Genomic DNA, 57,671 nt, shown 5'->3' with positions numbered 1-57,671 from the left:
GTGCGGGATCGGCGTCGGCATCGCGGTCCCAGGCCGCGATGAGCTCGGGCAGCCGGTGGCCCGCCACGTCGTCGGCTTCCGCCGCCAGCCGCGCCAGCGGCCGCACGATGGAGCGCACGGTCGCCACCACCAGCGCCACCAGTGCCAGCACGGCGAGCAGCGCCGCGAGCACGTACGCGCCGAGCAGCAGCGCGGCCCGCTCCCGCAGGGCGTCGGCGCGAGCGCGGATATCGGCTCCGACCGCCTGCTGCACCCGGTGCTCGAGATCGACGACGGTCGTCATCTGCCGCCACCAGTCGGCGGTGTTCACCGGCTCCAGCAGCGGTCCCGCCGTGGACGCGATGGCGATGGCCTCCGCCGCGCCGGCCCGCACCGCGTCCTCGGAACGCATGGCGGCGATGAGCAGGGCGCGCTGCTCCGGGGTGGCGTCGCGGTCGAAGGCGGTGATCGCGGCCTGTTTTGCGGCGCGGATATCCAGGAACCGCACGTACTCGCTCGGCTCGAAGCCGCCCGCGGCGAATACACCGTGTAGGAAGCCGCGCTCCTGTCCGGTGTACTCCTTGGCGTCGCCGAGCGCGTAGAGCGCCCGGAGTCCGTGCCACAGCTCGGTGTCCCGGGCCGTGTCGAGTCCGGGCCGGGCCCGGTTCAGCGCGGCGATGGCGCCGGAGTAGAACTGGAAGGCGGCCGAGCGGTCGATGCGTCGGGCGTCGACATCCGCGCGGTTGGCGCTCAATCCGGCCGATTGCGTGAGCGCGGAACGTACTTGGTCGGCTCCGGCGGGCCGCGCGGCCACGGCGCGTTCGAGCGCCAGCAGCGCGGCATCGGTGGTCGCGCGTTGCCGCTCGACCACCGGCCGCAGCGAATCATCGCCGCCCTGAAGTCCATTGGTGAGGCCGCGCTCGCGTTGCACCTCGTGCACCAGATCCTGGACCGCCAAGGCGAGGGTGACCGCCCGCACGGTCGAGCCGGTATCGCGGTAGGCCGCGACCTCCCCGGAGATGATGATCGCGAGCAGTCCGAGCACCATCGCCATCGATACCAGCAGGATGCGCCGCAGTCGCGCGCGGATCGTGCGCGGACGCACCGATGCCGTCGTCGGCGCGCGTTTCCCACTGCCGCTCGGCAGCAATGCCGCAGGCCGGAATTCCACCATTCGACTCCTGCTCGATCGGTTACCGTGTCGAGGACGGCATGTCACGTGCGCACCCGATCCTGCTCGGGCGGGATGTGGAGTTCGGGTCCGGCGGGAAACAACGAGATGTCCATCGGCTCACCGCCGTGTCCGCGCCGCGCGAGAGCCCGGCGCGGTGTCGGCCGTGGCAGCGGTCCGCGGGATTGTTACGAACCGGGCGGTCTCGCGCTGGATTCGTAGATGCGTCGCACCACATCCTCGATATCGGGTTCCTCCAGCGACAGGTCACGCACCGGGGCGCGGGCCGAGATGGCGGCCAGCAGTTCCGCGGCCGTGGTGCGCTCGGAGTCGAAGGCGAGTCGCTGACGTAGGCCATCGCCCTCGCTGTCGAGCAGTTTCGCCCCCGGGAGGTCGGTGAGCTCGGCGCAGGGCTCGACCAAGTCCACCGTCAGCACCCGCTGTGCTCCGACGGTGGTCGCCAGTCCGGTCAGCGAGCCGTCGTAGACGAGGCGGCCGCGGTCGACCACCAGGACGCGTTCGCAGAGCCGCTCGATATCGCCCATATCGTGGGTGGTGAGCAGCAGCGTGGTGCCGCGGTGGGTGCGCTCGTGGCGCAGGAATTCGCGCAGGCGCTGTTTGGACAGCACGTCCAGCCCGATCGTCGGTTCGTCGAGAATGACCAGCTCGGGTGAGTGCAGCAGGGCCGCAGCGACTTCCGCGCGCATGCGCTGTCCGAGGGAGAGCTGCCGCACCGGGGTGTCCAGGGTCTCGGCCATCTCCAACTGGTCGACGAGTTCGTCCAGGCGTCGTCGCGCCGCCGACGCGTCGAGCCGGTGGATGGCCGACAGTATCGAGAAGGATTCGCGCAGCGGCAGATCCCACCACAGCTGGGAGCGCTGCCCGAACACCACGCCGATCCGGCCGGCCAGTTCCCGCCGTTGCCGGACCGGATCGAGCCCGCAGGTGCGCACCGTCCCGGAGGTGGGCACCAGAATGCCGGTGATCATCTTGATGGTGGTCGACTTCCCGGCCCCGTTGGCGCCGATGTAGCCGACCGCCGCGCCCGGTTCGACGCGAAAGCTCATGGCGGCCACCGCCGTCAGCTCCTCGCGCCGTCGCCGCCAGCGCCCCTCGCGGCGGCGCAGGACGAAAGTCCTGGTGAGTTCCTCGATATCGATGATCTGTCCGGTCATCCGCCGCCTCCCTGGTAGTGCCTGGTGCCCAGCCGCCACAGCCCCAGCGCCGCCGCCCACACCCAGACCGCCGCCAGCGGTGCGGCCCAGGCCAGCCAGGACGGCAGCATGGCCGGGCCGGGGAGGTCCAGCAGTGCGATGGTCGGCAGATAGGAGGTGAATGCCACGGGCACCAGGAACGCGAAGATCAGTTTCATCGGTGTGGGGAACACCGAGGTCGGTTGCATCGAGGCGTAGGAGCCGCCGTAGGTGAAGGAGTTGGTGAGCTCCGCGCCGTCGATCAGATAGAACTGGAGTCCCGCCGCGCAGACGAACAGACCGGCGAAGATCGCGATCCCGGACAGCAGCGTCACCGCGAACAGCACGAGATGCACTGGCGTCCAGGCGATGTCGTTGCGGGCGATGCCGAGGCCGAGGATCGTCACCGCCACCGCGAGGCGGGCGATGCGGCGCAGCGCGATATCGCTGGTCGCCAATTGCAGCAGCAGCGGCTGCGGGCGCAGGTAGAAGGCGTCCAGCTGCCCCTTGCGGATGTAGTCGGGCAGCGTGTCCAGGTGTCCCACCAGCATGTCCGCCACCGTGAAGGCGGTATTGCTCAGGCCGAACAGCAGCAGCATGGCGGTGAGGTCGAGCCCGCCGAGCCGCGGCACATTGGCGAAGATCACGTACATCTCCGCGAATTCCACCAGGCCGATGAGGAAGGCGCTGCACAGGTCCAGCCCGAAGGACAGCGGGTAGGCGCGTTGCGCGCGCAGCCGGGAGGCGAGCACGGCCCGGTAGGGCGCCAGCCGCGAGGGTGCTTCACCCACCCTGCACCTCCAGCTTGCGCTGTCCGGCGCGCAGTACCAGCTGCCCGGCGGCCAGCAGTGCGAACAGCCAGCAGAGCTGCGCCCCGACCAGTCCCACCGCGTGCCAGCCGACGGTGCGCCCGGAGAGCACGTCGATGGGCCATTGCAGCATGGACGGGAACGGCGTGCAGTAGGCCAGGATGCGCAGCCACTCCGGGAACAGGTGCACCGGCGCGAACAGTCCGGCCAGGAAGGTGCCGAGGATCATGTGCAGCGTCCGCAGTCCGCGCGTCTCCACCACCCAGAATCCGGCCAGGCACACCGTGAACAGTGACAGGAACGATATGGCGATGGCCAGGACCAGGCTGATCGCGCCGAGCAGGTAGGGCCCCGGCGTGGCGGGCACCGCGAGCCCGAAGGTGATCGCGCCGATGAGCACGCTGGGCAGCCCGCGCGGCAGCAGGGTGTAGACGGCGCGTCCGAAGTACTCCGCCAGATGCGCCAGTTGGATGTCGATGGGCCGCAGGAAGTCGATGGCCACATCGCCGGATTTGATGCGCTCCACGATATTCGGCACTCCCCAGAACGCGATGGCCCCCAGCAGTCCCTGCGACAGCCAGGTGTACGCGCCGATGGTGCCCTGGTCGTAGCCGCCGAAGTCGCTGCCGCTGTCCACGGCCGTCATCAGCACCGCGGCGCGGACGAACCCGAAGACCACATTGGTGATCAGGCCCGCGATCATGGCCAATCGGTAATAGGACTGTCGGCGGAACCCCGCTCGGACCAGCTGCCAGTAGATCCCTACGTCAGCACGCACAAGATGTCGACAGTATGGCGGCCGCGCCGATGGCGCAAAGGATTTATTCTGGCCACCCCACCGGATTCGGCGAAAACGGTCCGGCCCGCCGCCCCGCAGTGATAGAAACAGTCACGTTTCACTTTGCTGCACTGCGAGGACCGCCCATGACCACCGCCGAGACGACCGTGTTCGAGACGCTCGAATCGAATGTGCGCGGCTACTGCCGGTGCTGGCCGACGGTCTTCGCGACCGGTCGGGGCGCTTGGCTGACCGACGAGAGCGGTAAGGACTACCTCGACTTCTTCGCCGGGGCGGGCGCGCTCAACTACGGGCACAACAATCCGGTCCTGAAGCGGGCCCTCATCGACTACCTGCTCGCGGACGGCGTCACGCACAGCCTCGACATGTCCACCGCGGCCAAGCGCGGGCTGCTGGAATCGCTGCGCGAGGTGGTCCTCGAACCGCGCGGGCTGGACTACAAGGTGCAGTTCCCGGGCCCCACCGGAGCCAACGCGGTGGAGGCGGCGCTCAAGCTGGCTCGCAAGATCGCCGGCCGCACCACCGTCCTGAACTTCACCAACGCCTTCCACGGCATGACCCTGGGCGCGCTCTCGGTGACCGGCAATGCCGCCAAGCGTGCGGGCGCGGGCGTGCCCCTGGTGCACGCCACCCCCATGCCCTACGACGGATACCTCGGCGCGGCAGACGATTTCGCCTGGATGCGCCGGGCGCTCGACGACGCGTCCTCGGGCCTGGACCGCCCCGCCGCGGTCATCGTGGAAACGGTGCAGGGTGAGGGCGGGGTGAACGTGGCCCGCGCCGAATGGCTGCGGCAGTTGGCCGAACTGTGCTCCGACCGCGGCATCCTGCTCATCGTCGACGACGTGCAGATGGGCTGCGGGCGCACCGGCCCGTTCTTCTCCTTCGAGGTCGCCGGCATTACGCCCGATATCGTGACGCTCTCGAAATCCATTGGCGGATACGGACTTCCCATGGCGTTGGTGCTCATGAAGCGGGAACTCGACCAGTGGACGCCCGGGGAGCACAACGGCACCTTCCGCGGCAACAACGCCGCCTTCGTCACGGGTGCGGCGGCGCTGCGGCACTACTGGTCCGACGGCGCGCTGGAAGCCGCGACCCTGGACAAGGGGGAGCGGGTGCGCGCCGGTCTCACCGCGCTGGCCGGGCATTTCGACGGCGTGTCCACCCGCGGCCGCGGCCTCGTGCACGGGCTGGTGTTCGCGGAAGCCTCCGAGGCCGCCAAGGTCAGCCAGGTGGCCTTCGAGCTGGGATTGCTGGTGGAGACTTCCGGCTCCGAGGACGAAGTGGTGAAATTGCTCCCACCGCTGACGATTACGGATGAGGAACTCGCCCACGGCCTGGACCTGCTGGGCCGGGCGCTGGACACCGTGCGCCACGCCCGCTGATCCCGCGCCACCCGGCGCGTAGACGTCGGCCCACCGCCCACACCGGTGCGCCGACAGGGGGCCGGGCTCCCAGCTGCGGAGGGAGCCCGGCTTCGCCCTGTGCCGAGCCGATCCCGGGCCATCGCGTCCACCCCCCGGTGACACCATGATGGCGGCCACGGAAAACCGCGCAGGTGGCGATCCTCGTGCACGTGCGTCCGGGCCGACGGCCCGTGCGCGGCGCAGGAATTCGCTCGGCGTCGGAATTCGCTCAGCGCCGGAATTCCTCGACCGGCTCGAATTCCGCCGCACGGTCCCCGACCTCGTTGCGGTACCACTGTTCCCGCCGGTGGCGCTGGACGCGGTCGGCGACGGTGTCCAGACCCGGGACGGTGCGGCGCAGGGTTTCCGCCCCGAAGATGAGCGGGGCCTGGACCAGCGGGTGCAGCACCCAGGGGAAGCGGCGCGGCATGGTGTGGCGCGCGTAGGTGGACGGCGGCAGCCAGACGCCGGTGTAGCCGATCTGCATCCGGTAGTTGATCTCGTCGCGCAGCCGTTTGCGCCACGGCGTCCCGGACTTCGGTTCGAAGGCGGGCAGATACGACTCCACCAGCTCCGCGCCGTCCGCGCCCGCGGTGTGGGCGCGTTTGACGAAGGCCGCGAACATGAGTCGCACCGATTCCCGGAAGTCGCGCGGGTACCACGGCGGCTGCACGCCCAGCAGATGTCCCACGTACCGCCAGAAGTGCAGTGTCGCCTCGATTTCGCGCACGGTGGTCTGGTGCCCGATGCTCCACAGCGCCAGACCGGGCACCACGCTGCCGCCCATCAGGGTCAGCGTCGCGTCGCCCACGCTGATCGGCACGCCCCAGGCGTCGTAGTCCCATTCCGGCCGGGCCATGAGCTTGCGGCGGATGAATACGTGCATGATCCGCACCCGCATGGCGGTCTGCCGCCCGCGCGCCCCGGGGTCGAGCCCGCCGGGTTCGGAGACATCGATCCAGAACCGCACGGTCTCCAGCTGTCGTTTGTGCGCCCGGTCGCCCGCGTAGCCGCCGGTGTAGGACAGCGGTTTGGCGATGGAGCTCTCCGAGTACATCTCCAGGGTGCTGGTCGTGGCGAAGCTGAATACCGAAGTGCCCCAACGCCGGAACACCCGCGCCCCCTGGACCACCAGCTCCGGGTCCAGCCAGTCCGGCGGCGTCTCGAACTCCTCGAACAGCCGGATGAGCGAGGGCGGCGCGTCCGGCACCGAGTCCACGCCCTGCTCCAGCGCCCGGTCGAGCATGGCACGGCCCGCCTTCGGTCCCGGCTCGCCCAGATACACCTCGTCCACGAACGCCTCGGCCACCGGATCGGCCTGGTAGTACGCCTCCCCGAAGGCGCGCACCAGCTCCTCCGAGGGCTGCGGGTCGAATCGGAAGACGGTCCGGAACATGCGGCGTGCCTGCTGCACGCGGGGATCGGCGAGCCGGTCCCGGTAGCGGAATTCGGTGGGGATCTTGCCTGCCGCGGCGGTATCGAGCGTCGCGGGCACCTTCTCGCGGGCCATGTCAGCAGCGTAAAATGAGCTGATGCTCGGGTTCTACTCACTTTTCACGGCGCACCGGTTCCATGGCTGAAACCGGCAGTCACCGCCGTAAGCGCCCGACGCAGGAGCGTGCTCGGGAGTCCCGCGAGCGCATTGTCGAGACCGCAGCTCGACTTTTCGCCGAGCGCGGCATCGCCGACACCTCCACCAACCGCATCGCCGCCCGCGCCAATATGAGCATCGGCACGCTCTACCGCTATTTCACCGACAAGCACGAGATCGTGGAGGTGCTGCGCGCCCGCCTGCTCGCGGAGCTGGAGGAGCGGTTCACCGTTGCCGTGCTCGACGGCATGGGCTTGTCGCCTCGGGATTCGGTGGCCACCAGCCTGCGCGCCATCGTCTCGGTGCTGGCCGAGCGGGAGCCGCTGGTGCGCGCGCTCACCGCCGACGCCACGGTGGACGGCGCGGGCTTCGGCGGCCTGGAACGCCGCCTGCTGCTGCTCACCCGCGCCTACCTGCTCCAGCAGCTCGGGCCGCTGCCCGATCACGATCTCGACGTCCGCGCCTTCGTCATGGCCAACGCGGGCCTGGCCGCGGCCCTGCGCATCGGCCTGAAACCGCCGCCGGATCTCGACCGCGACCGGCTCATCGACGAGACCGCGGAGATGATCGGCGGCTGGGTCAGCCGTTGAACAGGCGCTTCACCCGGATCGGGTGAAGGGTCGGGAACGCGGGTGGGCGAGAATGGGAGGCCATGGACGGCGAACTCGATCGGTTGTCGACGCGCGTGTCGCGCCGCACCGCCTTCGGGCTGGCCGCGGCGGCCGGTATCACCCTGGCCGCCTGCGGACGTTCCGACGACGGCACGGGCGCGACGCCGTCCAGCGCCGCCGCCGATGCGCGGGGCATCGCCGCCGACGCCTATATCTACGGCTATCCGCTGGTGCTCATGGACGCCACCCGCACCGCGTTCGAGGCCATCGTCCCGACCAACCGCTTCCTGCACGCCGACAGCCTGCCCACCCCGGCCCGTCGCGATCTGGTTCGCGTCAATATCGACACGCTGTACTCCATCGCCTGGCTGGATCTGGCGACGGAGCCGATCGTGCTGCGGATGCCCGCGGTGGAATCGGGCCGGTTCTGGGTCATGCAGTTCCTGGACGCCTGGACCAATACCGTGCACAGCCCGGGGAGCATCCGGCCGCGGGTGGAACCCGGTGCGCCCGGACCGCCCTATACGTACGTGGTCACCGGACCGGGGTGGGCGGGTGAACTTCCCGACGACGCCGTACGGCTGGAGATGCCGACGCCCATGGTCTGGCTGATCGGCCGCATCCAGGTCGACGGCTCCGAGGACGTGCCCGCCGTCCTGGCCCTCCAGCGCGAGCTGGCGCTGGTGCCGCTCGGCGACTGGCTGGCCGGGCGGCCCGCTCCCGAGGGGACGGTCGAACCCGTCGAGACCACCACCCCGCCCGCCTTCCGGGTCGGCAGCATGGACGCGGACAGTTTCTTCACCCGCCTGTGCGCGCTCATGGCCGTGAATCCGCCCGCACCGGAGGACGCGCCCGCCCTGGCGCGTTTCGCGCGGATCGGCATCCGGCCCGGGGGAGCGGTCACCGGGATCTCCGCCGCCGACCTCGACGACGGGGTGGCCGCCGCCCGGCGGCAGCTCCCGACCTACATCGACCCCGACACCACCGTCGCCAACGGCTGGGAGTACTCCACCGAACTCGGCGAGTACGGCACCGACTACCGGCTGCGCGCCCGGGTCGCCCAGCAGGGGCTTGGCGCGAATCTGCCCGAGCACGCGATCTATCCGAATCTGAACGGGCTGGCCGATACCGGCGGCACGCCCAACCGCTATCGGCTGCGCTTCCTGCCGGGGCAGTTCCCGCCCGTGGACGCTTTCTGGTCGATTACCGCCTACGACGGCGACGGCTTTCTGATTCCGCATCCATCGGGCATCCACTCGGTCGGCCACCATATTCCGCCGGTGCCCGATCCGGACGGGTCGCTCACGCTCGCGGTCCAGTACGAGCAGCCCGGATCGGCTGTCCCGGCGGGCAATTGGCTGCCCATCCCGGACGCGGGACCGTTCTCGCTGACCATGCGCCTGTACGCGCCGCGGCCGAGTGTGCTCCGCGGCGAGTGGCATCCGCCCGCCCTGGAGCCCGCGCCGTGACAGCTCAGTTGGTCTGGATGCCCGTGGCGATCTTCACCACGACCTGATCCGGCGTGACCTCCTGTACGGAGACATTCATGCCGTCCGCGGGCTGTGTCTCCCCGGCCGGTACCGACACCTCCTGTCCGGCCACCTTCAGCGTCACCAGATTGCCGTTCACGGCAACGAGTTCCGCCTCCACCCCGAGCATGCTGGCCTTGGCGTTCACGCCTCGGTCGAAGGTGATGGTGCAGCCGCTGGCCTGGCACTCGGTCTTGGATCCGGGGCCCTCCGAGGTGCAGGCGGCCACGCCGAGCGGGGTCAGCAGGGCACCGGCCGACAGGGCGATCAGACGTCGAATGCGCACGCGGTCAGTGTAGAGCGAAACCCCGCCTCCCGGTGCGGGAGCCGTCACCCGCGTGGCCCGGAATCGACCGTCGGGGCGATAGGGTTGCCCCGAGTTGACCGTCCGCCGAGCCGTCGTGGAGGAGTGCGCCGATGCCCAAGGGGTCCCGCAGGGCGTACCGCACCGGGCTGTCGCGCGTTGTGATCGTGGATGCCGCAGTGGCGTTGACGGCCGAGCGCGGGCTGGAGGGCTGGAGCATGCGGGAGCTCACCGGCCGGTTGGACACCTCGCTGTCGGTCATCTACCACCATGTCGGCGACCGGGGCCGGGTGCGCGCCGCGGTGGTGGATCGGGTGTACGCGGACATGGGGCTGACCTTCGACGAGACCGACTGGCGCGCAGGGCTGTACGCGGAGCTGTCGGCGATGGTCGAGCAGCTGTCCCGGTATCCGGGCGTTGCCGCCTGGCTGCTGCGCAACGGCCCGCAGACCGAGGGACTGGCCGTCTGAATCGGGCTTGCACTCTCCTATGTAGAGTGCTAAATAATATCTATGTCATCAGACATAAGTTATCTAACCCACTGCGAGTGAGATTGGAGTGAGCTGGAGGTGGCGACCATGCTGATGCGCACGGATCCGTTCCGCGATCTGGACCGGTGGACGCAGCAGGTGTTCGGCACTGCGGCACGTCCGGCGGCGATGCCGATGGACGCCTGGCGCGACGGGGACGAATTCCTGGTGGAGCTGGATCTGCCCGGCATCGACCCGAACTCCCTGGATCTGGACGTCGAACGCAATGTGGTGACGGTCCGGGCCAGCCGCCCGGAACTGGACCAGGGCAGGTCGATGATCGCCGCGGAACGCCCCCGCGGCGTGTTCAGCCGCCAACTGTTCCTCGGCGAGAGTCTCGATACCGACCGGATTCGCGCCGACTACCGAGACGGCGTGCTGCGCTTGGTGATTCCGATCGCGGAACAGGCCAAGCCCCGCAAGATCGAGATCGTCCGCGCCGACCACGAGCGCCAGGCCATCAACGCCTGACCCACGAACTCGCGTCGTACCGACGTGGAGATGTCCGTTGCGGATGGAAGTGAGGTGATGCCCGTTTCCGAATCGACAAGAGATATCTTCCCTCGCGAACGCTTCATTCGACTCCTCCGTTACAGGTGGGCTCGGCCGGTCGATACCGGGCCCACCCCCGCACCCGTTATCACCGAGCTATTCGCATGCCCGAGGAGGTATTCGGCGCTATGACAGACTTGCCCGGCGTTACCGGCCGTACGGTCGACCAGGCCGCGGTGCCGCTGCTGACCGAGCGCATCCGGGCCGCGTTCGACGACGCGCAGTACGACAATCGCAACGACCGCTCCTGGGTGCCCCTGACCGCCGATGGCTACGACGACTGCCTCGCCTACTGATGTGAACGCCGCCGGTCTCGCGAACAGCGGGGCGTCACCCGGCAATCGTTGTCGCCGCACGGCGAAACGGCCCGCATCCGTGGTGGATGCGGGCCGGGTCGGGTGCTCAACGCTCGATCAACGTGCGCCGCATGCCCTCGGTCGCGATGATCAGGGCGGGCACCAGGGTCAGGTGGGTGATCGACAGGGCGATGGTGGAGGCGGTGTCGAAATCGGCGTCGACGGTCAGGGCGATGGTCGCGACCGCCAGCACCGAGCCGATCACGCCCGCGGTCCGCAGCACGCCCACCCACTTGTAGGACAGCAGGGCGGCGGCGGTGAGGCCGACCAGCATCGGGACGACGGTCAGGATGACGATGCCGCCCGGCGCCACGGACTGCGCCACACCCTCGTTCGTCATCTCGAAGGAACCGCCCGCCGCCGCGCCGATCAGCCAGACGACCAGGTTGACCAGGACGGCTGCGGCGATCGTGCCGAGGACGGCGACCGGGCGGCTCAGCGCGGGCACGCTGATGGCATTGCGGGTGGGGCGGGTGGTGGCTGCGGTCGTCATGATGACCTCCTGAGTAGAAGCTGTGAAGTTCGTGTGAGACCATCTTGAAACCTCAATGATTGTTGAGGTCAATCCGATTCGAGGTGCGGTGTCGCGGATCACAGCTCCGGGTGTCCGGCGGATCACGGATCCGTGTGGCTGACGAGGTTGGACCGGCTCGCGACTATGCTTCTGCGCCTATGGCCCTGAGTGCGACGCTGTACAGCTTCTCCGTCAACCTGGCCGACGTCGATCGCGGCGTCTACCAGGAGGTGGAGTTGCGCGTCGCCCGCCATCCATCCGAGACACCCGCCTTCATGCTCACCCGGCTGCTGGCCTACTGCCTCGAGTACACCGACGGCATCACCTTCAGCGAGGGCGGCGTCTCCTCCACCGATGAGCCCGCCGTCCTGGCCCGCGACCTCACCGGCCGCATCACGGCCTGGATCGAAGTCGGCGCGCCCGACGCCGACCGACTACACCGCGCCAGCAAACTCGCCGACCGCACCGCCCTCTACACCCACCACCGCGACCCGGCCAAGGTGCTGGCCCAACTGGTCGGCAAGAAGATCCACCGCGCCGAGGACATCCCGGTCTACAGCCTCGACCGCACCTTCATCGACGCGGCCGCCGCGACCCTGGACCGCCGCAACACCGCGACCCTCTCGGTCACCGAGCGGCTGCTGTACCTGGAGTTGAACGGCACCACCCTGACGACGCCGGTCGAGGAACACCGGCTGGTGTAGTCGCGGCGATTCCCGCCCGGCACAGCCGGAGCGGTCGATGGGCGCGGGCCGATCGCCGATGCCGGATCTCGGTCAGTGCCCGTGAATCGCGGGCGGTGCGGAGGTGGCGGACTGGCCCTCGAGCAGCCAGCCGACCGTCCACGCCGTGCTGAACAGCCAGAGCAGCAGCAGGGCGAAGCGCGCTACCCGGCGGCGGGGTCCGCGGTCGTTCGGGCGCACGTTCGCCTCTCTCTCGTCGTCGGCCGAGCGGCGTCGAATCGGAGTCAACCCTGGCCGAGGAGCGGCCCGGAGGCAAGTCCCGCGCGCGGAAAGCCGCCACCATCGATCTTGATACGGTGCTCGCCATGACATCGACGACGCGCCCGGCGCGGCTGCTTTCGCTCCTGGGCCTGGTCGGCTGCCTCGTCGCCGGGCTGACCGCGTGCGGTGGGTCCGCCGAGACGGCCGAGACCGCCGCCAGCGGCGCGCCGGAAGCCCCCGGCCGCACCAGCTATCCGCTGACCATCGAGAACTGCGGTGTGGAGGTGACGTTCGACCAAGCGCCCGCGCGGGCGGTGTCGCTGTATCAGGCGTCCACGGAGATCCTGCTGTCGCTGGGGCTCGCCGATCGCATGGTGGGCACCTCGACCTGGTTCGATCCGGTGCTTCCGGACCTGGAGGCCGACAATGCGACGGTGCCGCGGCTCGCCGACAACGATCCCTCGCTGGAGGCGGTGCTGGACACCGAGCCCGATATCGTGACCTCGGCGAGCGCGCACACCTTCACCCCCGCCGTGGTCGCGGAGCGGTCGCGTTTCGCGCAGCTCGGCATTCCCACCTATCAGTCACCGTCGGTGTGCGCGGGGGCGACGGTCGAGGGTGAGACCGTCACCCGCACCGAGCCGCTCGGCATCGAGACGCTGTTCCAGGAGATCACCGAACTGGCCCGGATCTTCGATGTGCAGGAGCGGGGCGCGCAGCTGGTCGACGAGCTGCGCGGACGGCTGGCGGCGGCGACGGCGAAGCTGAACGCCACCTCCGAGCCGACGGTCGCCTTCTGGTTCTCCGGCATCAAGGCCCCCTACATGGCCGGATGCTGTTCCGCCCCCGGCATGTACGCCCGCGAGGTCGGCGCCCGCAATGTCTTCGCCGACGAGCGCGAGGACTGGCCCGAGATCAGCTGGGAGGCGGTCGTCGCCAGCGATCCCGATGTGCTGGTGCTCGCCGATCTCAGCCGCCAGCGCATCGAGGGTGACGCGCTCACCACGAAGATCGAGTTCCTCGAATCGAATCCGGCGACCAACCGGATGCGGGCGGTGCAGGGCAAGCGCTATGTCGTCATGACCGGCTCGGAGCTGGATCCGGGAATCCGCGAGATCGGCGCCATCGAGAAGCTGGCGGACGGTCTCGCCTCGGTGCGTTGACCCGCACCCGGCGCGCGGCGTCGATCTGCCTGGGTTGCGGTGTCCTGCTGTGTCTTTCGATCGCCCTGACGGTGTCCATCGGCCCCGCCGACGTCTCCGTGCATGATGTCTACTCCATTGTCGGACAGCATCTCGGACTGGGGACGTCGTCGGCCGGTCGACTGGCCGACGGCATCGTCTGGCAGTTGCGGTTGCCGCGTGCGGTGCTGGCGGCGATCTGCGGGGCGGGGCTGGCGCTGTGCGGAGCCATTCTGCAATCGCTGCTGCGCAATACTCTCGCCGATCCCTTCGTCCTCGGCGTCTCCTCGGGCGCGTCCACCGGGGCGGTGCTGGTGGCGGTGGTCGGCGTCGGGTCGGGGGCGCTGACGCTGTCGGGCGGGGCGTTCCTCGGCGCGGTGCTGTCGTTCACGCTCATGCTGGCCCTGGCCTACAGTGCGGGCGGCACCCCGGACCGGATGATTCTCGCGGGTGTGGCGTGTACGCAGCTGTTCTCGGCGCTCACCTCGCTCACCGTGCTGTGGTCGGCCAATGCCGAACAGACCCGCGGCGTGCTGTTCTGGCTGCTCGGCTCGCTGGCCGGGGCGACCTGGTCGGATGTGGCCGTCTGCGCCACTGTCGTCGCGGGCGGCTGCGTGATCTGCCTGTGGTACGCGCCGACGCTGGACGCCTTCGCTTTCGGCTCCGACGCGGCCGCGGCCCTCGGCGTCGCGGTGGGCCGGACCCGGCTGGTGCTGCTGCTGATCACGGCCGTGGTGACGGCGGCGCTGGTGAGCGCGGCGGGTGCGATCGGATTCGTCGGCCTGGTGCTGCCGCATGCCGCCCGTTTCCTCGTCGGTCCCGGCCACGCCCGGCTGCTGCCGGTCACGGTGCTGCTCGGCGCGGTGTTCATGGTGTGGGCGGACACCCTCGCCCGCAGTGCTTTCGGCGCCCGCGAGGTGCCGGTCGGGGTGGTCACCGCACTGCTCGGCGTGCCCGCTTTCGCGATTCTGCTGGCGCGGCGGCGTAGGCAGCTCATATGACGCTGCTCAGTGCGCACCGCCTCGATAGGCGGCGGGTGAGCGGCCGACCACCGTCTTGAAGTCGCGGGCGAAGTGCGCCTGATCGGCGTAACCCAGTTCGGCGGCGAGGGCGGCGAGATCCGTGTGCCCCTCGTCCAGGCGCTGGGCGGCCTCGTGCAGGCGGTGGCGCTGGATGGCCCACTTCGGGGAGATCCCGATGTGTTCGCGAAACAGCTTCTGCAAGTGACGTTTTCCGAATCCGAAGCGATCTGTGAGGTCATCGACGCGCACGATGGTGCGATCGGTGAGGATCGCGTCCACCATCTCGTTGAGCAGTGCGGTACGCCCGGATTCGACGACACTGCACCGGCGAACGAATTCTTCCGCGAGACAGCGGCGTACCTCGGTATCGGATTCCGCGCCGATGCGCGCGGCGAGTCGTTCGGCGTCGGAGCCGAACAGTTCGGCACCCGGCACCACCCGATCGGTGAGCTCGGCGACCGGTCGTCCGACGAGGGTGCGAAATCCGGCCGGGCGGAAAGTGATTCCGAAGATGTCGCCCTGTTCGGCCAGCCGCTGCACGTACTTTCCGCGCAGCACGCCGTGTACCCGGCACCGTGCGTCGTCGACAGCCAGCACCACGGCCGGACTCGGGAGCACCTCCACTTCGAACGGCTCGCGCCCACGCAGATCCCAGCGGACCGTCCAGCAGTGCGCCACGATATCGGCCAGGTCCTCCGATACCGGGATGAAGCCCTCGCGATACACACCGGCCCCCGCCCGCGGGTCGAGGAGGCCGCGCGGTGGGCTGTCGGTGGTCGAATCCATGGCGCTCCGCGTTCGCGTTTGTTCAAGACCGGGATACCCCCTCGACCTTAGCGTCGGGTCATGAACGACACGATTGCCACCGGCACCATCGAATCGAAGTCCTGGGAACAAACCGAGTTCGCGCCCGCCGACGGAGCCCCCGCACTGGGCGTGGCCACCGGCCACGACCGCTACGGCGGCGACATCGTCGGCGACGCGGAATGGCGCGGCATCACCTGCGCCAACGCCGACGGCAGCGGCAGTTTCGACAGTCTGCAACGCATGCACTGCACCCTGGCGGGCCGCACCGGCTCCTTCGTGCTCCGCATGACCGGCACCTTCGACGCCTCCGGCGATTCCCGCGCCGACTGGTCCGTCGTATCCGGCTCCGGCACCGGGGACCTCACCGGCCTGACCGGCACCGGCGGCTACGAATCCACCGGCGGCGACAACACCTATCGACTCGTCTACCGCTTCGCCTAGCCGACACCGCTCGAGGTATCCCGCTCCGCACCGGCGCGCCACCGTTCATCCGTGCTTTCGTGGCTCACCGCCGGGGAAGAGGTGAAACATTGCTAGGTCAAATTATGAGAATTTCTGGACGGGGGACCAGTTAACTGTGTTAACTTGGCCGCCGGGTGGCCACCGCCGCCCCGGGGCCGTCCGCAGGGCTCTGTTGCTATTGCCTTGTCCTGGAATGTCTTTCGGGACACATCGAGGAGAAATATGTTCCGAACCACGAGGACGGCCGCACTCACGGCGTCCACCGCGCTCGTCTTTGCGGGACTGAGCGCCGTCACCGGCACCGGCTTCGCCGCGGCGGATGATGGCTGCGAGGTGCGCAGCTATCAGACCAAGAAGGACGTCAGCACCGTGGGGATCACGCATACCTACGAGAAGATCGCCAGCGCCGAGAGCATCGGCGTCGGCACCACGGTGACCTACGACGTGAAGATCGGCACCACCGGCATCGGCAATCCGTACGTCAACACCATCACCGACTTCCCGCCCACCGGCTTCGGCGCGCCGGTGAAGGTGGCCGTCACCGCGTACCACGCGGGTGCGGGCCAGCGCACCGAGGACGTGACCGCCACCCCGAACGCGGGTGGCTGGAAGGTCACCAGCACCGGCTGGTTCGTCAACTCCGGCAATCCGGTGACCCTGCACATCACCTACCCGGTGCCGGACAGCCTGCGTGCGGGCCAGCAGATCACCAGCGGCGGTGTGGGTGTCGCGGGCACGGTCGGCGTGAGCAACGAGATGCCGAATCTGACCGCGTGCTTCACCGCGCGCGGGGCCAATCCGGGTGAGACCGTGCTCGGCAGCCTCGACGACAGCGGCCTCGGATCCAATGACGGCCAGCTCAGCTCCACCGGCTCGTTCAGTGACGTGCTGGCGGAGACGCTGCGCAAGTTCCTCGGCAGCTGACGGCCCACTCGCCGGAGCAGCGCCGCTCGCCCCGACCATGGGGCGAGCGGCGGTGTGATTCACGAGCTGCGATTCACGCGCTGCGATGTACGAGCTGCGATGACCGAGCAAGGAGTGAGCGGATGCTCGCGAGAAGATTGTCGATGCTGGCGGCGATCGGCTGCCTCGTGATCGCTGCGGGCTCGACCGGCGCGTCCGGTACGGCCACGGCCGATCCCGCCACGGCCGATCCCGCCTCAACTGATCGCGGCACGGCCGAACTGGTGCTCATCGACCGGGCGGGGCAGCGGCAGCAGATCATGCACGTGTACTCGCCGTCCATGGGCCGGGTCATCACACTGCACGTGATCACTCCGTTCGACACCGGCGCGCCACGGCCGACGCTGTACCTGCTCAATGGGGCAGGTGGCGGTGAGGACCGCGCGAACTGGCATCGGCAGACCGATATCGTGCAGTTCCTCGCCGACAAGAACGTCAATGTGGTGACCCCGATCGGCGGCGCGTTCTCCTACTACACCGACTGGTACGCGGACGATCCCGAGATCGGCCGTCACAAGTGGACGACCTTCCTCACCCGGGAGCTGCCGCCCGTCATCGACGCGGCCCTGGGCACCTCCGGCGTCAATGCCATCGCGGGCGTGTCGATGTCGGCCACGTCGGCGCTCAATCTCGCGATCGCCGCCCCCGACCTGTACCGGGCGGTGGCGTCCTACAGCGGGTGCGCTTCCACCAGCGACGACATCAGCCGCACCTATATCGAACTCGTCCTCGCCCGCGCCGACGCCGACGTCCGCAATATGTGGGGTGAGCCCGGCGATCCCGCCTGGCTGCGCCATGACGCGGTGCTCAATGCCGACAAGCTGCGCGGCAAGACCATCTACATCTCCAGTGCGACCGGCCTGCCGGGCCGCGCGGACACGCTCGGCAATCCGCTGGTGGGCGGCGAACCCGTCACCCTGGCCAATCAGATCGTGCTCGGCGGCATGATCGAGGCCGCCACCAACCTGTGCACCCACCGGCTGGCGGGCCGCCTGGCCGAGCTGGGCATACCCGCGACGGTCGAATTCCAGCCCGCCGGAACGCATTCCTGGATGTACTGGCAGGACGCCTTCCACCGCTCCTGGCCGATTCTGGAAGCCGCGCTGCGGTGACGGCGGGCGGCGTTCAGCTCCGGCGGGACGGGCCAGCCGAGGCGGTCAGCGCCGCGGTGTAGACCGCCAGGACGCGGTCGATGTGTCGGGACTGCCGGGGATCGTCGGCGTGCGCGGCGAGGGCGGCGCGCGCCGCATGCAGGCGCTCGCGCTCGTCGGCAATGGATCGCAGTGTGTCGGTGAAGGATTCGACGGACGGATCGGATGCGCGGATACCGCCCGTGACGGGCACCGTTTCGGCCAGTTCCGGATCGCAGTAGAGGATGGGCAGCCCCATGGCCACCGCCTCCAGCAGCACCATGCCCTGGGTGTCGCAGTCGGAGGTGAGCAGGAGCAGGTCGTGGGTTCGCATGGCGTGCAGGCAGGCGGCCTGGTCGACCTCTCCGTGCAGCTGGACGCGGCGGCTCAGCTCCGCGTCGGCGACGGCGGCGCGGGCGTCGGCGGTGAGCGGCCCGCTGCCGTAGACGTCCAGCGTGGCATTGTCGACCCGCCGGATCACCTCGATCGCCTCGAGCGGCCGCTTCTCGGTGGACAGACGTCCGCACCACAGCACCCGCAGCGGCGCGTCCGGTGCCGACCCGGTCGCCGGGACGTCGCGGACGCGGTCGAGCAGCGCGTCGTCGATTCCATTGGACACCACGTGAATCGGCCGGTCCACGCCGCGATCGGTGAGGCGGCGGGCGAAGTGTGCGGTGGGCACGACCACCCGATCCGCCGCCTGGGCCTGCGCGATCAGCGGACGCCAGGCCAGCCGTGCGACGCGGCCGTCGCCGACGGCGGTGGGACGCCGGTCCAGCGGCACGAACCAGCCGTGCAGCAGCCGCATGGTCAACGCGGCCGGAAGCGGTGCGGTGGAGTACTTCTCGATGACCAGATCGTCGCGGCTCTGCATGGTCTGCACGACGGGCACCCCGTGGCGGCGGGCGGCCCGCGCACCGGCGATCCCGCAGCCGTAGGTGGTCAGCGCGTGCACGATGTCCACCGGCCCGCGCGCTGCGAACGCGGTGTCGACCAGGCGGCGGTTGGCCCGGGTCGGCAGGGCCACCGGCAGTCCGTTCGACATGGTGAACCGCGTCGTGCGCAGCAGCACCGTATCGCCGTCCGGCGTCGTGGAGCCCGGCGCGGGCGGGCAGAACACGGTCACCCGGTGCCCGAGGCGACGCAGGCCGTCGCACAGCGCCCGCTGGGCGGTCTGGACTCCGCCCAGGGTGTCCGGGTGGAAGTCGGTGAACATGGCGACGTGCAGGGAATCGGCCATGGGTCAGGCCGACGCCGTGACGGCGAGACGTTCCACCTCGTCCGCGGTGGCGCCGATTCCGTTCTCGGCCGACACCCGGCGGCCGAGTTCGGCGGCGCGGTCCCGCGCTTCGGGGGTGAGGGTGCGCACCAGGGCGTCGTGCAGCCGGTTCTCGGTCAGCTTCGGATACGGGAAGTCGGCTCCGATGCCGAGCGCCGAAATCCGCCAGCCGTAGAAGAACTGGTCGCTGTGCACCCCGATCACCACCGCGGGCAGACCGGCCCGCAGCACGTCGTGGGTATTGCCGCTGCCGCCGTGGTGCACCACCGCCCGGCAGCGCGGCAGCACGCGGTCGTAGTCGAAGGAGTCCAGGACGAGCAGTCGCCGGTCGTATCCGATGCCCCGGGGGTAGCCCTCGCCCTTCACCGTCACCAGCGCTCGCACCCCCAGGCGGCGGCACACCGCGGCGATCAGATCGCAGCTGCCGGTCGGGTCGAGGATCGGCATGCCGGTGAGGCAGAAGTAGACCGGGGGTTCGCCCTCGTCGAGCCACGCGTCCAACTCCGGGTCGACCTGGGCCTCACCCCACGCTCCGCGCAGCCGCGCCGGGAGTACGGGTGCGCCGACGACGGTCGAACGCTCAGGCCAGTCCGCGGGTTTCGGCAGCAGTACCGGACTCACCATGTGCACCAGTGGAATCGCGTCCTCGCGAATGCGGCGGAACGGATTGCGCGGCCTGCCGGGCAGTCCCATCATCTCCCGCACCCGCCGGTCCATCTTGTGATACGCCGCCCCGTAGGCGATTTCGAAGGCCGAATAGCTGGCCAGCCGCAGTCGCCGCGACGACACCATCTGTTTGACCATGAACGACGACGGGAATTCGGCGGTCCGCTCCAGCGGATAGGGCAGGCCGCCGATCACGGTCTGGCCGGTCTTCTCCCGCCGTTCCATTGCCCACGGCAGGGTGGAGGCGCAGGAGACGATCACCTCGGCCGATTCGCAGGCGTCGCTGAGCACCCGGTGCATCCGCTCACCGCGCTCGCCCGCCATGATCTTGACCGTATCCCGCATGATCTGGACGAACGGCAGCGGATTGCCGGAGGACAGCCCGCGTTTGGCGGCGGGGGATTCCAGCAGCTCCGCCGAATTGAACGGGATGACATGCGGTTCGAATCCGGAGCGGCGCACCACGTCCGCGTAGTTCTCGGTGGCGGTCATCTCGACCCGGTGCCCGCGCGTGCGCAGTTCATCGGCCAGGGCGAGGTACGGCTGATGGTCGCCCCGGGTGCCCGCCGTCAGCAGTGCGATCCGCATGCTCTCGTCTCCATTCGTAATCCGCTGGGGTACTTGGCTATTGGTCGACATGGTCGCGGTATCGGTCCGGTCGCGGTGCGCGCGCCGGTGTTAGTGTCGCCGGGTGACCGAAGAATCGCGCCCCGCACTCCGGATCGGAGTTCTCGGTGCGGCCCGCATCGCACCGGCCGCCCTGATCGCACCCGCCCGCCGGAACCACGAGGTCGTCGTCACCGCCGTCGCGGCGCGGGAGCGGGCGCGAGCCGAGCGGTTCGCCGCCGAGCACGGCATCGCGGGCGTCTACGACAGCTATCAGGCGCTGATCGATTCGCCCGATGTCGATGCCGTGTACATCCCCCTGCCCAATGGCCTGCACGGCCGCTGGACCGCCGCGGCGCTGCGGGGCGGCAAGCATGTGCTGTGCGAGAAGCCGTTCACCGCGAACGCCGCGGAGGCGCGCGAGATCGCCACGCTGGCGGCCGATTCCGATCGCGTGGTGATGGAGGCGTTCCACTACCGCTATCACCCCTTGACGACGGCGGCCGAGCAGATCATCGCCTCCGGTGAGCTGGGGCCGCTGCTGCGGGTGGAGACGGCGTTCAGCTTCCCGCTGCCGAAGTTCTCCGATATCCGCTACGACTACCGGCTCGCGGGCGGTGCCCTGATGGACGCGGGCTGCTACGCCGTGCACCTGGCCCGCGTGCTGGGCGGCGAGGACCCGGCGGTCCTCGCGGCACGGGCGAAGTCGCGCGGACCGGAGATCGACCGCGCCATGACCGCCGACCTGCGCTTCCCCTCCGGGCACACCGGCCGCGTCCGATGTTCGATGTGGTCGTCGGATGTGCTGCGCATCGCGGCCACGGTCACCGGCGAGCGCGGTCGCATGCGGCTGTGGAATCCGGTGCTGCCGCATGTCGGGCACGCCCTGATCGTCCGCACCGACCGGGGCAGGCGGGTGCGGCGATTCTCCCGGCGCACGTCCTACGACTATCAACTCGACGCCTTCGCCGCCGCGGTGCTGCGCGGTGCGCCGGTCGCCACCGGACCCGACGACGCCGTCGCCACCATGACCGTCATCGATGCCATCTATCGCTCCGCCGGTCTGCCGCTACGCCTGCCGAGCTGACAGCTCGTCGAGGAAATCGACCAGATACCCGAAGACATCGAGGGCCGCGCCCCGGCCGATGAAGGTGTCGAGGTGGCCGTAACCGGGAATCTCGCGGTAGCGGACATCGAGTTCCGGATTGCGCGCCGACAGCACCTCGAAGCACAGTCGGTTGGAATCCAGCCACGCCCCGTTGCGGCTGCCGGACAGCAGCAGCACCGGGCAGTCGATGCGATCGGCGCGATCGAGCGCGTTCTCCGGCAGGGCGCGGTAGCGGTCGTCGTCGACATGCCAGCGCAGCACCGCGTGCGCCAACTCCATCTGCCGAAGTTGCGGTAGCAGGGACAGCGGTATCGCGCCGAACAGCTGGGCCAGCCGGTCGTGGGTGCGCGCGTCCACGTGGTCGTGTTCGAACAGTTCGCCGCCCATACCCCAGCCGTGGTGAACCATCCGGCAGGTGGGGTCGGGACATTCGCCCTTGCGGGACAGGGCGGCATAGAGCAGCGTGCGCCGCGACCACAGGCCGACCTTGCGGAAGTCGGATTCGATATGGGTGACGCGGGAGCCGAGCAGACCGCTGCCCACCAGCACGCGCATCCGCGCCGAGGTGCTGACCTTCGGCGTGAGGAAGACGCCCTGTGCGACCACGCCCGCCAGTCCGGGCAGCAGTCCACCGGTCAGACTCAGCGCCAGCGCCAGCGCGCCGACGCAGTGCGCCACGGCGAACAGCGGCCGGTCGCCGATGCGCTCCCGAATCCGCGCCACCGCCGCCGGGAGGTCGTAGAGGGCGACATCGTCGAGGGTGTAGTCGGGGCCGGATTCGTTGTAGGGCAGCCGAGAGCTGCCGCGCCAGTCGAGCAGCCACGACTGGTAGCCCGCATCGGCGAGCACCGCGGCCGCACTGCGAATCTCGGGCAGCGCGAACATATCCGAGGAGATGCCGTGTCCGTGCACCAGCAGTACCGCGGGGGCATCGGCGGAGCCGACGCGCCGCAGCCGCAAGGTGACGCCGTCATCGGTGCGGAAGGAGAATTCCTCCGCCACCGCGTATTCCGGCGATACGGCGGGCAGATCGGTCAACGGTGCTCCTTCCGCAGTGCGCGGCGCAGATCCAGCAGATCGGTGCCGACCCGGAGCATCGGCTCCAGCAGGCTCTTGCCGAGCTGACCGCCGAACCAGCTGAGCCACAGCAGTTTCGCCAGGCGCTGCTGGCGCTCGGACAGCCGGGGGTCGATTCGGATGCCGTCGATCTGATCGGGCAGATAGGTGTGCATGGGCACGGCGACCTCTCCGGTGAAGGCGGCGGGCTCGCCGGTGCGGCCGATCTCCACCACCTGGGTGCCGAGTTGGCGCACCAGTCGCCGCCGGGCCGCCGCGAACTTGTATCCGTGCAGCCACCATGTCTCGCCGGAGGCGGCGCGCAGGGTCAACCGGTAGTGCATGATCGGATGCCGCGTCTCGTCGCGCAGCGGGATGCCGTCGTGCGGTCGCACGGTCGCCGTGCCGTCGACCGTGATCGGTTCGTCGTGCAGCCGCGCACAGGTCAGCTCGCCGGTGACGTCCAGTGTGCGGGAACCGAACATCTGGGCGGTGTTGGCGATGGACAGCGACAGCCGCAGCTCGCAGGGGATCTCGGCGGTCTCGCCGACCGGCCCGATGGCCCCGGACAGGGTTTCGGCGAAGCGCAGATAGGGTTCCTCGCCGGGCAGCGGACCCACACCGGCCATGGTCTCGAGCATCTTCCCGCGGGCCGCAAGCCCGGAGGCGGGTGCGGGCAGGCCGTGGGCGGCGACGAAGGCGTCGGTGCGGGTGGCCGTCGCGGGCGGTGCGGTGACCATGGCGGCCAGCTGCCGCCGGGCGACGGGGCTGCGCAAAACCTGTGCCAGCGAAGACAGTTCCGGCACCGGACCGTCCTCGATCGCCCGGATCACGTCCTCACACCACCGCTCCCAGTGCTGTACGCGAACGCCCAAGCCGCCCAGCGTGGTTTCCGCGAGCACCCGTTCGAGCGTGGTGGGCGCGCCGGTGAGGTGGTAGGTGTGCCCCCAGGCGCTCGGCGTGGTGACGATTCCGGCGGCCACCCGGCTGACCCAGTCCACCGGGGTGGCATTGAGGTACCGGAATCCCGGCACGGTGCGAAAACGCATGAGCGCGGCCGTGATTCCGGTATTGAGGTCGCGGGGGTTGTGCGCACCGGTATCCGGGTGCGCGCCGATCCCGCCGGGGCGCAGCACGGTCGTCACCAGGCCGTGTTCGCTCGCCCGCCGCAGCACCGCCTCGGCGGCCCACTTGGAGCGGTCGTATCCGATGGGCAGCGCGGCGACGTGCGCGGTCGGGTCGTCCTCGCCCAGCGTGACGGCCTCGGTGCCGTTGAACACGGCCAGGGACGAGATGTGGTGCAGCGGTGTGGGACGGCCGGTGCAGGCCAGCTCCGCCAGGGTGAGCGGGCCGAGCACATTGGTGCGGCGCAGCGAGGGATAGCCGCGCAGGAAGTCCACGGCCGCACCCGCGTTCACGATCGAGTCCACGTCCTCGCCCAGCGCGCGCCACCGCGGCTCGGTCAGTCCGAGCCGGGGTTCGCGCAGGTCTCCCGCCAGCGGCGTCACCCGGCGCAGCACCTCCCGCGACCAGGGCAGTGCGAAGCGCCGGACGGCCTGCTCCAACCGGGCGGCGGCCGCGTCGTCGGTGTCGGCGCGCACCAGGCAGATCACGTGGGCGTCGCTGTGCCGCAGCAGATCCAGCAGGAGATGACTGCCCAGGAATCCGGTGGCCCCGGTCAGCAGGATGCGGCGCGGGGCGACGCGCTCCGGCGGTGCGACGATCGGCAGGCGGTCGGCGTCGGCGAGATCGGCGAAGAGCTGCGCGAGATCGTCGCTGTCCGGTGCGGGCGGCGGGTCCGGCTGCGGTGCGGTGGATTCCGGATGGTCGGCCAGCCAGCGGCGGGCCAGCCTGCGGGGGCGCGCGTCGAAGAACACGGTGTCCAGGTCCGGGTGGATATCCAGCTCCCGGGTCAGCGCCGCGAGCAGTTCGACCGCGGCGACGGAGGTGCCGCCCGCGTCGAAGAAGTCGGTGTCGGCGTCGATGGGCGCGTCGGTGAACCGGTTCGCGACCGCCGTGATGGCCGCCGCCAGCGCATCGGCATCCCAGCGCCGCGCGCTGCCGCTCGGCGTCGGCGTGGCCCGTGGGAGCGCGGCCGTGACAGCGTGTTTCGCCGCGTGGGCACTGCTGCCCTCGTTGCCACTGCCACCGCCACTGCCACCGCCGTTGCCACTGCCACTGCCACTGCTGCTGCTGTCGTCGTCGCCGTCGCCGCTGCTGCTGTTGCTACTGCTACTGCTACTGCTGTCGCCGCTGCCGCTGCCGCTGCCGCTGCCGCTGTTGCTGCCGTCGTCGCCGCTGCTGCTGCTGTTCGACGGTCCGGAGTCCGGGGCGGCTGGATCCGCGTTCGCGCCGTCGGTGCGCGCCGACGACGCCGCCCGGTCGAGCAGGGCGGCGATATCCATTGCGCCGGTGCCTCGTTCGAGACTCTCGGCGCGGGCGCGACGGTCAACGGCCGGATTGCGCATTGGCACTCCATCGTCAGTCCCGCTCATCGGTCACCTCCGTCCCGTCGGACCGGACGTCCCAGGACCGGAACCGCCGCAGCCGTTCCGGTGTCGTCCGTACCTCCAGCCGCCGCTCATCCGCGGTGCCGCCGAGCAGGCGGGCGGCCAGGCGGCGGGCCGGTTCATTGCGGGGTGTGCGTTCCACCGCCAGGCGCACCGTGGTGTGCCCCAGCGCATCGGCCCGGTCCGCCACCCAGCTCAGCAGTCGTTCCTCGATGCCGCGGCCGAGGGCGCGGCAGCTGAGCTGCCAGCCGCGAATCCACAGGGCGTCGGCGTCCGGTCGCAGCGCGAGCACCGAGATCAGGCCGTAGTCGCCGAAGCGGTCGCGGGCCGTCGCGGTCCAGACCTCGCCTTCGGTGCGCCACGAGTCCAGATCGTCGACCGTGACGGCGGCCAGCGTGAACTGGTTGGTCCGTCGCACCAGCTGGGCCGCGCGTTCGAAGGTCGCGTCGGTGAGGGGTTCGATCGTCAGATCGAGCTCGAGCGAGTCCAGGAACTCCGCGAATTCCATTGCGGCGCGGGCGGTGTCGCGTTCGCGCTGGTGGCGGTAGAAGTCGGCGCGCGCCCGGTCCTCCGCCGTCGCCGCCACCGGAACCAGGGGCCACAGCCGGGTGAGGAACGCGGCCAGCTCATCGGCCGGGGGACAGGTCACCGACAGCACCTCGGGCAGTCGCGCCCGCATGCGCGCTACCTCGACCGGGTTGTCGTCGAGGTAGCAGAAGCCGTCCAAGCCCAGCCGGAGCGTTCGGGCGGCTGCCGCCAGCCGTTCGGGCTTGGGCTCCCAGCCCGTCGAGACGACCGCGAAATCGTCGATGTGCAAAGGGCTGTCGGCGCGGTCCAGCACCGCCCGGACGACATCCTCGTCATTGTGGCTCAGCAGCACCAACAGGGTGCCCGCCGCACGCCACCGGGCGAGACGCTCCGCCAGGGCCAGCCGTGCGCCGTCGAAAACTACGGCGGCGGCACCGATCTCGCCCGCGACGCCGCTCCAGAGGGTGTCGTCGCCGTCCACCGCGATCACCTTGGGCGCGGGTTCGGTGACGGCGTCGAGGGTCGCCGCGAGGGTGAGCGCCACGGCCGCTTGGAATTCGGGGGAGAAGGGCAGATGTGCCAGTACTTCCGCCCGTTCGTCGAAGGGCTCCTCCACCCGATGGCCGCGTGTCCATGTGTCGGCTTCCAGCACCGCGACGCCCGGCAGCTCGCGCAGGCGTTCGGCCACCAGCCGCTCCCAATCGAGGAATCGCTGCTCGGCCCGCGCCGACGGCAGGATGCCGACCAGTATCGGCCGGTGCGTGCGCTCGGTCACCTCCCGCACCGCCGCCGGAAGGTCGTCGGCCAGTTCGGCCAGCACCGCATCGGAGATCGCGCCGAACCGCTCCAGATCCGATCCGCGCAGCAGCACCACACCCGCCTCCGTCGACCCCGGCGCGAAGACGCCCGACGGATCGCGCAGGCTGGAAAGCACCTGGTGATAGGGCGCTTCCACGACCGTAACCGGTGTGGTGTCGGCGGCGGCCGTCAACAGCTCGGGCAGTCTGCCGAGGGCGAATGTCGCGCTCACGGCGACGCTCAGGCTCCGCGGCGCACGCCGGGAGTCGGATTCGGGGGTCTCCGCACCGGCATCCCGCGCGGCGGTACCGGGAACCGCCGACGCGTCCGGATCGCCGATCACCGCCGCGACGGTATCGAGGTACTCCGCGCCGAATGCGGCGCAGCTGCGCTCGTCGATGATGTCGGTGTTGTAGGTGAACCACACCTGTCCGGTGTCCGGCAGTACTGCCACCATGAGATCGAGGTCGGAGAATCCGGTGCTCACCGGAACCACCTCGGCGGTGGCGACCGCGGAATTGGCGCGCAGATAGTTGAAGTAGACCTCGATCAGCGGTGCGTTGTCGCGGTGCAGCCCGGCCTGGGCCAGGGCGGTCAGCGCGTCGGCCAGGCCCGCGCCCGGTGCGAGCAGGTCGCGCAGGCACGCGCCGGTGCGGCGCAGCACCTCGCCGACCGGTTCGCCCGCCGCGACGGCGGCCGGGAACGGCACGGGCACACCGAAATAGCCCACGGCGTCGGTGGCGTCGGCGTGCATGCGGGTGTCCACCGGGACCGCGATGGCGAACCGCTCCACGTGCTGTCGCCGGGCCAGCAGCACGGTCAACGCGGCGAGGAATACCGCCGCCGGGGTCAGGCCGAGGTCGCGGGCGCGGTCGGCGACCCGCTCGTGCAGGCCGTCCGGCAGGTCGATGGCAATCGCTCCGGCACCGTAACTCCGTTGGGCCGGGCGGGGATTCGCCAGAGTCAGCTCCAACCGTCCGGCCCCGGTGAACGCCTCGCGCCAGCGGTCGGCCGCGGCGTCGTCGCGGTCGCGCCGGTGCGGTTGCGCGGCGAGCAGCTGATGCATGTCTCGGTTGGTCACGGCGTCGTCGAATGGCGCACCGGACAGATCGGCGGCGAGCTCACCGGCCACCAGCAGCATCGACTGCACATCGCTCATGGCGTGGTGCGCGCCGAAAAGCAGTACCGGGCGCGTGGATTCGGCGGTGAGCAGTTCGAAGCGCCACAGCGGGCCGTGCTCCAGATCGAAGGGCCGCGCCATCAACTCGCGGAAGGCGGCGGCGACGACCGCGTCGTCGAGCCGGTCCAGCTCGCGCCATCCGGTGAGCTGTCCGGGTTCGCGGTGAATCTCGAGTTGGCGTCCGTATTCCTCACCGGGCCGAATGGTGGTGCGCAGTGCGGCATGTCGGTGGGCCAGGCGCGCGACAGCCTGCTCCAGGCGCTCGTGGGTGACGGGTGCGGGCAGCCGGACCGCCACCCCGCCGGTCTGCGCGGCACTCGGGATGCCGCGCTGTTCGGTGCGCAGCAGACGCATCATGTCCCGGGTGACCGGCAGCACCTCGACGTCCGGCACCGGCTGCTGCTCGGCGTCCGAGCGCCCGGCGCGGTCGGTCCCGGTGGCATCGGAGCCCGTGGTGCGCGTTATTTCGTCGACGAGATGCTCGGCGAGGTCGGTGAGGGTGCGTTCGGCGAGGATGGCGCCGAGCGGCACGGATACCCCGGTGTGCTCCCGCACCTTGTTGCGCAGTTCGATGGCCATCAGCGAGTCCAGGCCCAAGCCCTGGAAGGGCTCGTCGGTCGCGACCGATTCGGTGCCGGTGTGGCCGAGCACCTGCCCGGTCCACTCCGCCAGCGCGGTGACGGCGCGGGCGACCGCCGCCGGGCGTGGCCGGGTGCGCAGCTCGTCGGCCAGGTGCGATCCGGCCGCCGCGTCGGCCGTCGCGCGGTCGGCGGCGGCGCGGCGCGGGGCACGGTGCACGAGTCCGCGCAGCAGCGGCGGCACGGTGGGGGAGCGGCGCATTACCCGGGTGTCGAGCAGCAGCGGCACCAGCAGCGGATCGCCCACGGCGAGTGCGGCATCGAAGCAGGCCATGCCCTGCGCCACCGAGAAGGTGCGGATACCGGCGCGTTCGATGCGCTGCACATCGGCCCGCGCGTAATGGTCGTACTTCTCGACCTCCCACGCGCCCCAGGCCAAGGATTGCGCGGGCAGCCCGCGCGAGCGGCGGTACAGCGCCAATGCGTCGAGATAGGCGTTGGCCGCCGCGTAATTGGCCTGACCGGGTGTGCCGAACAAGCCGCCCGCCGCCGAGAACAGCACGAAGAATCGCAGCTCCCGGTCCCGGGTGAGTTCGTGCAGATGATGTGCCGCATCGACTTTCGGGCGCAGCACCCGATCGAGCTGTTCGGGCGTCAGCGATCCGACGGTGCTGTCGTCGAGCACGGTCGCCGCGTGCACGACTCCGGCCAGGGGAAGTCCGTCGAGCAGATCCGCCAGAGCCGATCGATCGGTGATGTCACAGGCCGCGAAACGCACTCGTGCACCCTGGCTTTCCAGGTCGGCGCACAGTGCCCGGCCGCCCGGACCGTCGATCCCGCGCCGGCTGACCAGCACCAGATCCCGCACGCCGTACGACTCGACCAGATGCCGGGCCAGCGCCGACCCCAACCGACCGGGCGCACCGGTGATGAGGACCGCGCCGTCCGCGAGCCGCATCCGCTCCAGCGCCCCGCCCTCCGGCAGCCGCGCCAACCGCGGCCGGAGGGCCACTCCGCCGCGCACCGCCACCTGCGGTTCATCCGCCGCCAGCGCGGCGCCGATATCCACCTCCGGCCCGTCCGCGTCGAGCAGCACGATCCGCCCCGGATTCTCCGACTGAGCCGAACGCACCAGACCCCACACGACGGCCCCGGCCGGATCCGGAACCTCGATGGACGGCACCGGTCGACTCACGGCATGCGCATGCGCAACGCCGTTCTCGGCCGCACCGCTAGCGCCGGGCGGCGTCGTATCCGGTAAGGGCGTCGCGCGTGATCGCGATGGTGTGGACGGGTCGGTGGTGCCGGGTGCCGCCGCATGGGGTGGCGGCGTCGCGCCCGCGCTGGGTGACGCGGACTGGTTGGCGGTACCGGGTACCACCGCATCGGGCAGCGATGGCACGCCCGCGTATGGCGGTGTGGACGCATCGGTGGTGACGGGGATCGCGGGCGGCGCCGACGTCGTGAGTGACGATGTCGGTGTGGGTGCGGTGGCTGGTGTGCGCGTCGCCGCATCCGAGGGCGTGTCGTGCGGGGTGACCCGCGAGTCCGCCCCCGGCCCGCCGACTTCTCGCCTCGCCGCCGAGACGAGCCGACCGCGTGCGGTCGAGTTCGGGGCGGTGGTCACCGGCACCGCGCCGTGGGTGCGTACCACCAGGGTGGTGTGCTCGAATCGGCTGTCGCCGAGGAAGGTTCGCAGCGCGGCCAGCACTCGCTGGGCCGCCGCGTGCACCTGCTCCGGTGCGGTGCCGCGCGGCACCGGGAGCACCAGTGCGTCGGCGGCCGGTGTCGCGGTGCCCTCCCAGTCGGCCAGGGTGGGCGTCCGTCGGGGTGCGGGTGGCGCGAGGGGGGTCCACTCCATTCGGAACAGGCGGCGGTAGGCGGTCGACAGGGTCGCGGCTTCCCACTGGGCGGCGGCGACGGGGCGTGACAGCACTCCGCCGACCGAGACCACCGGTCGCCCGGTGCGATCGGTCGCGGTGAGGGCGACGGTGTCGCCGCCCGAGCGGGTGAGCCGAACGCGCAGGGCGGTGGCGCCGGAGACCGACAGGCGCACATCGGTCCACACGAAGGGCAGCAGCGCGTGGTCACCGCCGTCGCTGAACAGGGTGGTGGCGTGCAGTGCGGCGTCCAGCAGGGCCGGATGGATGCCGTAGCTCGCGGCGTCCGCGTGCGCGGATTCGGGCAGCTCCACGTCGGCGACGATCTCGTCCCCGTGCCACCACGCCGCCCGCAGCGCGCGGAAGGCCGGACCGTAGCGGTGGCCGCGGGCGGCCAGCGCGTCGTACAGGGCTTCGATGTCGATGCGCACCGCGTTCGCGGGCGGCCAGGCGTCCCCGTGCGCCAGGGGCGCGGCGGTATCCGCCTGCGGCAGCGTCCTGTGCGTTGGAGTCGCGCTGGTATTCGCCTGCGGTGCCGCCCGGTGCGCCGGTGACGAGCTCGTATTCGCTTGCGGCAGTGCCGTGCGTGGCGGGGTCGCGTTGGCGTCCGCCTGCGGCAGCGTCACGTCCGCCGGGGTCGCGCTGGTGTCCGCCAGGGTCGCGCTGGTGTCCGCCTGCGGCAGTGTCCTGTGCGTTGGAGTCGTGCTGGTGTCCGCCTGCGGTGTCGCCTGGTGCGCCGGTGACGCGCTCGTATTCGCTTGCGGCAGTGCCGCGCGTGGCGGGGTCGTGCTCGTATTCGCTTGCGGCAGGGGCGCTTCCGATTCCTCACAGAGGGTGCCGTCGGCATTGAGCGTCCACTGCGCATCCGGGTCGCTCTCGTCGCGCGAGTAGACGCGCACCGTGCGCAGGCCGTCGGCATCTGCGCCGCCGACCACCGTCTGCACCCCTACCGCACCCTGGGCGGGAATGAGCAGCGGTGTGCGCAGCACCAATTCGCGCACTACCGGGCTGCCCACCTCGTCACCCGCCCGCACCGCCATGTCCACGAGGGCTGCCCCGGGCAGCAGCACCGCGGTCGGCCCGGCGTGGTCGGCCACCCACGGCTGGAGTCGCCGCGACACCCGGCCGGTCAACAGCACTCCGTCCGAATCCGGCTGTGGCACCACGGCGACCAGGATCGGGTGCGCGCTGTCCTCGAGTCCCAGCGCGGCGGTGTCCCGGTGCACTCGCTCGGTCCAGAAGCGCCGTTCGTCGAAGGCGTAGGTGGGCAGGTCCACCCGCCCGGACTCGGGCACCAGTGCGGTCCAGTCGAGTTCGTGCCCGGCGACCCACAGCTCGGCGCGGGCGCGGGCCAGGCAGGTCGGCCCGACCTGGTCGCGCACCAGGGAACCGACCGCCACCACCTCGCGGGCGAGGCCCTCCGACACCGTCTGCACCGCCGCCGTCAGTGACGGATGCACCCCCAGTTCCACGAAGTACCGGAAGCCGTCGGCGATCATGCGCTCCACGGTGGCGGCGAAGCGCACGGTCTCGCGCGCATTGCGGTACCAGTAGCCCGGTTCGATCTCGCCCGTCACCGGCTCTCCGGTCACCGTCGAATACCACGGTGTCGCGGGCACTTCCGCGAACAGATCGGCCAGCTCGGCCGACAGCGGCTCGCGGATGGCCTCGATCAAACGGCAGTGCCCGCCGAACCCGCGCCCGGCCGCCCGCAGCTGCGCGGACACGCCGTCGCTGTCCAGTTCCGACACCAGCCGCTCCACCTCGGCCTGCGCACCGGCGACGACGGTCGCACCGGGCACGTTGACGGCCGCGACCGACACCCGGCCGTCGAATCGGTCCAGCCGCGGCGCGAGTTCCGCCTCGGGCAGCCGCACGATCGCCATGGCTCCGGGCTCGGGGACGGTTTGCATGAGGCGGCTGCGCGTCACGACGATTCGCGCGGCGGCGTCGACGGTGAGGACACCGGCACAGTAGGCGGCGGCGATCTCGCCCTGACTGTGGCCGACCACCGCGTCCGGGGTGACGCCCGCCGCCCGCCAGGTGGCGGCGAGCCCGGCCATGGTGGCGAACAGCAGCGGCTGCACCACCGCGAAGTCCGTCAGGTCCGCGGCTGTCATCCCGGCCAGCCGGTCCAACAGCGACCAGCCGGTCAACGCGCCGAAAGCCTTGTCACAGCGCCCGAATTCGGCCCGGAACTCCGGCGCGGAGTCGAGCAGGTCGCGCGCCATGCCGACCCACTGGGTGCCCTGCCCGGGAAAGACGAAGGCGGTCTTGCCATTGGTGAGCACGGTGCCCGCACCGCGCACTACCCGGGGAGAAGAGCCGCCGTCGACCAGATCGCGCAGCGCGGCAACCATCTCGTCGCGATCGCCCGCGACCACGACCGCGCGACGCTCGAACCGACTCCGGTGCAGCGCCAGCGACCGCGCGACCGGACCCGGCCGCAGTGCGGGATCGGCCGTCACCAGCTCCAGCAGCCGCGCGGCCTGACCGTGCAGCGACACCGGGCTGCGCGCCGAAATAGGCAGCAGCACAATCTGTTCAGCGGCACCAGCACCAGCACCAGCACCGGCTCCAGCAGCGGCTCCGGCACCAGCAGCGGCACCGGCTCCGGCAGTGGCATCAGCAGCGGCACCGGCACCGGCATCGGCACCAGCACCGGCAGCGGCACTAGCAGCGGCACTAGCAGCGGCACGGGCAGAGCCGGTGGAACCGGCTTCAGCGCTCGCGGAACCCGCGTCGGCGGTAGCATCGCCGCCGTTGGCAGCAGAGTCGGCCCCTGCCCGGGCAGCGGTTGTGACCGCCGCATCCGCGCCCGCATCCGTGTCGGTGCTCGCGTCTCCGGCTGCGCCCGCGCTCGTGCGAGCGGCAATGCCATCCCCCGCTGCCCTCGCGGGTTCGGCCGGTGGTTCCGCCAGCGCGAGCGGCGCTTCCTCGAGTACCAGGTGTGCGTTCGTGCCGCTGAGCCCGAATGCGCTCACCCCGGCCCGCCGCGGTCGATCCCCGCGCCGCCACCGCAGCGGCTCGGCCGCCACCGTGATGCCGCTGCGTTCCCAATCGACCTGCGGTGACGGCACACTCGCGTGCAGGGTGGCCGGAATGCGCTCATGGTGCAGGGCGAGTACGAGTTTCATGACGCTGCCCACGCCCGCCGCGGCCTGGGTGTGGCCCACATTGGATTTCAGCGATCCGATGCCGAGCGGCCGCGCCGGATCGCGACCCGGTCCGAACACCCGTGCCAGCGCCCGCGCCTCGATGGGATCGCCGAGTGCGGTACCGGTGCCGTGCGCCTCGACGTAGTCGACATCCTCGGGGTCCAGTCCGGATACCCGCAGCGCCGAACGCAGCACCTGTTCCTGCGCCGCACCGTTGGGGGCGCTCAAACCCTGACTGCGACCGTCCTGATTGACGGCGGAGCCGCGGATGACCGCCAGCACCCGATCGCCGTCGCGGCGCGCGTCGCCGAGCCGCTTCAACAGCAGCAGTCCCGCGCCCTCGGCCCACACCGTGCCGTCGCCGTCGGCGGAGAACGGCGCGCAGCGGCCCGTCGGCGACAGCACGCCCAGCTTGCACAGTTCGATATGGGCGGTCGGCGACATCAGCAGGGTGGCGCCGCCCGCGAGCGCGAGTTCGCATTCCCCCGCCCGCAGCGCCTGTATGGCCGAATGCATGGCGACGATGGAGGACGAACAGGCGGTGTCCAGGGTGACCGCCGGACCGTGCAGACCCAGCGTGTAGGAGATCCTGCCGGATGCCACGCTCGGCGAAAGCCCGGTTCCCACTTGGCCGTTCAGCTGTTCCGGGGCCGGATCGGCCAGATAGCCGGTGCTGTACACGCCGAGGTAGACGCCGGTGGCGCTGCCGTGCAGGGTGCGTGGGTCGCGCCCGGACCGCTCGATGGCCTCCCAGGCCAGTTGCAGCATGATGCGCTGCTGCGGGTCCATGACCGCGGCCTCACGCGGGCCGATGCCGAAGAAAGCGGCGTCGAAGCGGTCGACACCGTCCACGTAGCCGCCGCGGAAGGTGTACGCCTTGCCGGTCGCGGTGGTGTCCGGGTCGTAGAGGCCGTCGATGTCCCAGCGGCCCGGGGGCACGTCGGTGAGCGCGTCACCCATCCCGTCCAGCAGTCGCCACAACGCCTCGGGGGAGTCGACTCCACCCGGGAAACGGCAGGCCATGGACAGGATGGCGATGGCGGCGTCGTCGATGCCGTCCGGCTCGTCGGCCGCCGCACGCGCCGCGGCCGCGGGCACGACGGGTTCGGGCACGACGGGTTCGGACACGGCGGGCTCGGACACGATGGGCTCGGCCGGGGCCAGTGCGGCGGCCACGCCCTCGATCGTCGGATGGTCGAAGAACATGTTGGTATCGAGGAAGCGGCCGACGAAATCCGACAGCTCCACCACCAGCTCCACCAGATCGTGTGAGCCCAAACCGAATTCGACCAACGGCAGCCGCACGTCGATGCGCTCGGGATCCAAGGCCGCCTGTCGTGCGATCTCGTGCACCAACCAGGAGCGAATAGCCTCGGCGGACGGCCCCGCCGCCTCCGCCGCGCTGGATTCCGCTGTCTCCGTAGCCGGTTCGTAGTCGTAGAGCTCGTCCTCCGGTGACCGCAGCGGACCCGCCGCCAGCTCGAGCAGCTCCCCGGAGTCGTAGGCGGCCCGGCAGGCGGCGCGCTGGATCTTGCCGCTGCTGGTCTTGAAGATGGTGCCCGGCCGGATCAGCATGACGTTCGCGAGGGTGAGCCCGTGCTCGGTCGCCACCGCGGCACGCACCGCCGCCTCGATCGCGGCCAGCTCGGCCGTGTCCTCCCCGCGCACCTCGGCGACCACCACCGGCTGTTCCCCGGCCGCCGCGAACTCGACCGGGAAGGCCGCGATACAGCCGGGGCGGATACCCGCGTGGGCGGCCTCCACGGTCGCTTCGATGTCCTGCGGGTAGTGGTTGCGGCCGTCGACGATCAGCAGATCCTTGCGTCTGCCGGAGATGAAGAGCTCGCCGCCGGAGACGATGCCGAGATCACCCGTGCGCAGGAAGCGGCGGGCGTCGCCGGGCAGTGTCGCCCCGAACACCTCCGCGGTGGCCTGCTCGTCACGGAAATAGCCGGCGGCCACACTGTCTCCGGCGACCCAGATCTCACCCTCGTCGCCGTCCGCGCGCTCGGTGCCCCGCTCGGGATCGACGATGGCGACCGACATGCCCGCCGCGGCCCGCCCGACGCCCACCAGTTCCCGACGGCCGCCGGGCGACACCACCTCGCGCAGCGTCGGTGCCGCGTCGGTGGCCGGGGCGGTGACGATCAGGGTGGCCTCGGCCAGTCCGTACACCGGATGGTGGGACTTCGCCCGAAATCCGGCGGGGCCGAAGGTGTCCGCGAAGCGCCGCACCGTCGAGGCGCGCACCGGTTCGGAGCCGTTGAACGCCACCCGCCACCGGCTCAGGTCCAGCTGTTCGAGCTGTTGCGGCGCGATCTTGCGCACGCACAGTTCGTACGCGAAGTTGGGGCCGCCGCTGGTGTGCGCGCGATAGGTCGAGATGGCCCGCAGCCAGCGCTCCGGCCGTTGCAGGAAGTCCAGCGGCGACATCAGCACCGAATGCGCGCCCAGGTACACGGTGTGCAGCAGCGGGGCGATGAGTCCCATGTCGTGGTACATGGGCAGCCAGCTGGCGAACAGCGCACCGTCCCAGGAATCGGCGAAGGCACTGTCGTGTCCCAGCCCCGCCGCGAGGGCCGCCTGATTGTGCAGCAGGTTCTCGTGGGTGAGCAGCACGCCGCGCGGCGCGCTGGTCGAACCGGAGGTGTACTGGATGAACGCGACCGAATCCGCGCCGAGATCCGGTTCGCGCCACCGCGCGGCCTCGTCGCTCGCGATCAGATCGGTGGCCAGCCACGGCAGACCGGTCAATTCGGGGATCTCGGCGCACAGCGCGCCGGTGTCCGCGGCGATCCGGTGCGGGGCCAGCACCACGTCCACCTCGGCATGCGCCACCATCCGCCGCAGTCGGCGCAGCGAGCGGTTGTCCCATTCGGGCAGCGGCGCGGGCACGGCGACCACCCCGGCGGCCAGACAGCCCAGGAACGCCTCGGCGAACTCCGGCCCCGCCGGATACAGCAGCAGCGCCCGCCGCGGCCGCGAATCCTGTAGCGCCGCGCCGATCGCGCGCACGCGCAGCCCCAGCTCCGCGTAGCGCGTCTCGCGGACCACGCCGTCGACGTCGCCGCTGTCCAGGAACCGGTACACCAGATCGGTGGAGCGGGCCTCGACCTGGGCGAACAGCGTATCGACGAACGTTGTGACCACGAATACTTCCTCTGCCGGTGAAATTCGAGATGTGGGACCTCGTTCCCCCAGGCGTATGCGGAAGAGCGGGTGCTGCGTCCTATGCGTGCTGCGTCGTACGGGTGCCGCGTCGTACGGGTGCTGCGTCGTACGGGTGCCGCGTCGTAACGGACCGCGTCCATCTTTACCACTTCCCGCCCGGGGCGGCGAGGGCGAAGCGACCTTCGGGGTGCCCCGGAAAATCGGGGCAAGACTCGCCGGAAAACCGTGTGGTTAAGGTAGTTTGATGTTGTCGCTGAACGAGCTGCCCCGACTGCGCTCCCGCCACCTCGGTCGGCTCGGAACGCTCATGCGTCCCGGTACCCAGGGTTCGCCGCTGCTGGAATTCGGGGAACGCTTCGTGGTAAGCCCACCCGGATTCCCGACCATGCTGGTCACCCACGATATGGATGACGTGCGGGAACTGTTCACCAATCGCGAAGACTTCTCCGTCGGGCAGGTGCTGAGCAGGCTCTCCAGCCACGACCGGATGTTCGGCACCGAGACGCTCATCTTCCTCGACGGCGATGAGCACGCCCGCGAACGCCGCCGCTTCTCGCCCCCGTTCCAGCACAAGGCACTGAAATCCTACGAAGACCTCATGGTGGACGTCGTCCGGCGGGAACTGCCCACCTGGCCGATCGGTGAGCCCTTCGAATTCCTGCGAGCCGGTTACGATCTGGCGATCGGGGTGCTGCTCGGCGTGGTGTTCGGCGATGTGGCCCCGGCCCGCGGGGACCGGCTGCGACAGGCGGTGCGCCGCTGGTTCGGTGAGATCGAGAGCCGCGGCTTCCTCACCGTCACCCTGCTCACCCCGCTGTTCGGCGGCTACACCCCGCCGTATCCGCCGCTGACCCGCCGTCAGGCCGAGGTCGACGCCGTCATCATCGAGGAGATCGCCGCCCGCCGCGCCACCCCGGCGGCCGGGGCGGACCGCCGGGATGTGCTCTCCCGCTACGTCGGCACCGAGCTGGACGATCACGACGACGCCGCCCTGGCCCGCGATATGCGCGGCATCCTGTTGGGCGCCTACGAGACCACCGCCATCACCCTGGGCTGGATCGCCGCCATGCTGGCCGCGCATCCGGCGGCCATGGCCGAACTCGACGCGGCCGCCGACGCCGGTGACCGCGGCCGCCTCGACTCCTACCTGGACGCCGTGGTCGCCGAAACCATGCGCCTACGCCCGGTCTCACCGTTCACCGGCCGCCGCGCCCTCCGCGACACCGAGATCAACGGCGTCCGCATCCCCCGGGGCGCCATCGTCATCGTGCCCATCCTGCTGATCCACGAATCCCCCGAGCACTATCCGGATCCGCTGGTCTTCCGCCCCGAGCGCTTCCTCGACGCCCGCCCGAACGGCCACACCTGGCTCACCTTCGGCGCCGGACCGCACCGCTGCCTCGGTGCTTCGTTCGCCCTCGCCGAGGCCCGCATCCTGTTCCGCACGGTCCTCGAACACCGCCGCATCGCCACCACCCCGGACGCCATCGAGCCCCCGCGCCGCTACCACACCGGTCTGAGCCCCGCGGCGAACGCGCTCGTCACCCTCCACCCACGCTGACCCGCCCGGCCACCACCGGATGCGCGTAATCGGGTGCGAGGGCCAGTGATCTGGCGGGCTGCCAGAGTCGGCGCAGGGTGCGTTCGTCGGGTACGTCGGCCCAGTACGCGGTCGGCTCGCCCGGCGGTTCGCCACCGTGGTCCGCGAGGTACCGGGCCGCCAGGACCAGTTCGGCGACCAGCCGCATATCCTCCTGGTCGGCTTCGGCGACGGTGGTGTCGATCAGTTCGTCGACGGCATCCGGAAGCGGCCGGACGTAGCGGGCGACGATCTCCGCCGCGTCGTGGATCTCCATGCGCCGGCGGTGCAGTCGCTCGCGGGGAGAGATATGCCAGCTGTCGGCCCATTTCAGCCGGAAGACCACCTGTGGTGCGGCTGCCGTCAGATCCCGCCAGATCGGGGACAGGCGGCGCACGGTGCGCGATTCCTGGTCCAGCCGCAGCAGCCGCAGCACGGCCTGGGCCGAGGTGGGGATGAAGACGACGACCACGGCGGCGTACACGAACAGCCCGGCCTCGCCCGAGACGAGTTCGCCGGCCACCCGGGTGTAGGTGAGGTGGAAGGCGTGGTCGACGCCCGCGACGTCCAGGACCCCGGCGGCCGCGATCGTGCCCAGCGGGAGCAGGGTGGCCAGGCCCAGACCGACCATGGCGGCCACCGTGATTCGCTCCCACCGGCTGGTGGTCCGCCACAGCACACCCTTGTACAGCAGGACGAAATAGTAGGACGTGATCACGGCGGGCAGGCCCGTGTACAGCCCGAAGTAGACCGCGAACTGCCAGCCGCCGTGGTTCGCGATGGACGACATGCCCTGTGTGCGCGCCGGATGGCTGAGGGCGAGGAAGGCCAGGCCCACGAGCACCGACAGCCCGATCACGACGCGGAATCGACATCGGTAGCGGGTCGGCCCGTATTCGTGCACCAGCGCCATCCCCAGTCCGCACGCCCAGGACAGCAGGGTCAGCCAGTGCCAGGCGTCGAATACGGTGGGCAGGCCGCCGGGCACGAAACCGGCCAGATTGCGGGCCACCACCGGTTCGCGCAGCACCGCCGCCGAGGCATTGAGTGCGATCACGGTGTTGGTGAGGTGGCCGAAAATGCTTGTGTGCCTGGTCAGGGCGACTCGAATGATCGTGATGAGGACGATGAACGCCGTCGCCGACGCGGTGGCCCACAGTGGCATGTGGTCGTGCGGCCACATGCGGCTACATCTCTTTCAGCATCGGATCCCGGCGCGGCCCGTCGGTGCGGGCGTGGGAGCCGATCAGCGTCGCGAACAACTCCGCTTCGTACTCCTCGCTGGAGGCGTAGCTGGAGATGCCGCGGGCGGCCCGGACCGTGGCGGGGTCGATATCGCCCACGGTCTCCTTCAGGGTCCGCCATTCCGCCGTGGAGATCGGCCGGTCCTGCCCGTGGCCGAGCAGCATATGGCCGATCTCGTGCAGCACCACGTGCGTCTCCACGGTGGGATCGGGGGAGGGCCGCAGGAAGATGGCGTCGTACTCCTTGCACGCCAGCCACAGTCCGCACAGTCCCACCGGCGCGGTGGGCGGCAGCGGCAGGCGCGCGATCCGGCGTCCGCGCGTGCGCTCGACCGCGGCGATGAACTCCTCGATCGTCCAATCCGGGGGCAGATCGAGGTCGTCGACCATGGTTCGGAGCCGGGCCCGGGTGGAGACCTTGCCCCGGTCGAGCCGCCACGGCCACGGGAATGGCTTGCGCCAGAACAGGTTCAGTATGCCGCTCAATTGGATTTCCTGTCCCGAGCCCTCGGACATCTGATCTTGCTCACCGCGCACGGCGGCGCGGACAATCACAGTCGACCACAACCCGGCGTTCCGCGCAATCGATCGGAAGTCGTTACGGTGGCTAGGTTTTCGACGTGTCGTCCGGGGTGGAATCGTCCGGCGTCCGGGTGGGTTTGGCGACATCCTGTAGTGCCTGCAGTAGCTGGTCGATCGCTGTCTTGGGGAAGATCAGCTGGTAGCCCTCGGTGTGGCTGCGTGCCCGCTTCAATTCGATGCCGAGCCGGTCGAGTTCGGTCACCAGGTCGACCACCGAGCGGTGCTTGCGCGCGAGATTCTGCAGGGCGTTCACGCCGCTCTCGACATCGTCCTCGTCGTCGGTCATGGCCGTGGCGGGAGGCTCGTCGGCGGGCATTCCGAGCGTGCCGCCGTGATGTAAGGCCGCTGTCGCGCTGCCGGGCGGCAGTCCGAGGGACTCGAGGGCGCGGTTGTACTTCGCCTCCGAGGTGGCGCTGATGGTGTCGACCTGCCCGCTCTCGATCCGAGACTGCACATTCCGGGTGGGACCTCCCAGTTCATGGATGTGCTGATGCGTGATCAGCTCATCGGGAAGATTGCGTTGCCGGAACGCCTTCAGCTGCCGCCCGAACCGCTGTCCAGCGGACTCGACGACTTTCTCGCGCTGCGCGCTCTCGCCGACGCCCAATTCGTCGCCCATGAGCAGGCATTGTAGCACTCACATGGGCAGAGCTGGACATTACGTCCCATCGCTGAGAAGCGTACCTAGTCGACGGGGGGTCGGCAACGCGTATTCGACCTCGAGCCTGCGCACTTTTACGGGAGTATGACGGCGACAGGCGATGTTAACGAATGTATTGTGTGCACGATGCACACCGATGTATTGACATGAGTATGCATGGTCGCTAAGTTGCACTCGGAGGGGCGGGTTCGGGCGCCAATGCGAGGTGGGCAGCGATCATGTGGAAGTTCGGCACGATCGGAGAGACTCCCGACGGAATGACCTTCGGCGGAGTCGGGGTGTGCGAGCCCGGCGCGGCGCGACCTCGGACACTCCTGGTTGCCTCCGATTCGCCCTTCGCCCGAACGGATTTCGAGGACGCGGTAGCGGCCAGTGCGGGCTTCGTGCTGGCGGGCACCTGCTCCTGGCGTGAGGTCGCCGACCGGGCCGGGCACTGGCGGCCCGACGTGGTCGCCGTGGACGCCTCGGTCGCCTATGTGGCGGGTCTGGCCGAGACGGTGGCCCAGCTGCGCAGTCTGGCGCATGCGCCCATGATCACGCTGCTGGTCGAGCACGGCGCGGCCAAGTCCGATATCGACCGGGTCGACGCGGTGGTGGCGACCGACCGCGGGGCGGCCGCGGTCCTGGAGGTCCTCGAGGTCCTGGTATCGGGAGCGGTGCTGGCGCTGATGCCGCAGCCGGAACGCGTGCATGCCGACGCGGCCGTGGACTACGAGGTGCAGCGCCGTCTGGCCACCATGACCAAGCGGGAACGGGAGATTCTGGAACTGGTCGTCGACGGCTTGTCCAATCGGGAGATCGGGTCCCGGCTCTACATCAGCCCGGAGACGGTGAAGGAGTACGTCAGCCGCATCCTCACCAAGCTCGAGGTGACCAGCCGGATCGAGGCGGCGGTGGCCGCCGTCCGGGCCGAACAGCTCGCCAGCGGCGAACGGTAGCGGTCCCGAACGGAATTCGGTCTCCGAGCCCGGGACTATCGGTCGCTCCCGGGCAGCCAGACGTCCTCGGCCGCCAGATCCGCGATCCGATACTTGCCGAGGGCGCTGATCAGCAGCCGCAGTTCCAGTTCCAGCGCGGCGAGCAGATTGCGCAACCCGTGATCGAGGTCCTCGTCGGCGGCGATCAACGCCGCCCGGCCGAGGCCGGTGGCCGCCGCGCCGAGCGCCAGGCACTTCACCACCCGGGTGCCCTCCCAGCAGCGACCGGACACCAGCAAAGCGCCGCGGCGGTCGCGGTCGGCGATCCGGCGCAGGCATTCGTCCAGTGGCAGGCCCACCTGGTCCAGGAATCCGCTCGGCGCCCAGCCGGTTCCGGCCTCGGCGCCATCGACGGTCACCGCGTCCGCGCCCGCCGCCCACGCCACCTCGGCCGCGGCGGCCACATCCCGCGACGGCGGCAGCTTCACCCACACCCGGCACCGCGGATAGTTGTTGCGCATCAAGCGAATCTGATGGCGCAGGATCTCCGGGGTGAAGGTGCCCGGGGTGGCGCAGCGCAGGACGGGTCCGGTGCCGTCGTCGATGTCCACCATGTCGTACCACGCCGCCAGTTCCGCGGCGCGGTGCCGGGGTACGAGGGTCATGCCGCCGAGACCGGGCTTGGCCCCCTGGCCCACCTTCAGCTCGAAGGCCAATCGGCCGGTGGCCAGCAGCGGTTCGGCCGCCGGATCGCTGTACACCAGATTCCACACCTCGGCGTCGGCGTCCTCGGTGCTCTGCTGGACGATCACGCCGCCGGTGTCGTCGGCGGCGGTCTTGGCGTACTCGTTGAGCCGGCGCAGCAGCGACCCCCGCGACTCCCGCTGCCCCGGCGACTCCGGGGACATCCGGCCGTAACCGGATACCGGCACGATGTTCTCGCCGATCACCATCGGTACGCCGGATACGGCGGCCTGTCGCGCCAGCGCGACGCCCAGATCGCCCTCCGCCACGGCGGTCGAACCGAATGCCGAGACGTACACCGGAAGTTCGGCGCGCAGGCCGCCGATCGTCGTGGTCAGGTCGACATCACCGGCGAGTGGCTCCCGCCCGAGTTCGAACAACCGCTCCTCGCGCATGGGAACGAATACCGGTGGCACCACACGGATCCGGTCGATCGCATCCGACGGTTCCGGCAGCGGGTGCTCGCCCTGCCCGAACAGCGTCGAGCCGTACCGGGCGCGGTCGGGGAAGACCGCGGCCGCCGCGGTTCGGGCGCGGGCACGTACCTCCCGTTCCGGAAAACCCGGGGCTGTCAGGGCGCTCATGGTCGCGGGTCTCCCGGCAGCTTCGGGTAGGCGGTGGCCTGCCAGACGGCGTCGGAGCCGCAGAGGAAGCGGGTGAACCGTTCCACCCCGAGGCCGAATCCCGCACTGGGCGGCAGTCCTTCGCGCGCCAGGGCGAGATACCACTCGTATTTGGCCGGGTTCTCCCCGGTTTCGCGAATCCGGGTGAGCAGGGTGCGGTAGTCCGACTCGCGCTCACTGCCGCTCATCATCTCCCCGAAGCCGCCGGGGAAGATCAGGTCGAAATTGCGGAGCACGCCGGGCGAGTCCGGATCCTCCCGGTCGTAGAAACCCCGGGACCCCTTCGGGTAGTCGGTGATGAAGAACGGGCGGGTCGCCGCCGCCGAGACGAGTTCCTCACCGGCCCACTCGATCTCGGTGTGCTCCGGCTGGTCGTAGCCCAGCTCGCGCAGTTCGCGCACCGCCTCGGTATGACGCTTGCGGCCGTAGGGGCCCGCGAGCACCCGGTGCAGCTGTTCGACGTCGCGGCCGAGCACCGCCAGTTCGTGCTTGGTATTGCTGAGCACGTACTCCACCGCGTAGGTCGTCATGCGTTCGGCGACATCCATCGCGTCGTCCCGGGAGCCGCCGGCGATCTCCACGTCGAGTTGGTGGAACTCGACCAGATGGCGATGCGTCACCGCTGTGTCGAGCGGCTCCAGCCGCACATTGGCGGCCACGTGGAAGATCTTGTCGAAGGCGAGCAGTGACGCCTGTTTGTAGAGGATTCCGCTGGTCATCAGCTTGTATCGATGGCCGTAGTAGTCGATGTCGACCTGCTTCGCGCCGCGGGACCCGGGATCGGTCACCGGGCCGATGATCGGCGGCAGCAGTTCGGTGAAACCCTCGGCGGTCAGGAATTCCCGTGCGGCCGCCTGGAAGGCCGACTGCACTGTCAAAGTCGCGATGGTCCGGGGTGAGGTGAGATGTGCGCGTGTCGACGGGAGTGCCGATGCCGTCGATTCGGTCGATTCAGTGGGCAAGTCCGGTCCGTTCAATAGTGGTGAAGGTTGATCGGATAATTGGATCTTTACCGAAAAGAATTGTGTAGCCGAAGCTCATTATCGGGTGTTGGAAGAGGTGTGTCCATCACCCGTTCGGGGGGATTTCGACAATCTGGTGCGGCGCGAAACCGCTGGTTGACACCGGTCGTAACACGCGATTAACCTCGGTCGGGAAGCTTTACTGATCAATTCTGAGACCGAAATGAATCTCGATAAATGAATTCTGATCGTATGGAGTTCGCCCCGATCTCGGCAGCGCGAAACCATGATTCCGGAGAATTGCGATTCCACTGGTGCGCCCCGGCCGACAGTGGACAGCAGTCGGCCACCGAGAAGTATCGGGTCGGCGAACTCGACTTCGACGGGATGGTGGCGTTCGCGCGGGAGGCCGACCGGCTCGGCGTCGACTCCCTGCTCATGGGCATCGCCCACTACATGCCCGATCCGCTGCCGCTGATCGGCGCGCTGGTCCGGGAGACGCGCGATGTCACCTTCATCCTCGCCTACCGGCCCGGACTGCTGTCTCCGACACTGTTCACGCAGGTGGTGAACACCATCTCGTGGATGTCCGACGGCCGCATCGCGCTGAATCTGGTGGCCGGGATCTCGCCCGTGGAGCAGGGATACTACGGCGATTTCGTGGCCCACGACGGCCGCTACGCCCGCACCCAGGAGTTCCTGGAGGTCTGCCACCGGTTCTGGAACGGGGAGTCGCCGTTGACCCACGAGGGCGACCACTACGTCATCAAGGACGCCGAACTCGGCCTGGGCTACAAGGGCGGCGGTCGACCGGAGATCTACCTCAGTGGGGCCTCGGAGATCGCCAAGGAGACCGCGACCATGTACGCGGACTGCTGGTTGCGCTACGGCGACACCCCCGAGGGCATCGAGGCCGCGGCCCGGCCGGTCCTGGACAAGGGCACCCGGGTCGGCATCCGCATGCACGTCCTGGCCCGCGCCACCCGCGAGCAGGCGCTCGCCGATCTCGCCGCCATGCAGGAGAATCCGGATCAGGCGCATCGGGCGTGGGTCGAGAAGTTCGTCGCCGCTTCGGATTCCGAGGCCGTCAAGACCTCCTTCCGGCTTGCCGCGCAGGCCGACGACGACTGGCTCTCCCCGATGATCTACTCCGGTTTCGTGCCGTATCGGGGCGGTCCGGCGCTGTGCGTGGTGGGCAGCTACCGGGAGGTCGCCGACTACCTCTACTCCTACCGCGCGGCCGGGGTCGGCGAGTTCATCTTCTCCGGCTGGCCGACCCGCGACGAGATGCGCATCTTCTACACCCATGTGCTGCCGCTCATCCGGGAACGGGAACGCGGCGGAGGGTCGGCGTGAGCCCAGGGGCGAACGTTCGGCATCGCGCGCTGTTCGCCTCCGGGGTACTGCTCGGCCTGGTGGCCGAACAGGTGATCCTGTTCGCGGTGCCGCTGCTGATCTTCCAGGACACCGGTGAGGTCTCCGCCCTCGGCTTCGCCTTCGCGCTCGAATGGCTGCCCGGACTGCTGGCCTACCCCTTCGCGGGCCTGCTCGCGGACCGCGACGGCGGAGCGCGATTGTTCACTCGGGTCTCGCTGCTGCGCTCGCTCATCCTGATCACGGTGCTGCTGGTGTGCCTCGCCGAGCCCGGCTGGACGACGGTCGCCCTGATGGCGGGTGGTGGGTGCCTGTCGGTCTGCATGGCGCCCATTCGGATGTCGATCGAGAAGATGGTGCCGCAGCTGGCGCCGCCGTCGCAGGTCGCGGCCGTGCAGTCGCTGGTCCAGAATATGGAGCTGCTGGCCATGGCGCTCGGCCCCGCGCTGGCGACCGTGGCCGCGCTGTTCCTGGGCAAACTGTGGCTGCTGCTGGTCGCGGCCGCCGCCTTCGCGATCGCCGCGGCGACCTGGCTGCCGCTGCCGCGCCCGCGGCGTGAATCCCCGGTGCGGCAGGCGGCGCGCGAGGTGCTCGCCGAACTGGCCATCGGCTGGCGGCTGCTGGTGAGCATCCGTCCGGTGCTGCTGCTCGGCGTGCTGAACTTCGCCATCAATCTGGTGGTGGGTGTACTGCTGGCGGCCAACGCGGCACTGATCACCGATGTGTTCCAAGCCCCGGATTCGGCATACGGCCTGCTCAACACCGCGGTCGGGATCATGGGGCTGCTCAACCTGCTGATGATCCCGATACTGTTGCGGCACTTCGGCATCGGCCTCGTCGGCGTAACGGGTTTCACGCTGATCTGCGCCGCCCTGCTGGTCGCCGCGTTCGCGCCGTCGTATCTCGTCTACGCACCCGCCTTCGTCGCGGTGATCGTCGGAGCCGCGCTCTACAACGTCTACAACCGCACCCAGCGCCTCAAGGTGATTCCCGGCGAGCACCTCGGCAAGGTGATGGGTCCGTTCTATCTGCTCAACCTGGTGTCCTATCCGATCGCGGGACTCATGATCGGCGGGGTGGGCGCCAGCGTCGGCCCCCAACGGCTCGTGCTGTGGCTCAGCGCTCTGCTGTGCCTGTTCGGCGCCGTACTCCTGCCGCTGACCATGGCCGCCTTCCGCAAGGCGCTGCAACCCCGCGAGACCGCTACCGTGGAGGTCGAGGCATGAACAGTCGCTTCCGGTGCGTGCTGTGCACCGTCGAATCCGATTCCCACCTCTGGAATCTGGTCTACCTGCAAAAACTGCTCGAGGAATACGGCGCGCGAGTGCGCAATCTGGGCACCTGCACGCCGACCGGCGAGGTCATCCGCGCGCTGCGCGAGGACCGGCCGGATCTGCTGGTCGTGTCGAGCGTCAACGGGCACGGGTTCCACGGCGCGCGCGTGCTGCTGTCGGCCGTCCACTCCGACGGGCTGGCCGTGCCGTGCGTCGTCGGCGGCAAGCTGACGACCGCGGTGTCCGACGACGACCGGGTCCGCCGTGAACTGCTCGACGCGGGCTACCTGGACGTCTTCACCGGTGACGACGCCATCGCCCGATTCCGCGGGCTGCTGAATTTCGGTATCGCGCAGGGGTTCTCGTCCTGGCGCGCCGAGCCCGCCGTCGCGACCCCCTGGGACGGCGAGCAGATCACCACACCGGAGGTGCGCTGATGCACATCGTCATCGTCAACAAGTGGCCGCGATTCGCCGACGGGGTGCGCTGGGACAACGAACTCACCCGCTACGAGGAGTTCATCGACCACGACGCCCATCGGGTGAGCTACGTCGTGGACGGCCCCGGCGCCGACGGCGTGCTGGCCGATCCCGAGCGAATCGCCTGCCGCGTAACGGTTTCCGATGTCAACGAGGTGACCGAGCTGGGGGCGGCCGTCGGGGAGGTCATCGAGCGGGTGGGTCCGGTGGACCTGCTGATCGCGCTCTCGGAATTCACGCTGGAGACCGCGGCGCGGGTGCGTGAGCGGTTCGCGATTCCCGGGCCGACGGTCGACGAGGTGGCCGTCTACCGGGACAAGGTGCGGATGAAGCAGGTGCTGGTGGAGGCCGGCCTGCGCGTACCCCGCTTCGCCCGCTGCGAGCTGGCCCGGCCCTTCGCGGCCGAGTGCGGGTATCCGCTGATCCTCAAGCCGGTCGACTCCGCCGCCAGCATCGGCGTGCTGCGCGTGGACGACGCGGCCGAACTGGAAGCCGCGCTGGCGACCGTCGATTCGTCCCGCTACGAGATCGAGGAGTTCATCGCGGGCGACATCTACCACGTCGACGGTTTCGCCGACGACGACTCCCGGATCACCTTCCAGGCGACCGCCCGCTACGTCAACGACTGTCTGTCGTTCACCGGCGGCACGCCGCTCGGCTCGGTACTGCTCGGTCCGTCGCCGCGGCGCACCCTGCTGGAGGACTTCTCCCGACAGGTCGTCGCGGCCTTGCGCCTGCGCCGGTTGCCCTTCCACCTCGAGATCTTCCTGCCGCCGGACGGCGCTCCGGTATTCCTGGAGATCGGCGGCCGGGTGGGCGGCGCGGAGGTGCCGCACCTGATCAACAAGGCGTTCGGCGTCAACCTCTACGAACTCTGGCTGCGCGCGCTCGTGGGCGACCCGCTCGCCGCACCGCCGGCACCGGCGGAGACCTCCGGGGGCTGGCTGGTCGTGCCGAAGCCGGCCGAGCACGCCGAACGGGTGCTGCGGGCCGGATCCATGCGGGATCAGGTGCCGACCGTCTGGCGTGAACTGCTGCCCGAGCCCGGACAGGTGCTTGCGCCCGGCGGCTCCTACGACGCGCTGCATCGCGGGCGGTTCATTCTGCTGCACGACGACGAGCACGTCGTCGAGGCGGGCATCCACAAGATCATCGAGAACTTCGACTTCGAGGCGGAACCGCTGTGAACGAGCAACAGGCACAGGATGATCGGGCACGCTACGAGCGGCTGATCGACTTCCTCACCCCGGCCGAGCGGGACGGCGTGGCGGCGGTGGGCGACTCGCTCGTCGAGGCCGCGGGCGGTCTCGACCGGATCGCCGACCACAAGGTCATGGTGGCCTACGGCGGCGGTAAGGACAGCACCTATGTGGTCGCGTTCGTCCGGGCCGTGCAGCTGCGGCTGGCGCTGGCGCACGGCACGACTTTCGGTGTCCGCGTGGCGAATATGCGCCACGCCGGGGTCCCGCGCGCGGTGATGGAGAACATCGAGCGGGTGTACGCGGCGCTGGGGCTGCTCGACGACGAACGCGCCGAGCTGCTCACCGTCGACCACACCGAGGTCCGCCGCTTCGACGTCGACCTCCCGCTGCCCGAACACCTGGTGGCGGTCAACCGGCTCGACGTGCTGATGAACGGGCACCGCTCGGCGGGTGACGGCCGCCCCACCTTCTGCAACAGCTGCAATCTCGCGGTCGCCGACTTCTACGGCCGGGCGGTCTGGTGGGGCGGCGGCGTGGACGCCGTCATGACCGGTGATTCGCGCCGCGAGCAGATGCTCTACGCGGCGTGGATCCGGCGTCTGGCCGAGGGGATCGGCATCGACGTGCGCCGCCACGGCATGACCTTCCAGGATCTGCTGATCGCCCTGCGCGGCATCGGTGACGCCTACTTCCGCGAGTTGTTCGGCGACGGCTCGCCGGAGGTGGCGGCCCGCGAGGTCGCGGTGGGCGATCGCGCGGTGCAGCCCGCCTTCGTCTCCATCTACGACCTCGTCAGCTATCGGGTGGACGACCACTGGGATCTGATCGTCGAATTCCTCGGCTTCCGTTTCGACGACCTCGCCTTCAGCTTCACCGAATCCGATTGCGCCAACCCGACTCTCATGGCCCACCTGCGGGGGCTGCGCGCCGAGTACGTGGAGGGCCGGACCTACGCCGCGGGCATCGGGGAGTACCTGGAATTCGCGGAGACGGTGATGCGCAAGAAGGAGATGCCGGATCGGCTGATTCGGCTGGCGCTGGAACGCTACGACTCGCCGGAGAAGGTCGCCGAGCGGCGCGCGCTGGCCGACGACTACGCCGAGCGCGCCTTCGGGCTCCGGCCGGACATGCTCGTCACCATGGTGTTCTCGCCGTTCACCGACGCGGGGGCGCGGCTGGCGGACTTCGTGCACCGCTGCCATCCGCGGTGGCGCGACGAGCTGCCCGCCGTGCTGGCCACGCTGCGCGGCGACGCCGCGGATGCGCGTTGTGCCGCCTGGCTGCAGGAGATCTCGGGATTGTCACTGGCTCATCTGCGCACGCTCTACCGCAGTTCGCTGGTGGATTTCGCGGCCGGTGACACGGTGATGGCGCGGGTGCGCGCGGGCGATCCGCACAAGGCCCGGGTGCGCACGGTGGACCCGGACTCGGGCCGCCCGACGCTCGAGCTGATCTCGGGCCGGTGACGTGAGCGGGTATCTGGACCGCTTCGTGGCGGATCGAGCCGGGGCGGGACCGGTGGTGCAGCCGCGCATGGGATTCGGCACGGTAGCGACCATGCGGTCCGGGCTGGCCCGGGTCGCCGCCCTGGACTGCCCGGTCGTCGGCACGCTGACGCTGGACAGCTACACCCGCGTCGGCGACTACACGACCCCGCTGCAACGCCTGGCCGCCGGGGAGGAACTGAACGGGTATCCGATCGTCTCCCATCCGATCGAGCGGACCGCCGCCTTGCTCGCCGGGCTGTACGGTCCCGGCTTCCCGGTTCAGGTGCGGCACGGCACCGCACTGCCGCTCGGCGTCTTCCGGCGGCTGGTCGAGCTCGGGCTGGACGCGACCGAGGGCGGTCCGGTCTCCTACTGCCTGCCCTACAGCAGGGTGCCGCTGCGCCAAGCGGTGCGGGCCTGGGCGGTCAGCTGCCGGTTCCTCGCCGACCACACCGAGCGCGGCCATATCGAGAGTTTCGGGGGCTGCCTGCTCGGTCAGCTGTGCCCACCGTCGCTGCTGGTGGCGATGGGTGTGCTGGAGGGCTGCTTCTTCCGGCAGCACGGGCTGCGCCACATGTCGTTCAGCTATGCGCAGGGGACATCGGCCGCGCAGGACCGCGGCGCTCTGCGGGCGCTGCGCACCCTCGCCGCGACCTACCTGGGCGATGTGACCTGGCACGTGGTGCTCTACACCTACATGGGGCTGTTCCCGCGCACACCGGACGGCGCGGAACTGCTGATCCGCGACAGCGCGCGCCTGGCCCGCGACGCCGGGTGCGAACGGATGATCGTGAAAACGGTGTCCGAGGCGTGGCAGATCCCGTCCATCGCCGAGAATGTCGCGGCGCTGCGCCTCGCCGCCGCGGAGATCGAGCGACCGTCCCCGGCTGTGGACGCGGGCACCGGCGGTGACTACCCCGGCGATGACCATTCCGGCGGTGACTACCCTGGCGACGACCATCCCGACGACGACTGTTCCGACGACGACTATTTCGAGGAGATCCTCGACGAGGCTCGGACGCTCGTCGACGCCGTGCTCGACCTCGCCCCGGATATCGGGGACGCGCTGGTCGCGGCCTTCGCCTCCGGCCTGCTGGATGTGCCCTACTGCCTGCACGCCGACAATGCGGGCGCGGCCACCTGTGTCATCGACGATCGGGGCGCGCTGCGGTGGGGTGCGCTGGGTCGGCTGCCGCTGCCCCGCGCCACCGCCGCCGACATCTCCGGCCGGCTCGGCTCCGACCGGCTCTACACCATGCTCGAGCATGTCGCGAACCGCTACGACAGCCGCCTGATTCCCCCGAGGGGAAACTCATGACCGATCGCCGCGAACCCGCCGCCGTGGTGCTGGTGGACGCACTGTCCACCGGGGCGCTGCTGGTGCCCCGGGTGCGGAACCGGTACCGGCTGATCCACATTCGGTCGCGGGCCAGCCTGCCCGCAGTCTTCGCGGCCAGCCTGCCCGTCACGCAGTTCGACGCGGACATCTGCTACGCGGACCGAGCCGACGAGGTCCTGCGCGTACTCGCCGAGGAGCATCCGATCGCGGTCATCGCGGCCAGCGAGTTCGGTGTCGAGGTCGCCGACGAGATCGCCGCGAAGCTGGGGCTGCGCGGCAACGATCCGCACCGGTCCCGGGTGCGGCGCGACAAGTTCCACATGCTCGAGGCGGTGGCCGCCGCCGGGCTGCGCACCGCCGCGCAGGCCCGCGGCACCGCGGCGGCGGAGCTGCTGGCCTGGCGGCGCGCCACCGGCCTGCGGCGCACGGTGATCAAACCGCTGGACAGCGCCGGATCCGAGGACGTCTTCGTCGCCGAGACCGACGCGCAGGTGAGCGCGGCGGTGGACACGATTCTGGGCAAGACGAATCTGATGCTGCGGACCAATGAGGCGGTGCTGGCGCAGGAGTACCTGGTCGGCCGGGAATACGTCGTCAATTCGGTCAGCCGCGACGGCGTGCACCGGATCACCGACGCCTGGGTCAGCCACAAGGCGACCGTGGGCGATGAGCGCCGGATCTACGACTACGAGGACCTGCTGGCGCCATCGGATCCGCACTCGGCGGAGATCTTCGCCTACGTCCGCGGTGTGCTCGACGCGCTCGGTGTCGCCAACGGCCCCGCGCACACCGAGCTGATCCGCACCGCCGCGGGGCCGGTGCTGTTGGAGACCGGGGCTCGGCTGTCCGGTCTGGCCGAGCCGCGCGCGCTCGATCGCTGCACCGGTGTGAACCAGGTCGATCTGACCGTGGACTGCTATCTGGGCGGCGGGCGGGCGCTGGCGGCCCAGCCCCCGGTGTACTCCCGGCGCGAGCGGGCGCGCTGCGTGAATCTCATCGCCCGCCGGGCGACACCGCTGCCCGCGGACGCCCTGCGCGCCGCGCTCGAATCGCTTCCGGCCTTCCAGAGCGTGCGATTCCGGATCCGCGACCGGGCCATGACCAGGCCGACGGTCGACCTGAATTCGTCACCGGGCGTGGTGTTCCTGGTGCACCCGGAGGCCGCCGAGATCGAACGGTCGTATCACGAACTCCGGCGGCTGGAACGGGAGTTCCTGTCGTGACGTCGCATCCGGCGCACGCCCACCCGATCGGGGGGATGTGTCCCCCGGTGCGGCGGTCTTACGATTCTCCAAAGCATGGGCAGGTGAGAAAATGACACTGCAATACTGGTTGCGCTGGTTGTCACTGCAGGGGGTGCCGCGACTGGTGCTGCGCGTGCAGACGATGCGCGGTGACACCTTCGCCAAAATGATGGGGCCACAGGGTATTTCGGATCCGCACCCCTTCATCGAGCACATCCGGGCGCAGGGCAAGTTGGTGAAGACCCCGCTGCCCTGGGCGACCTGCGACTATGAGCTGTCGCGAATGATCCTGCGGGACAGTCGGTTCGGCGTCCGCAGCTCGGCCCGCATCAAGATCCCCGCGGTCTTGCAGAAGTTCGCGAATCGTGTTCCGCCACCGGCCAATCCGGCAGATCCACCGGCCATGCTGCGCTTGAACCCGCCGGAGCACGCCAAGATGCGCAAGCCGGTGGTCTCGGCGTTCACCCCGCGCGCCGTCGGCAGGCTGCGCGACCGGGTGGAGACCGTCACCGCGGAGTTGCTCGATGCCCTGCCCTCGGGCGGTTCGGTCGACCTGGTCGAGACCTTCGCCTCGCGCGTGCCCATCGCGATCATCTTCGAGATCCTCGGCATGCCCGACGAGGACCAGGACAAGTTCCTGTTCTGGGGTGAGGAGATGACGCCGATGCTGGATGTCGGCATCTCCTGGCCCCGGTACCACCGGGCCATGCGCGCGGCCCAGCAGTTGAACGACTACCTGGACCAGCACATCGATCGACTGCGGCGGGAACCGGGCGAGGACATCCTCAGCACCATGATCGGCAGCGGCGAATTGGATCAGTACGCGCTCAAGGCCAATGCCAGCATCATTATCGGAGCGGGTTTCGAGACCACGGCCAATTTGATCGCCAGCGCGATCACCCTGTTGTTGCGGCATCCCGACCAGTTGGACCGGCTGCGCGCCGAACCGGAACTGTGGCCCAATGCGGTCGAGGAGGTTTTGCGCTACGAGCCGCCGGTATTCATCACGGCTCGCCAAGCGCTGACCGATGTCGAATTGGAAGGGGTGCAACTGCACACGGGCGATATGATCATGCTGTCGCTGGCCGGGGCCAATCGCGACCCCGAGGTATTCGCCGATCCGCAGCGATTCGATATCACCCGTCCGAACGCCAAAGAGCATTTGGCGTTCAGTAGTGGCGTGCACTCCTGCTTCGGGGCCAATCTGGCCCGTATGGAGGCCGCGTACGCGCTGCGGGCGCTGTTCGAGCGCTTTCCCGATATGCAGGCGGCCGCGCCGCCGCGGCTGCGCCCGCAGCTCACTTTCCGTGGCTACGGCAATGTGCCGGTCCGGCTCGGTCGTCGCGCGAGTTCCACCCGGTCCGCCGCCGGCTGAATATATTTCTCGCGGCCGGTTAATTGCATTCCACCCGGCCGGGGGGATGTGGATGAAAAACAATTCACATACGATTTCATCGGAAGCAGATCGTGATATTCGATCGATCCGCAGATGAAATCTGCCGATAGGCATGCTGTTACAAAGGCGAGGCTTTTCGATGAATTCTGTTCACATCTCCCCGACCGATGCCATGCCGACCGAGAACGAGGGCATCGCCATTGTGGGAATCGGTTGCCGATTCCCGGGACACGTTCGCAATGTCGACGATTTCTGGCGACTCCTGCTCGAGGAACGCGACGGCGTGCGCGAGGTACCCGACGATCGGTGGACGGCGGCGGCGTTCTACGACCGCGACGCGGGACGGCCCGGACATATGCGGACCCGAACGGGCGGCTACGTCGACGACGTCGCCGCCTTCGACGCGCACTTCTTCGGCATCACGCCCACCGAGGCCGCCCGGATCGACCCGCAGCAGCGGCTGTTCCTGGAGACGACCTGGGAAGCGTTGCAGGACGCCGGCATCGTCCCGGAGCAGCTGGCCGGGACGAAGACCGCCGTGTACGCCGGCGTGTCCGGCCACGACTACGGCATCATCCAGCTCAATCCCGAGAACCGCTACCTCATCGGCGGCCACACCATGACCGGCGTCACGAACTGCATTGTGGCCAACCGGGTCTCGTACCTGCTCGACCTGCGCGGTCCCAGTATGACGGTGGACACCGCGTGTTCGTCGTCCCTGGTCGCGATTCACCTGGCGTGCCGCAGCATTCGCTCCGGCGAGGCGTCGATGGCGATTGTCGGCGGCGTCAGCACCCTGCTGCTGCCCGAGGCGACCATCGGATTCAGCCAGGGCACCTTCCTGTCCCCCGAGGGCCGGTGCAAGTCGTTCAGCGAGTCCGGTGACGGCTACATCCGCAGTGAGGGCTCGGGCACCGTGGTGCTCAAGCCGGTCTCCGCCGCCGTCGCCGACGGCGACCACATCTACGCGGTGATCCGCGGCAGCGCGACGAATCAGGACGGCCGCACCAACGGCATGTCCGTGCCCAGTGAGGACGCGCAGGCGCAGATGATCATCGACGCCTGCCGGGACGCGGGCGTCGCGCCGACCGATATCGGTTACATCGAAGCGCACGGGACGGGTACCGCCGTCGGCGATCCCATCGAGGCGCGGGCACTGGGAAAGGTGTTGGGAGCCGGGCGCAACGGCCAGGGCCCCTGCATCGTCGGCGCGGTGAAGTCGAATGTCGGGCACCTGGAATCGGCGGCCGGGATGGTCGGCATCGTCAAGGCGTGCCTGGTCGTCGAGAACGGTGAGATTCCGGCGAATCTGCATGCGGAGCAGCCGAATCCGACCATCCCCTTCGAGGAGCTGGGGCTGCGGCTGGCGACGGCCCGGCAGCCCTGGCCGAATCCGGGACCGCGCCTGGCGGGGGTGAACTCGTTCGGCTTCGGCGGCTCCAACGCCCATGTGATCCTGGAGGGACTGCCCGCCGCCCAGGAGACCGGCGCGGCCCGGGACAGCGCGGCCCGGGACAGCGTGGACGAACCGGTGCTGTTCACGCTCAGCGCGAAAACCGGCGCGGCCCTGCGAGCCTACGCCGCCAGCTACGCCGAATTCCTGGAGCGGCCCGCGGCCGACCTGGCCGCCATCGCGTCCACGCAGGCACGGGCGCGCTCGCATCACGACCATCGGCTCGCCCTGGTCTGCGCCTCCACCGAGGAACTGCGCGACGCCCTGCGCGATGTGGCGCGTGGCTCCGCGCCGGACGCGCTGCGCGGCGGCACGAAGTCGGCCAAGACCTCCGGCGTGGCGTTCGTCTTCTCGGGCCAGGGACCCCAGTGGTGGGGCATGGCGCGCGAATTGCTCGGCCGCGGTGGGGTATTCCGGGAGACCGTCGAGCGCGTCGACGCCGAACTGCGCAAGCACGGCGACTGGAGCGTGCTCGAGGAACTCGGCCGCGATGAGGCGGACAGTCGCATCGGTGAGACCTATATCGCGCAGCCCGCGGTCTTCGCGGTGCAACTCGGCCTGGCGCGGCTGTGGCAGAGCTGGGGCATCGTGCCGTCGGCCGTGGTCGGGCACAGCATCGGCGAGGTGGCCGCCGCGTGCGTGTCGGGCGCCTTGACCTTCGAGGACGCGGTGCGGGTCATCTTCCATCGCAGCCGGGTGCAGCAGCGGGCCTCGGGCAAGGGGAAGATGCTGGCCGTCGGCCTGCCCCACCACGAGGCCGAGCGGCGCATCACCGGCTATCGCGGGCGGGTGGAGGTCGCGGCGCTCAACGGCCCGGAGTCGACCGCGCTGGCCGGTGATCCCGACGCGCTGGAGGAGATTCGGGTCGAGTTGGAACGCGACCGCGTCTTCTGTCGCATGCTCCAGGTCAGCGTGGCCTTCCACAGCCATCACATGGACCCGCTGCGCGAGGAGCTGCTGTCGTCGCTGTCCGGGCTCACCTCCGGTCCGGCGGAGATTCCGATGTATTCGACCGTGAGCGCGGATGTGGTGCCGACCGGCGGGCTCGACGCCGAGTACTGGTGGCGCAATGTGCGCGAGCCGGTGCGGTTCGCGCCCACCATCGACCGGCTCGTCGCGGACCGGCACCTGACCGTCGTCGAGTTGGGTCCGCACCCCATCCACTCCACCGCCATCGGCGAGCTGCTGGCACAGCGGCAGGCCGAGGGCGTGGCGGTGGCGTCGCTGCACCGCAAGCAGAGCGATCGCGTCACCCTGCTGTCCGCGCTGGCGACGCTGTACGCGACCGGATACGACCCGGCGTGGGACGCCGTGTACGACGGTGTCCCCCAACGCGTTCCGGTGCCGTTCTATCCGTGGCAGCGCGAAACCTACTGGCTGGAGACCCCGGTCTCGCGCGAGAACCGCTTCCCGTCGCTCGGCCATCCGCTGGTGGGGACCCGCAGTCTCGCCGCCGACGAACCGGACAAGCACGTGTGGGAATTCGTCATGGACACCGCCGTGTTCCCCTGGCTCGAGGACCATCGCGTCCAGGGGCCGATCGTCTTCCCCGGCGCGGGGCACCTCGATCTGATCGTCGGTTGCGCGCAGGACGCGTTCGGTCCGGGCCGCTACTCCATCGAGAACGTCGAATTCCGGCGGCCGCTGTTCGTTTTCGACGACCGCCCGGCCCCGCTGGTGCAGGTCGTGCTGACCCCGTCGCTGCACTTCACCGTGTACAGCCTCCAGGACGGCGACAAGGACTGGGTAGCGCATTCGGTCGGGACGGTGCGCCGCGGCGCACCGGATACCGAACTGCCGGTGCCGTTCTCGGAGTTCGGTGCGGACTGCCCGGTCGAGTTCGAGCCGGAGAAGGTATTCGCGAAGTTCCGCAACAACGGTCTGCAACTCGGACCGAGCTTCCGCGCGATCACCAGACTCCACTACGGCGAGCTGCGTTCGCTCGGGCGCATCGACACCCCCGAGGCGCTGGCCGATGAGGCGCCGCGCCATACCATCCACCCGGCGCTGCTCGACGCGTGCTTCCAGTCGCTGTCCATCGCCATGGGCAATGATCCGAATACCGAGGACAAGCACCTCTACATCCCGTTCGAGGTCAAGCGGTTCAGCTTCCACGCCGAGGCGGGCAGCCGCGTCTACTGCTACGGGCGCGCGCACGTCCTCGACGATCTCGCCTACTGCGAGGGAGATCTCTGGCTCGTCAACGAGGACGGCACGCTGGTGGCCGAATTCGAGGGCTTCAAGGGCAAGTCGATCACCCAGAGCACCGAGGACCGCGACGCGCTGTCGCAGTGGCTCTACGAGTACCGGTGGCGTCCGGCCCCGGTGCGCACGAAGACCCTGCTGCCCGCCGATTTCGTGCCCGCGGACGAGGCCCTGCGCGCGGCGGCCGAACCGGTTCTCGACGAGGTGCGGAACTGGCCGGTCAACCGCCACTACCACGCGGAGACCGAGGCCGAGATGAACCGGCTGTGCATGGCCTACGTGACCGAGGGCTTCCACCAGCTGGGCATGGACTTCACGCCGGGGCGGCGCTGCACCCTCGACGAGATCGCCCGCGAGCTGGGCGTGCGCGACAAGCACCGCGACTACCTCGCTCGGCTGCTGGAACTGTGCACCCGGCACGGGATCACCGGCAGGGACGGGGACGGCTGGCGGATCGAGCGGGTTCCCGCCCGGGTCGATACGGCCGCCGAGCTGGCCGCGCTGCGCGAACGGCATCCCGAATGCGAGGCCG

General features: G+C 69.9%; 43 protein-coding genes (2 of these 43 cut by a window edge). 24 read left to right on the top strand and 19 right to left on the bottom strand.

The window, feature by feature from the left end; genetic code table 11:
• The 4 genes from QMO76_RS12400 to QMO76_RS12385 form a co-directional block, all read right to left on the bottom strand.
• On the bottom strand, positions 1-1,153 hold the 5' portion of the coding sequence (locus QMO76_RS12400) for a nitrate- and nitrite sensing domain-containing protein (RefSeq protein WP_306361387.1). It extends 1,148 nt beyond the left edge of the window; only the first 1,153 of its 2,301 coding nucleotides appear in the window; its start codon is at positions 1,151-1,153; the stop codon falls past the left edge of the window.
• A gap of 185 nt (positions 1,154-1,338) precedes the next feature.
• Complete coding sequence (locus QMO76_RS12395; protein WP_306361386.1) at positions 1,339-2,325, bottom strand: ATP-binding cassette domain-containing protein; 987 nt, start codon at positions 2,323-2,325, stop codon at positions 1,339-1,341.
• A complete protein-coding gene (locus QMO76_RS12390) occupies positions 2,322-3,134 on the bottom strand; it encodes an ABC transporter permease (RefSeq protein ID WP_306361385.1) in 813 nt (270 codons plus the stop codon). The genes QMO76_RS12395 and QMO76_RS12390 overlap by 4 nt, the downstream gene beginning before the upstream one ends.
• Positions 3,127-3,930 carry an ABC-2 family transporter protein gene (locus tag QMO76_RS12385; RefSeq protein ID WP_306361384.1) on the bottom strand — a complete coding sequence of 268 codons (804 nt, stop codon included), beginning with the start codon at positions 3,928-3,930 and terminating at the stop codon, positions 3,127-3,129. Before QMO76_RS12385 ends, QMO76_RS12390 begins: the two co-directional genes overlap by 8 nt.
• 146 nt (positions 3,931-4,076) lie before the next feature.
• Between QMO76_RS12385 and ectB the strand changes: the two genes are divergently transcribed.
• A complete protein-coding gene (ectB, locus tag QMO76_RS12380; protein ID WP_306361383.1) occupies positions 4,077-5,339 on the top strand; it encodes a diaminobutyrate--2-oxoglutarate transaminase in 1,263 nt (420 codons plus the stop codon).
• A 250-nt stretch (positions 5,340-5,589) separates the two neighbouring features.
• Here the strand turns inward: ectB and QMO76_RS12375 are convergent, their stop codons facing one another.
• The gene (locus tag QMO76_RS12375) at positions 5,590-6,870 is read right to left on the bottom strand and encodes an oxygenase MpaB family protein (protein WP_306361382.1); all 1,281 of its coding nucleotides are present in this window, start codon (positions 6,868-6,870) and stop codon (positions 5,590-5,592) included.
• 62 nt (positions 6,871-6,932) lie between these two features.
• Here QMO76_RS12375 and QMO76_RS12370 point away from each other — a divergent pair, with 62 nt between their 5' ends.
• On the top strand, positions 6,933-7,541 hold the full coding sequence (locus QMO76_RS12370) for a TetR/AcrR family transcriptional regulator (protein WP_306361381.1): 609 nt from the start codon (positions 6,933-6,935) through the stop codon (positions 7,539-7,541).
• A 62-nt stretch (positions 7,542-7,603) separates the two neighbouring features.
• Positions 7,604-9,031 carry a DUF1254 domain-containing protein gene (locus tag QMO76_RS12365; RefSeq protein ID WP_306361380.1) on the top strand — a complete coding sequence of 476 codons (1,428 nt, stop codon included), beginning with the start codon at positions 7,604-7,606 and terminating at the stop codon, positions 9,029-9,031.
• Between the two features lie 4 nt (positions 9,032-9,035).
• Here the strand turns inward: QMO76_RS12365 and QMO76_RS12360 are convergent, their stop codons facing one another.
• Positions 9,036-9,377, bottom strand: a complete 342-nt coding sequence (locus tag QMO76_RS12360) for a hypothetical protein (RefSeq protein ID WP_306361379.1) — start codon at positions 9,375-9,377, stop codon at positions 9,036-9,038.
• A gap of 131 nt (positions 9,378-9,508) precedes the next feature.
• Here QMO76_RS12360 and QMO76_RS12355 point away from each other — a divergent pair, with 131 nt between their 5' ends.
• The 3 genes from QMO76_RS12355 to QMO76_RS12345 all read left to right on the top strand — a co-directional run bounded on the left by QMO76_RS12355 (position 9,509) and on the right by QMO76_RS12345 (position 10,773).
• Entirely contained in the window at positions 9,509-9,865 is a 357-nt protein-coding gene (locus tag QMO76_RS12355; RefSeq protein ID WP_306361378.1) for a TetR/AcrR family transcriptional regulator, read from the top strand.
• A 108-nt stretch (positions 9,866-9,973) separates the two neighbouring features.
• Entirely contained in the window at positions 9,974-10,396 is a 423-nt protein-coding gene (locus tag QMO76_RS12350; RefSeq protein ID WP_306361377.1) for an Hsp20/alpha crystallin family protein, read from the top strand.
• Between the two features lie 209 nt (positions 10,397-10,605).
• A complete protein-coding gene (locus QMO76_RS12345) occupies positions 10,606-10,773 on the top strand; it encodes a hypothetical protein (protein WP_306361376.1) in 168 nt (55 codons plus the stop codon).
• Positions 10,774-10,879: 106 nt separating this feature from the next.
• Here QMO76_RS12345 and QMO76_RS12340 read toward each other — a convergent pair whose 3' ends face one another.
• The gene (locus QMO76_RS12340) at positions 10,880-11,326 is read right to left on the bottom strand and encodes a DUF6069 family protein (protein WP_306361374.1); all 447 of its coding nucleotides are present in this window, start codon (positions 11,324-11,326) and stop codon (positions 10,880-10,882) included.
• Between the two features lie 179 nt (positions 11,327-11,505).
• On the opposite strand from QMO76_RS12340, the gene QMO76_RS12335 reads away from it, so the two are divergent.
• Positions 11,506-12,051 carry a YaeQ family protein gene (locus QMO76_RS12335; RefSeq protein ID WP_306361373.1) on the top strand — a complete coding sequence of 182 codons (546 nt, stop codon included), beginning with the start codon at positions 11,506-11,508 and terminating at the stop codon, positions 12,049-12,051.
• A 72-nt stretch (positions 12,052-12,123) separates the two neighbouring features.
• Here QMO76_RS12335 and QMO76_RS12330 read toward each other — a convergent pair whose 3' ends face one another.
• On the bottom strand, positions 12,124-12,270 hold the full coding sequence (locus QMO76_RS12330; RefSeq protein ID WP_306361372.1) for a hypothetical protein: 147 nt from the start codon (positions 12,268-12,270) through the stop codon (positions 12,124-12,126).
• A gap of 125 nt (positions 12,271-12,395) precedes the next feature.
• Here QMO76_RS12330 and QMO76_RS12325 point away from each other — a divergent pair, with 125 nt between their 5' ends.
• Together QMO76_RS12325 and QMO76_RS12320 are read left to right on the top strand one after the other, a co-directional pair.
• Entirely contained in the window at positions 12,396-13,454 is a 1,059-nt protein-coding gene (locus tag QMO76_RS12325) for an ABC transporter substrate-binding protein (protein ID WP_306361371.1), read from the top strand.
• Entirely contained in the window at positions 13,451-14,473 is a 1,023-nt protein-coding gene (locus QMO76_RS12320; RefSeq protein WP_306361370.1) for an iron ABC transporter permease, read from the top strand. The genes QMO76_RS12325 and QMO76_RS12320 overlap by 4 nt, the downstream gene beginning before the upstream one ends.
• 6 nt (positions 14,474-14,479) lie before the next feature.
• On the opposite strand, the gene QMO76_RS12315 is transcribed toward QMO76_RS12320, so the two are convergent.
• Complete coding sequence (locus QMO76_RS12315; RefSeq protein ID WP_306361369.1) at positions 14,480-15,280, bottom strand: AraC family transcriptional regulator; 801 nt, start codon at positions 15,278-15,280, stop codon at positions 14,480-14,482.
• Positions 15,281-15,340: 60 nt separating this feature from the next.
• On the opposite strand from QMO76_RS12315, the gene QMO76_RS12310 reads away from it, so the two are divergent.
• The 3 genes from QMO76_RS12310 to QMO76_RS12300 all read left to right on the top strand — a co-directional run bounded on the left by QMO76_RS12310 (position 15,341) and on the right by QMO76_RS12300 (position 17,838).
• Positions 15,341-15,742 carry a DUF3224 domain-containing protein gene (locus QMO76_RS12310; RefSeq protein ID WP_306361368.1) on the top strand — a complete coding sequence of 134 codons (402 nt, stop codon included), beginning with the start codon at positions 15,341-15,343 and terminating at the stop codon, positions 15,740-15,742.
• A gap of 243 nt (positions 15,743-15,985) precedes the next feature.
• Positions 15,986-16,687 carry a hypothetical protein gene (locus tag QMO76_RS12305; RefSeq protein ID WP_306361367.1) on the top strand — a complete coding sequence of 234 codons (702 nt, stop codon included), beginning with the start codon at positions 15,986-15,988 and terminating at the stop codon, positions 16,685-16,687.
• A gap of 122 nt (positions 16,688-16,809) precedes the next feature.
• Complete coding sequence (locus QMO76_RS12300) at positions 16,810-17,838, top strand: alpha/beta hydrolase family protein (RefSeq protein ID WP_306361366.1); 1,029 nt, start codon at positions 16,810-16,812, stop codon at positions 17,836-17,838.
• Positions 17,839-17,851: 13 nt separating this feature from the next.
• On the opposite strand, the gene QMO76_RS12295 is transcribed toward QMO76_RS12300, so the two are convergent.
• Positions 17,852-19,096 carry a glycosyltransferase gene (locus QMO76_RS12295; RefSeq protein ID WP_306361365.1) on the bottom strand — a complete coding sequence of 415 codons (1,245 nt, stop codon included), beginning with the start codon at positions 19,094-19,096 and terminating at the stop codon, positions 17,852-17,854.
• A 3-nt stretch (positions 19,097-19,099) separates the two neighbouring features.
• On the bottom strand, positions 19,100-20,389 hold the full coding sequence (locus QMO76_RS12290) for a glycosyltransferase (RefSeq protein WP_306361364.1): 1,290 nt from the start codon (positions 20,387-20,389) through the stop codon (positions 19,100-19,102).
• Between the two features lie 103 nt (positions 20,390-20,492).
• Between QMO76_RS12290 and QMO76_RS12285 the strand changes: the two genes are divergently transcribed.
• The gene (locus QMO76_RS12285; protein WP_306361363.1) at positions 20,493-21,494 is read left to right on the top strand and encodes a Gfo/Idh/MocA family protein; all 1,002 of its coding nucleotides are present in this window, start codon (positions 20,493-20,495) and stop codon (positions 21,492-21,494) included.
• Here the strand turns inward: QMO76_RS12285 and QMO76_RS12280 are convergent.
• Genes QMO76_RS12280 through QMO76_RS12270 form a run of 3 tightly spaced genes read right to left on the bottom strand, consistent with a single transcriptional unit; the run spans position 21,477 to position 36,353 of the window.
• Positions 21,477-22,553, bottom strand: coding sequence for an alpha/beta hydrolase (locus QMO76_RS12280; RefSeq protein WP_306361362.1), 1,077 nt, complete (start codon positions 22,551-22,553; stop codon positions 21,477-21,479). The genes QMO76_RS12285 and QMO76_RS12280 overlap by 18 nt on opposite strands.
• The gene (locus tag QMO76_RS12275; RefSeq protein WP_306361361.1) at positions 22,550-25,039 is read right to left on the bottom strand and encodes a thioester reductase domain-containing protein; all 2,490 of its coding nucleotides are present in this window, start codon (positions 25,037-25,039) and stop codon (positions 22,550-22,552) included. The genes QMO76_RS12280 and QMO76_RS12275 overlap by 4 nt, the downstream gene beginning before the upstream one ends.
• A 13-nt stretch (positions 25,040-25,052) precedes the next feature.
• A complete protein-coding gene (locus tag QMO76_RS12270; RefSeq protein ID WP_306361360.1) occupies positions 25,053-36,353 on the bottom strand; it encodes an HAD-IIIC family phosphatase in 11,301 nt (3,766 codons plus the stop codon).
• Positions 36,354-36,618: 265 nt separating this feature from the next.
• Between QMO76_RS12270 and QMO76_RS12265 the strand changes: the two genes are divergently transcribed.
• On the top strand, positions 36,619-37,935 hold the full coding sequence (locus QMO76_RS12265) for a cytochrome P450 (RefSeq protein WP_306361359.1): 1,317 nt from the start codon (positions 36,619-36,621) through the stop codon (positions 37,933-37,935).
• Here QMO76_RS12265 and QMO76_RS12260 read toward each other — a convergent pair.
• From QMO76_RS12260 to QMO76_RS12250, 3 genes are all read right to left on the bottom strand, one after another.
• Entirely contained in the window at positions 37,916-39,136 is a 1,221-nt protein-coding gene (locus QMO76_RS12260) for a DUF6545 domain-containing protein (protein WP_306361358.1), read from the bottom strand. The two genes, QMO76_RS12265 and QMO76_RS12260, sit on opposite strands and share 20 nt — an antisense overlap.
• 4 nt (positions 39,137-39,140) lie before the next feature.
• Positions 39,141-39,683: a hypothetical protein gene (locus QMO76_RS12255; protein ID WP_306361357.1), complete on the bottom strand. Its 543-nt coding sequence runs from the start codon at positions 39,681-39,683 to the stop codon at positions 39,141-39,143.
• Positions 39,684-39,804: 121 nt separating this feature from the next.
• Positions 39,805-40,398 (bottom strand): hypothetical protein, encoded by a 594-nt coding sequence (locus QMO76_RS12250; protein WP_306361356.1) that lies wholly within the window; start codon positions 40,396-40,398, stop codon positions 39,805-39,807.
• A gap of 260 nt (positions 40,399-40,658) precedes the next feature.
• Between QMO76_RS12250 and QMO76_RS12245 the strand changes: the two genes are divergently transcribed.
• Complete coding sequence (locus QMO76_RS12245; protein ID WP_306361355.1) at positions 40,659-41,378, top strand: response regulator transcription factor; 720 nt, start codon at positions 40,659-40,661, stop codon at positions 41,376-41,378.
• 35 nt (positions 41,379-41,413) lie between these two features.
• On the opposite strand, the gene QMO76_RS12240 is transcribed toward QMO76_RS12245, so the two are convergent.
• Together QMO76_RS12240 and QMO76_RS12235 are read right to left on the bottom strand one after the other, a co-directional pair.
• The gene (locus tag QMO76_RS12240; protein WP_306361354.1) at positions 41,414-42,685 is read right to left on the bottom strand and encodes a glutamate synthase-related protein; all 1,272 of its coding nucleotides are present in this window, start codon (positions 42,683-42,685) and stop codon (positions 41,414-41,416) included.
• On the bottom strand, positions 42,682-43,686 hold the full coding sequence (locus tag QMO76_RS12235) for an asparagine synthetase A (protein ID WP_306361353.1): 1,005 nt from the start codon (positions 43,684-43,686) through the stop codon (positions 42,682-42,684). Before QMO76_RS12235 ends, QMO76_RS12240 begins: the two co-directional genes overlap by 4 nt.
• A 237-nt stretch (positions 43,687-43,923) precedes the next feature.
• Here QMO76_RS12235 and QMO76_RS12230 point away from each other — a divergent pair, with 237 nt between their 5' ends.
• The 9 genes from QMO76_RS12230 to QMO76_RS12190 form a co-directional block, all read left to right on the top strand.
• A complete protein-coding gene (locus QMO76_RS12230) occupies positions 43,924-45,042 on the top strand; it encodes an LLM class flavin-dependent oxidoreductase (protein WP_306361352.1) in 1,119 nt (372 codons plus the stop codon).
• Complete coding sequence (locus QMO76_RS12225; protein ID WP_306361351.1) at positions 45,039-46,286, top strand: MFS transporter; 1,248 nt, start codon at positions 45,039-45,041, stop codon at positions 46,284-46,286. Before QMO76_RS12230 ends, QMO76_RS12225 begins: the two co-directional genes overlap by 4 nt.
• Positions 46,283-46,771 carry a cobalamin B12-binding domain-containing protein gene (locus tag QMO76_RS12220; RefSeq protein ID WP_306361350.1) on the top strand — a complete coding sequence of 163 codons (489 nt, stop codon included), beginning with the start codon at positions 46,283-46,285 and terminating at the stop codon, positions 46,769-46,771. The genes QMO76_RS12225 and QMO76_RS12220 overlap by 4 nt, the downstream gene beginning before the upstream one ends.
• The gene (locus tag QMO76_RS12215) at positions 46,771-48,000 is read left to right on the top strand and encodes an acetyl-CoA carboxylase biotin carboxylase subunit family protein (protein WP_306361349.1); all 1,230 of its coding nucleotides are present in this window, start codon (positions 46,771-46,773) and stop codon (positions 47,998-48,000) included. Before QMO76_RS12220 ends, QMO76_RS12215 begins: the two co-directional genes overlap by 1 nt.
• Positions 47,997-49,481, top strand: coding sequence for a hypothetical protein (locus QMO76_RS12210; RefSeq protein ID WP_306361348.1), 1,485 nt, complete (start codon positions 47,997-47,999; stop codon positions 49,479-49,481). Before QMO76_RS12215 ends, QMO76_RS12210 begins: the two co-directional genes overlap by 4 nt.
• A gap of 1 nt (position 49,482) precedes the next feature.
• Positions 49,483-50,820, top strand: a complete 1,338-nt coding sequence (locus QMO76_RS12205) for a methylaspartate mutase (RefSeq protein WP_306361347.1) — start codon at positions 49,483-49,485, stop codon at positions 50,818-50,820.
• Positions 50,817-52,064, top strand: coding sequence for an ATP-grasp domain-containing protein (locus QMO76_RS12200; RefSeq protein ID WP_306361346.1), 1,248 nt, complete (start codon positions 50,817-50,819; stop codon positions 52,062-52,064). The genes QMO76_RS12205 and QMO76_RS12200 overlap by 4 nt, the downstream gene beginning before the upstream one ends.
• 91 nt (positions 52,065-52,155) lie before the next feature.
• A complete protein-coding gene (locus tag QMO76_RS12195) occupies positions 52,156-53,460 on the top strand; it encodes a cytochrome P450 (RefSeq protein WP_306361345.1) in 1,305 nt (434 codons plus the stop codon).
• Positions 53,461-53,620: 160 nt separating this feature from the next.
• A protein-coding gene (locus tag QMO76_RS12190; protein WP_306361344.1) for an SDR family NAD(P)-dependent oxidoreductase crosses the window boundary here: on the top strand, positions 53,621-57,671 show its beginning. The gene runs 4,397 nt beyond the window's last position; only the first 4,051 of its 8,448 coding nucleotides appear in the window; it begins with the start codon at positions 53,621-53,623; its stop codon lies off the right edge, out of view.

It is taken from the genome of Nocardia sp. CC227C (assembly GCF_030767025.1).
Lineage (GTDB): Bacteria > Actinomycetota > Actinomycetes > Mycobacteriales > Mycobacteriaceae > Nocardia.
The sequence above is the reverse complement of the archived record's forward strand: the minus strand, read 5'-3'. Positions and strand labels throughout refer to the sequence as shown.

Excerpts from the sequence above, each read along its gene's own strand:
- QMO76_RS12220 (WP_306361350.1), top strand. The coding sequence starts at position 46,283 with ATGAACAGTCGCTTCCGGTGCGTGCTGTGCACCGTCGAATCCGATTCC.
- QMO76_RS12395 (WP_306361386.1), bottom strand. The coding sequence starts at position 2,325 with ATGACCGGACAGATCATCGATATCGAGGAACTCACCAGGACTTTCGTC.
- QMO76_RS12335 (WP_306361373.1), top strand. The coding sequence starts at position 11,506 with ATGGCCCTGAGTGCGACGCTGTACAGCTTCTCCGTCAACCTGGCCGAC.
- QMO76_RS12265 (WP_306361359.1), top strand. The coding sequence starts at position 36,619 with ATGTTGTCGCTGAACGAGCTGCCCCGACTGCGCTCCCGCCACCTCGGT.
- ectB (WP_306361383.1), top strand. The coding sequence starts at position 4,077 with ATGACCACCGCCGAGACGACCGTGTTCGAGACGCTCGAATCGAATGTG.
- QMO76_RS12350 (WP_306361377.1), top strand. The coding sequence starts at position 9,974 with ATGCTGATGCGCACGGATCCGTTCCGCGATCTGGACCGGTGGACGCAG.
- QMO76_RS12355 (WP_306361378.1), top strand. The coding sequence starts at position 9,509 with ATGCCCAAGGGGTCCCGCAGGGCGTACCGCACCGGGCTGTCGCGCGTT.
- QMO76_RS12375 (WP_306361382.1), bottom strand. The coding sequence starts at position 6,870 with ATGGCCCGCGAGAAGGTGCCCGCGACGCTCGATACCGCCGCGGCAGGC.
- QMO76_RS12290 (WP_306361364.1), bottom strand. The coding sequence starts at position 20,389 with ATGCGGATCGCACTGCTGACGGCGGGCACCCGGGGCGACCATCAGCCG.
- QMO76_RS12300 (WP_306361366.1), top strand. The coding sequence starts at position 16,810 with ATGCTCGCGAGAAGATTGTCGATGCTGGCGGCGATCGGCTGCCTCGTG.
- QMO76_RS12365 (WP_306361380.1), top strand. The coding sequence starts at position 7,604 with ATGGACGGCGAACTCGATCGGTTGTCGACGCGCGTGTCGCGCCGCACC.
- QMO76_RS12240 (WP_306361354.1), bottom strand. The coding sequence starts at position 42,685 with ATGAGCGCCCTGACAGCCCCGGGTTTTCCGGAACGGGAGGTACGTGCC.
- QMO76_RS12345 (WP_306361376.1), top strand. The coding sequence starts at position 10,606 with ATGACAGACTTGCCCGGCGTTACCGGCCGTACGGTCGACCAGGCCGCG.
- QMO76_RS12230 (WP_306361352.1), top strand. The coding sequence starts at position 43,924 with ATGAATTCTGATCGTATGGAGTTCGCCCCGATCTCGGCAGCGCGAAAC.
- QMO76_RS12200 (WP_306361346.1), top strand. The coding sequence starts at position 50,817 with ATGACCGATCGCCGCGAACCCGCCGCCGTGGTGCTGGTGGACGCACTG.
- QMO76_RS12370 (WP_306361381.1), top strand. The coding sequence starts at position 6,933 with ATGGCTGAAACCGGCAGTCACCGCCGTAAGCGCCCGACGCAGGAGCGT.
- QMO76_RS12245 (WP_306361355.1), top strand. The coding sequence starts at position 40,659 with ATGTGGAAGTTCGGCACGATCGGAGAGACTCCCGACGGAATGACCTTC.
- QMO76_RS12325 (WP_306361371.1), top strand. The coding sequence starts at position 12,396 with ATGACATCGACGACGCGCCCGGCGCGGCTGCTTTCGCTCCTGGGCCTG.
- QMO76_RS12310 (WP_306361368.1), top strand. The coding sequence starts at position 15,341 with ATGAACGACACGATTGCCACCGGCACCATCGAATCGAAGTCCTGGGAA.
- QMO76_RS12340 (WP_306361374.1), bottom strand. The coding sequence starts at position 11,326 with ATGACGACCGCAGCCACCACCCGCCCCACCCGCAATGCCATCAGCGTG.
- QMO76_RS12295 (WP_306361365.1), bottom strand. The coding sequence starts at position 19,096 with ATGGCCGATTCCCTGCACGTCGCCATGTTCACCGACTTCCACCCGGAC.
- QMO76_RS12250 (WP_306361356.1), bottom strand. The coding sequence starts at position 40,398 with ATGGGCGACGAATTGGGCGTCGGCGAGAGCGCGCAGCGCGAGAAAGTC.
- QMO76_RS12275 (WP_306361361.1), bottom strand. The coding sequence starts at position 25,039 with ATGCGCAATCCGGCCGTTGACCGTCGCGCCCGCGCCGAGAGTCTCGAA.
- QMO76_RS12305 (WP_306361367.1), top strand. The coding sequence starts at position 15,986 with ATGTTCCGAACCACGAGGACGGCCGCACTCACGGCGTCCACCGCGCTC.
- QMO76_RS12195 (WP_306361345.1), top strand. The coding sequence starts at position 52,156 with ATGACACTGCAATACTGGTTGCGCTGGTTGTCACTGCAGGGGGTGCCG.
- QMO76_RS12215 (WP_306361349.1), top strand. The coding sequence starts at position 46,771 with ATGCACATCGTCATCGTCAACAAGTGGCCGCGATTCGCCGACGGGGTG.
- QMO76_RS12260 (WP_306361358.1), bottom strand. The coding sequence starts at position 39,136 with ATGTGGCCGCACGACCACATGCCACTGTGGGCCACCGCGTCGGCGACG.
- QMO76_RS12315 (WP_306361369.1), bottom strand. The coding sequence starts at position 15,280 with ATGGATTCGACCACCGACAGCCCACCGCGCGGCCTCCTCGACCCGCGG.